The organism is Psychrobacillus sp. NPDC058041, from assembly GCF_042885655.1.
Lineage (GTDB): Bacteria > Bacillota > Bacilli > Bacillales_A > Planococcaceae > Psychrobacillus.
The window spans coordinates 57,672-115,342 of record NZ_JBHVRO010000009.1; the positions used below are offsets into that span (position 1 = coordinate 57,672).

The 57,671-nt window shown below is 35.0% G+C and carries 58 protein-coding genes, 3 pseudogenes, 2 riboswitches and 1 other annotated feature (1 of these 64 only partly in view); of the genes and pseudogenes, 12 read left to right on the plus strand and 49 right to left on the minus strand.

Annotated features, from left to right (window positions below; all coding sequences use genetic code 11):
• From ACFVR1_RS14415 to ACFVR1_RS14445, 7 genes and pseudogenes are all read right to left on the minus strand, one after another.
• Positions 1 to 601: pseudogene (locus tag ACFVR1_RS14415) on the minus strand (low temperature requirement protein A); its annotated part reaches 91 nt to the left of the window's first position; the annotation flags it as partial.
• A 300-nt stretch (positions 602 to 901) separates the two neighbouring features.
• Complete coding sequence (locus ACFVR1_RS14420; protein ID WP_387584997.1) at positions 902 to 1,462, minus strand: NADPH-dependent FMN reductase; 561 nt, start codon at positions 1,460 to 1,462, stop codon at positions 902 to 904.
• Positions 1,463 to 1,632: 170 nt separating this feature from the next.
• Entirely contained in the window at positions 1,633 to 1,908 is a 276-nt protein-coding gene (locus ACFVR1_RS14425; RefSeq protein ID WP_483880170.1) for a GNAT family N-acetyltransferase, read from the minus strand.
• Positions 1,909 to 1,932: 24 nt separating this feature from the next.
• Positions 1,933 to 2,160 (minus strand): annotated as a pseudogene (locus tag ACFVR1_RS14430) ((4Fe-4S)-binding protein); the annotation flags it as partial.
• Between the two features lie 359 nt (positions 2,161 to 2,519).
• A pseudogene (locus ACFVR1_RS14435) lies at positions 2,520 to 2,690 on the minus strand (SDR family oxidoreductase); the annotation flags it as partial.
• A gap of 230 nt (positions 2,691 to 2,920) precedes the next feature.
• Complete coding sequence (locus tag ACFVR1_RS14440; RefSeq protein ID WP_387584998.1) at positions 2,921 to 3,076, minus strand: Fur-regulated basic protein FbpA; 156 nt, start codon at positions 3,074 to 3,076, stop codon at positions 2,921 to 2,923.
• A 54-nt stretch (positions 3,077 to 3,130) separates the two neighbouring features.
• On the minus strand, positions 3,131 to 3,712 hold the full coding sequence (locus ACFVR1_RS14445; protein WP_387584999.1) for a VanZ family protein: 582 nt from the start codon (positions 3,710 to 3,712) through the stop codon (positions 3,131 to 3,133).
• 269 nt (positions 3,713 to 3,981) lie between these two features.
• Between ACFVR1_RS14445 and ACFVR1_RS14450 the strand changes: the two genes are divergently transcribed.
• Both ACFVR1_RS14450 and ACFVR1_RS14455 read left to right on the plus strand, forming a co-directional pair.
• A complete protein-coding gene (locus ACFVR1_RS14450) occupies positions 3,982 to 4,776 on the plus strand; it encodes a DUF2935 domain-containing protein (protein WP_387585001.1) in 795 nt (264 codons plus the stop codon).
• Between the two features lie 80 nt (positions 4,777 to 4,856).
• Positions 4,857 to 5,639, plus strand: a complete 783-nt coding sequence (locus ACFVR1_RS14455) for an HAD family hydrolase (protein WP_387585002.1) — start codon at positions 4,857 to 4,859, stop codon at positions 5,637 to 5,639.
• A gap of 72 nt (positions 5,640 to 5,711) precedes the next feature.
• Here ACFVR1_RS14455 and serA read toward each other — a convergent pair whose 3' ends face one another.
• Positions 5,712 to 7,298 (minus strand): phosphoglycerate dehydrogenase, encoded by a 1,587-nt coding sequence (gene serA / locus ACFVR1_RS14460; protein ID WP_387585003.1) that lies wholly within the window; start codon positions 7,296 to 7,298, stop codon positions 5,712 to 5,714.
• A gap of 78 nt (positions 7,299 to 7,376) precedes the next feature.
• Positions 7,377 to 7,603: a binding site (T-box leader), on the minus strand.
• A 494-nt stretch (positions 7,604 to 8,097) separates the two neighbouring features.
• Between serA and ACFVR1_RS14465 the strand changes: the two genes are divergently transcribed.
• Complete coding sequence (locus ACFVR1_RS14465; RefSeq protein ID WP_387585005.1) at positions 8,098 to 9,462, plus strand: aspartate kinase; 1,365 nt, start codon at positions 8,098 to 8,100, stop codon at positions 9,460 to 9,462.
• Between the two features lie 233 nt (positions 9,463 to 9,695).
• Here ACFVR1_RS14465 and ACFVR1_RS14470 read toward each other — a convergent pair whose 3' ends face one another.
• A complete protein-coding gene (locus ACFVR1_RS14470) occupies positions 9,696 to 10,673 on the minus strand; it encodes a GNAT family N-acetyltransferase (RefSeq protein ID WP_387585006.1) in 978 nt (325 codons plus the stop codon).
• 431 nt (positions 10,674 to 11,104) lie between these two features.
• Positions 11,105 to 12,379 carry an MDR family MFS transporter gene (locus tag ACFVR1_RS14475; RefSeq protein WP_387585008.1) on the minus strand — a complete coding sequence of 425 codons (1,275 nt, stop codon included), beginning with the start codon at positions 12,377 to 12,379 and terminating at the stop codon, positions 11,105 to 11,107.
• A gap of 722 nt (positions 12,380 to 13,101) precedes the next feature.
• Here ACFVR1_RS14475 and ACFVR1_RS14480 point away from each other — a divergent pair.
• Positions 13,102 to 13,863, plus strand: coding sequence for a glycosyltransferase (locus ACFVR1_RS14480; RefSeq protein WP_387585010.1), 762 nt, complete (start codon positions 13,102 to 13,104; stop codon positions 13,861 to 13,863).
• A gap of 137 nt (positions 13,864 to 14,000) precedes the next feature.
• A complete protein-coding gene (locus ACFVR1_RS14485; RefSeq protein ID WP_387585011.1) occupies positions 14,001 to 14,258 on the plus strand; it encodes a hypothetical protein in 258 nt (85 codons plus the stop codon).
• An 88-nt stretch (positions 14,259 to 14,346) separates the two neighbouring features.
• Here ACFVR1_RS14485 and ACFVR1_RS14490 read toward each other — a convergent pair whose 3' ends face one another.
• Entirely contained in the window at positions 14,347 to 14,478 is a 132-nt protein-coding gene (locus tag ACFVR1_RS14490) for a hypothetical protein (RefSeq protein WP_387585013.1), read from the minus strand.
• Positions 14,479 to 14,538: 60 nt separating this feature from the next.
• Positions 14,539 to 15,429: a LysR family transcriptional regulator gene (locus ACFVR1_RS14495; protein ID WP_387585014.1), complete on the minus strand. Its 891-nt coding sequence runs from the start codon at positions 15,427 to 15,429 to the stop codon at positions 14,539 to 14,541.
• Positions 15,430 to 15,633: 204 nt separating this feature from the next.
• Between ACFVR1_RS14495 and ACFVR1_RS14500 the strand changes: the two genes are divergently transcribed.
• Positions 15,634 to 16,398 (plus strand): dimethylarginine dimethylaminohydrolase family protein, encoded by a 765-nt coding sequence (locus tag ACFVR1_RS14500; protein WP_387585015.1) that lies wholly within the window; start codon positions 15,634 to 15,636, stop codon positions 16,396 to 16,398.
• A gap of 261 nt (positions 16,399 to 16,659) precedes the next feature.
• Here the strand turns inward: ACFVR1_RS14500 and ACFVR1_RS14505 are convergent, their stop codons facing one another.
• The 6 genes from ACFVR1_RS14505 to ACFVR1_RS14530 form a co-directional block, all read right to left on the minus strand.
• Positions 16,660 to 17,949: a nucleobase:cation symporter-2 family protein gene (locus ACFVR1_RS14505; RefSeq protein ID WP_387585017.1), complete on the minus strand. Its 1,290-nt coding sequence runs from the start codon at positions 17,947 to 17,949 to the stop codon at positions 16,660 to 16,662.
• Positions 17,946 to 18,533, minus strand: coding sequence for a xanthine phosphoribosyltransferase (locus tag ACFVR1_RS14510; protein ID WP_387585019.1), 588 nt, complete (start codon positions 18,531 to 18,533; stop codon positions 17,946 to 17,948). The genes ACFVR1_RS14505 and ACFVR1_RS14510 overlap by 4 nt, the downstream gene beginning before the upstream one ends.
• 146 nt (positions 18,534 to 18,679) lie before the next feature.
• Positions 18,680 to 18,781, minus strand: a riboswitch (purine riboswitch).
• 91 nt (positions 18,782 to 18,872) lie between these two features.
• Positions 18,873 to 19,163, minus strand: coding sequence for a hypothetical protein (locus ACFVR1_RS14515; RefSeq protein ID WP_387585021.1), 291 nt, complete (start codon positions 19,161 to 19,163; stop codon positions 18,873 to 18,875).
• A gap of 122 nt (positions 19,164 to 19,285) precedes the next feature.
• Positions 19,286 to 20,191 carry a methyl-accepting chemotaxis protein gene (locus tag ACFVR1_RS14520; protein ID WP_387585023.1) on the minus strand — a complete coding sequence of 302 codons (906 nt, stop codon included), beginning with the start codon at positions 20,189 to 20,191 and terminating at the stop codon, positions 19,286 to 19,288.
• A gap of 26 nt (positions 20,192 to 20,217) precedes the next feature.
• Positions 20,218 to 21,306, minus strand: coding sequence for an NAD(P)/FAD-dependent oxidoreductase (locus ACFVR1_RS14525; protein ID WP_387585024.1), 1,089 nt, complete (start codon positions 21,304 to 21,306; stop codon positions 20,218 to 20,220).
• Positions 21,307 to 21,309: 3 nt separating this feature from the next.
• A complete protein-coding gene (locus ACFVR1_RS14530; RefSeq protein ID WP_387585025.1) occupies positions 21,310 to 22,341 on the minus strand; it encodes a S66 family peptidase in 1,032 nt (343 codons plus the stop codon).
• A gap of 299 nt (positions 22,342 to 22,640) precedes the next feature.
• On the opposite strand from ACFVR1_RS14530, the gene ACFVR1_RS14535 reads away from it, so the two are divergent.
• Positions 22,641 to 23,204 carry a 3D domain-containing protein gene (locus tag ACFVR1_RS14535; protein ID WP_387585026.1) on the plus strand — a complete coding sequence of 188 codons (564 nt, stop codon included), beginning with the start codon at positions 22,641 to 22,643 and terminating at the stop codon, positions 23,202 to 23,204.
• 139 nt (positions 23,205 to 23,343) lie between these two features.
• Here ACFVR1_RS14535 and ACFVR1_RS14540 read toward each other — a convergent pair whose 3' ends face one another.
• The 4 genes from ACFVR1_RS14540 to ACFVR1_RS14555 form a co-directional block, all read right to left on the minus strand.
• Positions 23,344 to 25,047 carry a methyl-accepting chemotaxis protein gene (locus ACFVR1_RS14540; RefSeq protein ID WP_387585028.1) on the minus strand — a complete coding sequence of 568 codons (1,704 nt, stop codon included), beginning with the start codon at positions 25,045 to 25,047 and terminating at the stop codon, positions 23,344 to 23,346.
• A 227-nt stretch (positions 25,048 to 25,274) separates the two neighbouring features.
• Entirely contained in the window at positions 25,275 to 25,898 is a 624-nt protein-coding gene (locus tag ACFVR1_RS14545) for an NUDIX hydrolase (RefSeq protein ID WP_387585029.1), read from the minus strand.
• 91 nt (positions 25,899 to 25,989) lie between these two features.
• Positions 25,990 to 26,631, minus strand: coding sequence for a FusB/FusC family EF-G-binding protein (locus ACFVR1_RS14550; RefSeq protein WP_387585136.1), 642 nt, complete (start codon positions 26,629 to 26,631; stop codon positions 25,990 to 25,992).
• Positions 26,632 to 27,289: 658 nt separating this feature from the next.
• Positions 27,290 to 27,553 (minus strand): CD3324 family protein, encoded by a 264-nt coding sequence (locus ACFVR1_RS14555; protein WP_387585030.1) that lies wholly within the window; start codon positions 27,551 to 27,553, stop codon positions 27,290 to 27,292.
• A 295-nt stretch (positions 27,554 to 27,848) separates the two neighbouring features.
• Between ACFVR1_RS14555 and ACFVR1_RS14560 the strand changes: the two genes are divergently transcribed.
• Positions 27,849 to 29,003, plus strand: a complete 1,155-nt coding sequence (locus ACFVR1_RS14560) for a polysaccharide deacetylase family protein (RefSeq protein ID WP_387585031.1) — start codon at positions 27,849 to 27,851, stop codon at positions 29,001 to 29,003.
• 159 nt (positions 29,004 to 29,162) lie between these two features.
• Here the strand turns inward: ACFVR1_RS14560 and ACFVR1_RS14565 are convergent, their stop codons facing one another.
• Together ACFVR1_RS14565 and ACFVR1_RS14570 are read right to left on the minus strand one after the other, a co-directional pair.
• A complete protein-coding gene (locus tag ACFVR1_RS14565; RefSeq protein WP_387585032.1) occupies positions 29,163 to 29,411 on the minus strand; it encodes a DUF3006 domain-containing protein in 249 nt (82 codons plus the stop codon).
• Entirely contained in the window at positions 29,398 to 30,612 is a 1,215-nt protein-coding gene (locus ACFVR1_RS14570) for an MBL fold metallo-hydrolase (RefSeq protein WP_387585033.1), read from the minus strand. Before ACFVR1_RS14570 ends, ACFVR1_RS14565 begins: the two co-directional genes overlap by 14 nt.
• Positions 30,613 to 30,725: 113 nt before the next feature.
• A riboswitch (PreQ1 riboswitch) is annotated at positions 30,726 to 30,770 on the plus strand.
• Positions 30,771 to 30,777: 7 nt separating this feature from the next.
• Between ACFVR1_RS14570 and ACFVR1_RS14575 the strand changes: the two genes are divergently transcribed.
• Positions 30,778 to 31,260, plus strand: coding sequence for a QueT transporter family protein (locus ACFVR1_RS14575; RefSeq protein ID WP_387585035.1), 483 nt, complete (start codon positions 30,778 to 30,780; stop codon positions 31,258 to 31,260).
• Between the two features lie 45 nt (positions 31,261 to 31,305).
• On the opposite strand, the gene ACFVR1_RS14580 is transcribed toward ACFVR1_RS14575, so the two are convergent.
• From ACFVR1_RS14580 to ACFVR1_RS14595, 4 genes are all read right to left on the minus strand, one after another.
• Positions 31,306 to 32,199, minus strand: a complete 894-nt coding sequence (locus ACFVR1_RS14580) for a glycine betaine ABC transporter substrate-binding protein (RefSeq protein WP_387585036.1) — start codon at positions 32,197 to 32,199, stop codon at positions 31,306 to 31,308.
• 7 nt (positions 32,200 to 32,206) lie between these two features.
• A complete protein-coding gene (locus ACFVR1_RS14585) occupies positions 32,207 to 32,851 on the minus strand; it encodes an ABC transporter permease (RefSeq protein WP_387585037.1) in 645 nt (214 codons plus the stop codon).
• A complete protein-coding gene (locus tag ACFVR1_RS14590; protein ID WP_387585038.1) occupies positions 32,852 to 33,814 on the minus strand; it encodes an ABC transporter ATP-binding protein in 963 nt (320 codons plus the stop codon).
• 291 nt (positions 33,815 to 34,105) lie between these two features.
• Entirely contained in the window at positions 34,106 to 35,083 is a 978-nt protein-coding gene (locus ACFVR1_RS14595; RefSeq protein ID WP_387585039.1) for a ring-cleaving dioxygenase, read from the minus strand.
• Between the two features lie 316 nt (positions 35,084 to 35,399).
• Between ACFVR1_RS14595 and ACFVR1_RS14600 the strand changes: the two genes are divergently transcribed.
• A complete protein-coding gene (locus tag ACFVR1_RS14600; RefSeq protein ID WP_387585041.1) occupies positions 35,400 to 36,842 on the plus strand; it encodes a phospholipase D family protein in 1,443 nt (480 codons plus the stop codon).
• A gap of 84 nt (positions 36,843 to 36,926) precedes the next feature.
• On the opposite strand, the gene ACFVR1_RS14605 is transcribed toward ACFVR1_RS14600, so the two are convergent.
• The 8 genes from ACFVR1_RS14605 to ACFVR1_RS14640 all read right to left on the minus strand — a co-directional run bounded on the left by ACFVR1_RS14605 (position 36,927) and on the right by ACFVR1_RS14640 (position 42,645).
• Positions 36,927 to 37,082, minus strand: a complete 156-nt coding sequence (locus ACFVR1_RS14605; RefSeq protein ID WP_387585042.1) for a DUF1540 domain-containing protein — start codon at positions 37,080 to 37,082, stop codon at positions 36,927 to 36,929.
• A 143-nt stretch (positions 37,083 to 37,225) separates the two neighbouring features.
• Positions 37,226 to 37,693, minus strand: coding sequence for an NUDIX hydrolase (locus ACFVR1_RS14610; protein ID WP_387585043.1), 468 nt, complete (start codon positions 37,691 to 37,693; stop codon positions 37,226 to 37,228).
• A 33-nt stretch (positions 37,694 to 37,726) separates the two neighbouring features.
• The gene (locus ACFVR1_RS14615) at positions 37,727 to 38,182 is read right to left on the minus strand and encodes a hypothetical protein (protein WP_387585044.1); all 456 of its coding nucleotides are present in this window, start codon (positions 38,180 to 38,182) and stop codon (positions 37,727 to 37,729) included.
• A gap of 25 nt (positions 38,183 to 38,207) precedes the next feature.
• A complete protein-coding gene (locus ACFVR1_RS14620) occupies positions 38,208 to 38,678 on the minus strand; it encodes a YbaK/EbsC family protein (RefSeq protein ID WP_387585045.1) in 471 nt (156 codons plus the stop codon).
• 334 nt (positions 38,679 to 39,012) lie between these two features.
• The gene (locus ACFVR1_RS14625) at positions 39,013 to 40,233 is read right to left on the minus strand and encodes an amidohydrolase (RefSeq protein ID WP_387585046.1); all 1,221 of its coding nucleotides are present in this window, start codon (positions 40,231 to 40,233) and stop codon (positions 39,013 to 39,015) included.
• A gap of 67 nt (positions 40,234 to 40,300) precedes the next feature.
• Entirely contained in the window at positions 40,301 to 41,866 is a 1,566-nt protein-coding gene (locus ACFVR1_RS14630) for a glutathione ABC transporter substrate-binding protein (protein WP_387585047.1), read from the minus strand.
• A gap of 271 nt (positions 41,867 to 42,137) precedes the next feature.
• Entirely contained in the window at positions 42,138 to 42,464 is a 327-nt protein-coding gene (locus tag ACFVR1_RS14635; RefSeq protein ID WP_387585049.1) for a YnfA family protein, read from the minus strand.
• 76 nt (positions 42,465 to 42,540) lie between these two features.
• The gene (locus ACFVR1_RS14640; RefSeq protein WP_387585051.1) at positions 42,541 to 42,645 is read right to left on the minus strand and encodes a hypothetical protein; all 105 of its coding nucleotides are present in this window, start codon (positions 42,643 to 42,645) and stop codon (positions 42,541 to 42,543) included.
• A 290-nt stretch (positions 42,646 to 42,935) separates the two neighbouring features.
• Between ACFVR1_RS14640 and ACFVR1_RS14645 the strand changes: the two genes are divergently transcribed.
• Complete coding sequence (locus ACFVR1_RS14645) at positions 42,936 to 43,238, plus strand: phospholipase (protein ID WP_387585052.1); 303 nt, start codon at positions 42,936 to 42,938, stop codon at positions 43,236 to 43,238.
• 81 nt (positions 43,239 to 43,319) lie between these two features.
• On the opposite strand, the gene ACFVR1_RS14650 is transcribed toward ACFVR1_RS14645, so the two are convergent.
• Both ACFVR1_RS14650 and ACFVR1_RS14655 read right to left on the minus strand, forming a co-directional pair.
• Entirely contained in the window at positions 43,320 to 43,754 is a 435-nt protein-coding gene (locus ACFVR1_RS14650; RefSeq protein WP_387585053.1) for an SRPBCC family protein, read from the minus strand.
• A complete protein-coding gene (locus ACFVR1_RS14655; protein WP_387585054.1) occupies positions 43,751 to 44,452 on the minus strand; it encodes a YwaF family protein in 702 nt (233 codons plus the stop codon). The genes ACFVR1_RS14650 and ACFVR1_RS14655 overlap by 4 nt, the downstream gene beginning before the upstream one ends.
• Before the next feature lie 191 nt (positions 44,453 to 44,643).
• Here ACFVR1_RS14655 and ACFVR1_RS14660 point away from each other — a divergent pair, with 191 nt between their 5' ends.
• Positions 44,644 to 44,829 carry a hypothetical protein gene (locus ACFVR1_RS14660; protein WP_387585055.1) on the plus strand — a complete coding sequence of 62 codons (186 nt, stop codon included), beginning with the start codon at positions 44,644 to 44,646 and terminating at the stop codon, positions 44,827 to 44,829.
• Between the two features lie 300 nt (positions 44,830 to 45,129).
• Here the strand turns inward: ACFVR1_RS14660 and ACFVR1_RS14665 are convergent, their stop codons facing one another.
• The 11 genes from ACFVR1_RS14665 to ACFVR1_RS14715 all read right to left on the minus strand — a co-directional run bounded on the left by ACFVR1_RS14665 (position 45,130) and on the right by ACFVR1_RS14715 (position 57,457).
• Positions 45,130 to 46,245 carry a M20 metallopeptidase family protein gene (locus ACFVR1_RS14665; RefSeq protein WP_387585056.1) on the minus strand — a complete coding sequence of 372 codons (1,116 nt, stop codon included), beginning with the start codon at positions 46,243 to 46,245 and terminating at the stop codon, positions 45,130 to 45,132.
• A 37-nt stretch (positions 46,246 to 46,282) separates the two neighbouring features.
• Entirely contained in the window at positions 46,283 to 47,398 is a 1,116-nt protein-coding gene (locus tag ACFVR1_RS14670; protein WP_387585057.1) for a M20 metallopeptidase family protein, read from the minus strand.
• Positions 47,399 to 47,637: 239 nt separating this feature from the next.
• Positions 47,638 to 48,924 carry a glycosyltransferase family 2 protein gene (locus tag ACFVR1_RS14675; RefSeq protein WP_387585058.1) on the minus strand — a complete coding sequence of 429 codons (1,287 nt, stop codon included), beginning with the start codon at positions 48,922 to 48,924 and terminating at the stop codon, positions 47,638 to 47,640.
• A gap of 682 nt (positions 48,925 to 49,606) precedes the next feature.
• Entirely contained in the window at positions 49,607 to 49,870 is a 264-nt protein-coding gene (locus ACFVR1_RS14680; protein WP_387585060.1) for a zinc ribbon domain-containing protein, read from the minus strand.
• Positions 49,871 to 50,098: 228 nt separating this feature from the next.
• Positions 50,099 to 51,013 (minus strand): hypothetical protein, encoded by a 915-nt coding sequence (locus ACFVR1_RS14685; protein WP_387585062.1) that lies wholly within the window; start codon positions 51,011 to 51,013, stop codon positions 50,099 to 50,101.
• Positions 51,014 to 51,135: 122 nt separating this feature from the next.
• Positions 51,136 to 52,197 carry an LLM class flavin-dependent oxidoreductase gene (locus ACFVR1_RS14690; protein ID WP_387585064.1) on the minus strand — a complete coding sequence of 354 codons (1,062 nt, stop codon included), beginning with the start codon at positions 52,195 to 52,197 and terminating at the stop codon, positions 51,136 to 51,138.
• 730 nt (positions 52,198 to 52,927) lie between these two features.
• On the minus strand, positions 52,928 to 53,434 hold the full coding sequence (locus ACFVR1_RS14695) for a YehS family protein (RefSeq protein WP_387585065.1): 507 nt from the start codon (positions 53,432 to 53,434) through the stop codon (positions 52,928 to 52,930).
• 623 nt (positions 53,435 to 54,057) lie between these two features.
• Positions 54,058 to 54,258: a hypothetical protein gene (locus ACFVR1_RS14700; protein WP_387585067.1), complete on the minus strand. Its 201-nt coding sequence runs from the start codon at positions 54,256 to 54,258 to the stop codon at positions 54,058 to 54,060.
• Positions 54,259 to 54,344: 86 nt separating this feature from the next.
• The gene (locus ACFVR1_RS14705) at positions 54,345 to 54,998 is read right to left on the minus strand and encodes a M48 family metallopeptidase (RefSeq protein ID WP_387585069.1); all 654 of its coding nucleotides are present in this window, start codon (positions 54,996 to 54,998) and stop codon (positions 54,345 to 54,347) included.
• 528 nt (positions 54,999 to 55,526) lie between these two features.
• Positions 55,527 to 55,709: a hypothetical protein gene (locus ACFVR1_RS14710; protein WP_387585070.1), complete on the minus strand. Its 183-nt coding sequence runs from the start codon at positions 55,707 to 55,709 to the stop codon at positions 55,527 to 55,529.
• Positions 55,710 to 56,488: 779 nt separating this feature from the next.
• Positions 56,489 to 57,457: a tRNA dihydrouridine synthase gene (locus ACFVR1_RS14715; RefSeq protein WP_387585071.1), complete on the minus strand. Its 969-nt coding sequence runs from the start codon at positions 57,455 to 57,457 to the stop codon at positions 56,489 to 56,491.
• Between the last annotated feature and the right edge of the window lie 214 nt (positions 57,458 to 57,671).

Here is a 57,671-nt window from a genome sequence, read left to right on the forward strand (position 1 = left end):
CAAAAAGAATGAGTGTCAGTGACGCAAAGCGCTCTAACAAATGAGCCATGTTGGTCGGCATCTTGATTAAATACTTACGCCCAAATATAGGTACTAAGATATCCACGAAAATACCGATGTATAACAAAATATAACGAAGCCAAGAATCGAAAAAGATGGAACTTGCAGAAATAAGTATTCCAATCAAGAATCGGGTTCCCAAATAGTGAGCTACTAATCTTCTATCTCCCGTTTCCTTCTTTCGGACTACTAGATATTGTATGGCTGTTAAAGTTCTCAAGCCGATATATCCGATTAGAAATGCATAATAATATAGATCAAAATTAGCTGATAAGCTAGAAGTCATGATTAGGACGAACACCATTTGAACAATCATATGAATACGTTGATTTAATATGTCTTGTCCGAAACGATTAATAAACAACGTTTGTCCTACCCAAGACCACCAAACTGGAATGAACATTAACACATATTTAAATAAATTCCCGAATGGAATGTGTTTAGCCTCTACCTGAAGCAGAACATGTGTGGTTGTCGCAACAGCTGCAACAAATATTAAATCGTAAAATAACTCTAACCATGTCACTTTCTTCTCTGCAATATTCAACAAAGCTTCACTCCCTACACTCACTTAGCTACAAAATTGGTATATAACATTCTCAGTTAAATAGTATTTTGTAGATGAATAAATTAATTGATTTAGTTATTTTTACGGAAGAGTCTCTATGTTGCAGTAGCAATTCAAGGATTGATCTTATAAATCTTTGAGTGGTCTTATTAATAAGTGCTGTAATGATTTTTTAGGAATTTAATAACATAAATGTATATAAAGAAACTACTTTAAAAGAGGGTGATAAGGTCGTTATTCAACGACCTTATCACCCTCTTTGGTCAACTTTTATTAATCTAAAATAGGTAGGTGATCAATCCAATCAATAAATTGTTGTAAATAACGCTGAAGATATCGTTTTGTTTTTTCGTCAGTAAGTACTTTCTGATTGGAATCAATCTTTTCATGTACTTGAGAAATTAGTACTTTTTGAAAAGGAAGTACATGTGCTTGCATGGCTTCTAAAATTTGTCTTATTTGCATTTGAGAAAAAGCAGTACCTAATCCTCCGGGAGTTGCTCCGATAAGACCAACTGGTTTTCTAGTTAACACAGAGGACTTCGCAGGTCTTGATGCCCAATCCAATGCATTCTTCAACACGCCCGGAATCCCAGAATTATACTCCGGACTGACGATAATAATACCGTCTACCTCTTGAATAGACGACTTAAATGTTGTTACTGTTTCTGGATTTCCTTCCATTTCTAAATCTTCATTAAATAAAGGCAGATCTTTTATCTCAATCCAACGGAATTCTACTGAATTATCCATTTCTATCAATGATTGAGCAATGATTCGATTATAAGAATTTCTTCTTAAACTACCACAAATAAGACCAATGATTTTAGTCATATCAATTTCCCCCTTGTTTGCTCTGTTTCTAGGAACCTTTTTAGATTGGAATCATCATGACGTGTAAGTTCATCATCTGAAACTGTACGATCAGTATTGTCTAATTATGTTGTCATTGGTGCCATTACACATCGAATTTTTAAAGTTGACCCATTTTTAAATTCGTATGTTTAGCGTCTCCATAAGTCTGCGTACTCTTCTTTTTTCTCGAATTCTAATTTTGCAAATGGACATAATGGAATAATTTTCATATTCTCAGCACGTGCTTTATCAACAACTGCTTTTACTAACGCTTGTGCAACACCTTGTCCGCGTAATGAATCATTTACTCCAGTATGATCGATAATAAAAAAATCATTATTCGGACGTGTAAATGTGATTTCTGCTGTTAGCTCGCCATTTGCATCTTCTAAATAAAATCGATTTGAGTCTATTAAAAATTCCATATCCATTTCTTCTTTTCGAATATATTTTAGTGCACCTGATGGACATGAATCCACCACTAGTGCAACTTCTTCTGTTGATGCGTTATCTGCAATAATCCAGGGTTTACGTTTTACTTTAAATACATCGCCATTCCCACGTACACATTCTCCTGCATGGACGCACTTTTTAATGTCATAAAATACATCAATAGTTTCTCCAGAGTATTTACGATATCCACTTCCTAGTAATTCTTTTTCTGCCACAAAAATCACTCCTATTCTAAAGGTTTTAGCATTGCTTCAATTTCAATACGGCGAAATTCTAGTTTTGGTGGTAAGTGAAGTGACTAACCAAGCCCTTTAATATCACTATTTTACACAAAGCCTGTGTCCTTTGTTGCTAGATCAAATAAAATCACGGAAGTACAAACTTTTAAAGTAGTGTCGATTGACTTCTTATGCTTTTCTTCAATTTTAATTACTCCAAGTGTATGCTAATACTTGTCCACGAATTTCTACTAAGTATTTATAACCAAATTATCTTTTTGTATGCTGTTATTTTTTTGTTTTTTTACTATTTTACTGATTTTAGTGTTTCTGAGCAAGACAATATTGTTGTATAAAAAGTTGACTTAGATTGTTGTATCAGTAATATATTGAGAATCCTCAGAAGCTAAGAATACGACAACGCGGCCGATATCATTTTCAACATCACCAAATCGGTCCATTGGAATTTTGCTTCTAACGCTTTGGTAATATTCTGGCTGTGCTTTAGCCTATACTTGTACACCCGGAGAGTTGGCCTCTCGCGTAGCGAAATTAATTTTTGTGACGAGCTTGCGCAGGAGCAAAATGTTTTCTGTGACGAGCCTGCGCAGGAGCAAGGGAAGCGGCTTGATGCTTGCCCCCTGGAAAGCGTCCGCCTTCAGCGGAGATCAACCAGTTCACTTTCTAATTATACTTTCTGCAAAAAAGACTGTAGGCAAACTTCAAGTTTGCCTACAGTCTAAAAGTGTAAAATTTTTAAGTAACTTTATCTTTCTTCTTCTATTATATATTCTTTTGTTAATTCATAGAGATTCAGTTCATATAACTGCTTTCCGTCGATTTTAAATATGCCTTTATTTACAAGGTCTTCTATCATATTATCTCGTTTTTCTTCAATTTTCGATTCTTTAGGTATTATCATATTCGATACTCTCCTTGCATTTTAATCCACCTATTATTTACCCGACCACCTGAATTATAAACTTCTATCCTTTAATCGTTTAAAAGCTTCTGTAAGTTTTGGAAATCTTTTTTTTATTATTAGATAAACCAAATAACCGATTAAAGCACCAAGTGTATTAAGCCATAAATCATCTACATCACTACTTCTATTTTGAGGTAGTTGCATTATTTCGATAAAGAGTGAAATACATAATCCGACAATCACAGGAAAAGGAAAATGTTCCATTCTTTTAGAAAGAAGTGGGAAAAGAAAACCGATGGGAATAAACAGAATAATGTTACCGAGAAAGTTAATATAAAATGGCTGCCAAAATCCAAGATATTTTATGGCATTAAAAGTTTCCCTAAAAACTCGAAATAACTCGAAATTTACGTTTGATATTGTAGGATGTACTAATCCATTTCTAGGAATAATGGTTTGCGAAAATAACCCTATGAGTACTGAAACAAGTAGAAGTATTCCTAATTCATGCAAACTTTCCTTTAAATAAAATCCTCTTTTTCGCCACCTAAGGAAACGCCAAATAAAAACAAACGGAAGTGCTATACAAACGAAAAAAAACATATCGTCTAAATAGTGGTCTATTACGTTCATTTTCTTCACTCCCATTACAATATATAACGCATTTTAGTGTCACAAAGTTTCCCACCACTCATCTTCTAATTAAGTCTATTAAAAAAGCCTTCATTTATTAACCTCTTCTATATTTATTCTTTCCTAATCAATCATATAGAAACAATATGAAAGGAAAGCCAGGATCTGTCTTCTTTAAAAATACTATATTTCTAGTTAGTTCGACTTTATTTTATTTTATTCATGCATTAAGAAATAATTATTGAAATAGAATGGTTGAAGGAGGGATTGTGATCAGTTTATTTGTGACGAGATCATTGGATGAAATTCGTTTTTGGGCAAGAATTATGAAAGAGCATGCATTATTTTTAAGCCTCGGCTTCAGTTTTGATGACAAAAAACTCATTCAAGAAGCACAAGAATTCATTACATTATTTGAAAAAATTGAAGAAAAACTAAGTACTTATTCTCCACAGTCAGATCCAGAGGAAATTAAAAGATTTAATATTCAAGTGTATCAAGCTGCTACTTCCATATGGGCTTATAAAAGAAAAGTGCTTGGGCTCATTTTACGCTGTGAAATAGTATCAAATAACTATGCATTATTAGTAGATCATACAAGTAGAGAAGCTGCTTATTTTGTAAACCGCTTAAAAGAGTTAAATGCAGGGAAATTAGAACCTATGGCCGATGACATTATTAAAGAAAATATTTTTTTCTTAAAAATCATGGCAGATCATTCAAAATTCATAGGACACCTCTTGGATCCTACAGAAAGAAAGTTAGTGGATCAAGCACGTAATTTTAGTCATGATTTTGATCAGCTAGTTTTTCAAGCTCTAGATTTAGATTCCATGAGTCCACAATCAGAAACTATTCCTATTTTAAATCAATTTTTAGATCAAAACCGTGTATCTGTTGTATCACTTCGAGATTTTAAAAAAGCAGCAAGAGATCTTATAGATGCATGTCGAATAAAAAGTAATATTCACCCTCTTCTTGCAGACCACGTATTCAGAGAAGCAGAAAGATTCCTTCATATTATTGATATGTATGAAAATACACTCCTTTCAAACAAAGGTTAAATTTGTCTTAGATATATTAACTCTAGTGACAGGCTTCCTTCACTGCGGTAAAGTATTATGTAAGTTAGTGAAGGGAGCATATGAAAATGAAGGCTATTTTTTTTGATTTAGATGATACATTATTATGGGATAAAAAAAGTGTGGAAACTGCATTTCAAAAAACTTGTGCATATGCAGCAACGAAAGTGGATATCGATCCGCAAGCTTTAGAGTTATCCGTTCGTTTTGAAGCAAGTAAATTATACGATACATATGAAACACGCCCATTTACTCAAATGATCGGAATAAATCCTTTTGAAGGACTATGGGGAACATTCGATGATCCGAGTGAAGAATTTCAAAAGATGAAAGCAATTGTACCTATATATCAACGAAATTCATGGGTAAAAGGATTACATCACCTCGGTATAGACGATACAGCTCTAGGAGAAGAACTATCTACATACTTTCCGAAAATGCGAAAAGAAAGTCCTTTTGTTTATGAAGAAACCTTTGAAGTATTAGATTTACTAAAAGGTAAATATATACTTTTCTTAATCACGAACGGCTCGCCTAGTCTTCAAAATACGAAGTTAAAAATTACACCAGAGATAGCTCCTTACTTCGATCATATTATTATTTCTGGAGCCTTTGGAAAAGGAAAACCAGATCCTTCTATTTTTGAGCATGCATTAGAAATTGCTGGAGTTAATAAAGATGAAGCTTTAATGGTAGGGGATAATTTAATGACCGATATTCTCGGTTCTTCCAAAGTTGGAATGAAATCTGTATGGATAAACCGCGAAAATAAAGAAGTAAGTGAAGAAGTAAAACCTACTTATACAATAAAGAACTTGCATGAGCTAATTACCATTCTTGAATAGTAGAAAAGCAAGTTCCCAGTCAAATATTTGACTGGGAACTCGCTTGTTAAGAAAATGTATTTATTTTGACTTTTATAAGTCTATCGGTGTTGCATCTGATATATCTGCTAATTCCTTTAATTGTTCGATTCCCGTTTTTTCAACATGTTTGTCAATAGAAATCATCATAATTGCGTCTCCACCAACTTCAGATCGACCTACTTGCATCGCTGCGATATTTACACCTTTTGTTGCTAAAAGTGTACCTACACGACCAATTGCACCTGGTTGGTCTTTATGACGAATGAATAGTAAATGTCCTTCTGGTACAACATCGACGATTAAATCATCAACTCGTAATATTCGAGCTCCTAGTCCATTTAATAATGTACCGGCAACTTTTCGTGTTTCTGTTGCTGTTTTCACTTCAACCGTTATTAAACTTGTAAATCCTTTTGATTTAGTTGTTTTCAATTCATTCACAACGATGCCGATGCGGTCTGCAAGAAATTTTGCATTTACATCATTTACTGACTCTCCTAGTTTACTTTTCAGGAGTCCTTTTACTGCATTTCTTGTCAATGGTCGCACATCTATATTTGAAAGTTCTCCAGAATACGTGATGTTTACTTCTTCCGCAACTCCGGCTGTTAAGTCACTTAAAAATGTACCTAACTTTTCAACTAAATTGAAATAAGGCTCAATTTTAACTAATACATCTTTTGGTACTGAAGGAAGGTTTACTGGATTTTTAACAACACCGCCTTGTAAAAAACTAACTACATCGTGAGAAACATCCACAGCAACGATTTCTTGTGCTTCCACAGTACTTGCCCCTAAATGTGGTGTTGCAATCACTTGTGGTAATGTAAGTAGCTTATGATCTAAAAACGGTTCTTCTTCAAAAACATCTAATGCTGCCCCAGCAACTTTACCAGAAACAATAGCATCATATAAGGCATCTTCATCAATAATGCCACCCCGTGCACAGTTCACTATTTGAACGCCGTCTTTCATTTTTTCAAAAGCTTCTTTATTTATTAAATGACGTGTCTCTTTTAATAATGGAGTATGCACAGTAATAAAATCTGCTGCTTTAATAACATCTTCAATCGTCCCAAATTGCACACCCATTTTTTCTGCTTTCTCAAGTGTTAAGAATGGATCGTAAGCAATTACATTCATTCGTTGTCCTTTTGCACGAGCAGCAACCTCTGCTCCAATTCTTCCTAGTCCAACAACGCCAAGTGTTTTATTTTTAACTTCTACTCCAATAAATGATTTGCGATCCCATTTTTGATTTTTCAATGCATGGAATGCTTGAGGAATATTACGTGCAAGTGACATTAACATGGCAATCGTATGTTCCGCTGCAGAGTTTGTATTTCCATCTGGAGCATTGACTACTATAATTCCTCGTTCCGTTGCCGCAGGAAGATCGATATTATCTACACCAACACCAGCTCGTCCAATAATTTTTAAGTTTGTTCCTTTTTCAATAATCTCACGAGTTACTTGTGTTTGACTACGAACTAACAATGCATCAAATTCACCAATTTTATCTCCTAATTGTTCTGGAGTTAGGCTTGTATCTACTACGATATTAAATCCTTCTGCTTGTCTTAAAGGGTAAATACCATCCTCACTTAGTGGGTCACTGATTAATATATTGTATGTCATATTTTTTTCTCCTTCTGTTCAAATGTTTTTTGGTTTTATCTTTCTAAAAGCAAAAAAGCCCTTCGCTCCCTTACAAATGTAAGGGGCGAAGAGCTTATAATAAACTCACGCGGTACCACCCAAATTCACTGCAAAAAAATTGCAGCCTCTTAACATGCTTAACGCGCATCACACGAATGAACCTACTTCAATGTTCAGTTCACCAATTCAAGAGTGCTACCCTACACTTGAAATCACTGATTTTCACCAACCATCAGCTCTCTTTAGAATCAAAATGTAAAGCTTGTCTCCATCAATATTGTTTTAGTTGTATTAAGAATAATTATTCCTCGTCATTTATCGAATAACGGAGGTATTTACTTTATTCAGACCGGATTTTGTTCCTGCTGAATTGTCGACATTTCAGACCACTTTTTAAAGTGGAGGACATTTGCTGAGTAAAGTTAAACTCATCATACTCACACTTATTTTAATTGTCAATATAGTTAAAAAACTTGGAAACGCTATCATTTTTAATCATTTTAAAAAAAGCTTGATAATACGCTATTTAAAACATGCAAAAAAAAATATAATTTTATTATTCGTTATTCAAGTGAAAATATCCAGCTAACAAAACTTCCCTTTATTCATTTCACTTATTTTACGAACTTTAATTAATCTTATAACTAAAATGTTCATATTTTTTTAATATAGATATTTTTTTCATCAAATGTATTGACGTTAAGTCTTATACTTTGTACACTGTATAAAATCATTTGTTTTCCCTGGATGCACAAAAAATAAATAAGGATATGATGAAATGAAAGTGAGTAAGTTTGGAGGAACCTCAGTAGCAAGTGCTGAGCAAATAAAAAAAGTGGCTACAATAATCCAGTCAGATCCAACAAGAAAATTCGTCGTTGTGTCTGCACCTGGTAAACGTTTTAATTCGGACAAAAAAGTAACGGACTTATTAATAGAATTAGCGAATGCAGCTTTAAATCTTGAAGAGACAGAAACAAAGCTTCAGCAAGTACTAAATCGATACAGAGAAATTGCTATAGATCTAAGATTAGACCAAACGATATGTGACGTGATTGAGAACGATTTACGCGTACGCATTTCTACAGATATGTCAGATGTAGAATACTTTGTTGATAATATTAAAGCGAGTGGCGAAGATAATAACGCTAAACTCATCTCTACATATTTTACAAGCATTGGGCTACCTGCTCAGTATGTTAGTCCAAAAACTGCTGGGCTCATTGTAAATGATCTTCCCGAGCGTGCACTTGCTTTGCCGGAAGCTTATGAAAATTTAAGTCATCTAATAGGGATGAATGAAATTGTCGTATTCCCTGGATTTTTTGGTTTTACACGTGCTGGATTATTACGAACTTTTGACCGTGGTGGTTCGGATATTACTGGATCAATATTAGCTGCATCCGTTCATGCAGATCTTTATGAAAACTTTACGGATGTAGACTCGGTGTTTTGTGCAAATCCAAAAGTTGTCAATGACCCAATGGAAATTGAGGAAATCACTTATCGAGAGATGCGTGAGCTTTCCTATGCAGGATTTTCTGTTTTCCATGACGAAGCCTTAATGCCTGTTTATAAAGCAGGCATACCAGTATGTATTAAAAACACAAATAATCCTTCAGCTCCTGGCACAAAAATTGTGGCAGAAAGAAAAGGGAAACATCGTCCGATTACTGGAATATCAGCAGATAGTGGCTTCTCTATTTTATATGTGAGTAAATATTTGATGAACCGTGAAATTGGATTCGGTCGAAAATTACTGCAAATTTTAGAAGAAGAACTTATCTCGTATGAGCATACACCTTCTGGATTAGATGATATTTCAGTGATTTTAAGAAGTCATCAACTAACAGCTGAAAAAGAAATAAGAATTATTAAACGAGTGAGAGAAGAACTTCATGCGGAAGAGGTACACTTTCGTCATGAGTTTTCGATGATTGTAGTAGTTGGCGAAGGAATGAATAACAATACTGGTCTAGCTGCACGAGCAGCTACTGCAATTTCAAGGACTGGCTCCAATATTGAAATGATTAACCAAGGATCTTCAGAAGTAAGCTTAGCTTTTGGCGTTCATATGAGCAATGAAAATAAAATATTACAAGAGCTTTATAACGAGTTCTTTGCACCTGTTTCAGTTAGATAATCATAAAGTAAATTTTAAAATCATTATGACAAGCGCACTTTAATTCTTCACATTTCTCGAGTGCTTTGGACTATACATCAACTACCATTAGATTTAGAGGTGTTGGAAGTGACTTAGTGACTGAGTCACTTCCAGCTATCGGTAGTCTTGTGTTCTATATTTGTCCTACCTGCTCTTACAGTAAATCGGCAGCTTTACCATGAAATCCTGTAAACTTTAGATCTGAGCAAGACTCATAAAGGCTTCATATGATTCAAATTAGCAGCTTTTACATAGTGCACAAGTGTCATTTTATCGTTTATTTTCCATTTATCTTCTGTTTGAACGTAACCCATTTTCTCATATAGATAACAGTTTTTTTCTTCTTCAAGAATGGTGTCCAATTCCCATTTAGTTACCTCTGGATACATACTTTCTAATCTAGATATGACTTGCTGAGCTATTCCCTTCCCTTGGTACTCATCTAATATATTTATCATATGCAATCGCATAACTCCAGGGGATTTTGAATATACATGGACACTACCTACTAAAGCATTTGTATAAATTATTTTATAAAAATCCCCTGTATTTAAACGCTCCTTAAACCTATCAAAAGTTTGATGCACTGGACTTGTTTCATGATCTTCATATTTTTCATAAAGCGGTGTAAATACTTTTTTTTGTAATTCAAACAATGTTTCGGTATCATGGAATGTTGCTTTCTTTAAAGAGATTCTTGAATTAATTAACTCGAACAAAAAATCCAGAATATCATACTGAATAAATTCCCCGCTTTCGACTAAAGCCTTAATTTCTTCCATTGTTGCCCATTTTGCATCTGCTACTTCTTCATATTGTAGACTCAAATCATTAATATGGACGTTTTGCTTTACAAGCCAATGGTCATCGAATCCTCTAGAAAATTTTATAGTAAATAATATTTCAGCTTGCTCCATTTGCAAATCTAGACCGATTTCTTCTTTTGTCTCTCGTATTGCAGCCATTTCACTTGTTTCACTTGAAAGTACAGCACCCGCAGCTGCACAGTCCCACATATTCGCCCATCCTTTTTTCCATGATTGTCGTTGTTGGATTAAAAATTCCCCATTTTCATTCACTATCCAAATATGGACTACTTGATGAAAATCACCTTCTTGCATATCTTCTCCTCTTATATGAGTCCTTCCTGTTTTCTCTCGTTTTTCATTGTAAATGTCCCAAGTTTCCATTCATTACACCTACACTTCTAATAGTTTGATTGAACTAGTATATCATGCGTCTAATATGGTCGTATATGTGATAAGAGGTCGCTTCAATAAAAATTCTTGACATCTATATAAAAAAATGAGATAATGCAGTTTGTTAACAATTTTGGTATGACATAAATTTTAGAAATTTGGCATTCTGCTTTATGTGTTTTTGATAATACTTATTCACACTGGAGCGACTAAAGGGTCGCAAGGACGTAAAAGAAGGTAGGGTTTACGTTGCTTAGGTTAGAAGGCAACCAGTGGAACAATTTACCGCGGCATTGAAAGATGAGTCTTTCATGGAAATTATTCCCCGATTTCAATCGGGATGAAATTTAAAATTCAAAAGTTATGTTTTACCTATACAAAAATCAAGGGGTGTTCTCATTAGAGAGCACCCCTTGTCCAATTTATACACGTATTTCGTTTTGTCTTTTATTGTATTCCTTAAATGTAATCAAATAAATAACCCCACTAAGTAATGCTAATATAGCCAAAATGACAAACGTCCAGCTAAAGCCTATCAATGTTACAAGTGGAAACACAAGTGGTGCAATCGTGCGTCCGATGGTGTAACGTAGACTCGCTGCAGCAAAGTATTGTCCTCGCATATCAGCCGGCGCTAATTTAGAAACAAAGCTTTCTTGTAATCCAACTGTAGCTAACTCCCCTAGTGTAAATATTGCCATCGCAAGAAGGAACACCCAGAAGTTCGCGGTCATCGGGAAAACGAACATCGCTACCATATATAAAAATGAGGAAAAGAAAAACACCCACTTTTCAGGATACTTCGACATCCATCTTGTTACAATAACAGTGAATAGAACAACTAATAATCCATTCTCTGATAATAACATACCAAAGGAACCTTCCCCTGTAACAGCCCATTCTCGACCAAATAAATTTCCAAGAACCTGCTTATCAATTGCATCTTTCATATAAACTGGTATTAACATATCTAGTTGCATATATGTTTGACCGAGTAAAATACCTGCAACAACGAACAAGAAAAACACTTTATCTTTTACGATTAATCCATAAGTTCGCACTTGCTTGATTACTACTTGCATCCAATTACTGCCGTCATTTGCCATCTGTTCTTTCATTTCTTTCGGCAATGTTTCTTCCGTCAAAAATCGAAGGGCAAGCCCAACTATACAAGAAATAATTCCACCAATTAAGAGTAGTGGAAAACGATATTGAAAGAATAGAACTGCTCCAATAATTGGACCAACTACGACAGTAATATTCACAGATGTATAAAACACAGAAAAAACTGTACTTCTTTGATTCTCTGGTATTACATCCGCTACAATAGCCTGGCTTGCTGGATGATAAAATGAACCTGCTACTCCCGCAAGTGCAAACGCTACGAAACTAATCGTTGGTGAGTTCAACCACGGTGAATTAGCAAATGCAAATATGACAAACATAATCCCCTGAGAAATAGCAGAAAAGAATAACATCGTTCTTCTACCAAAACGATCCGCACAGTACCCTCCTACCAAATTTGCCGCAACTCCAAATACTTGTGATATTACAAGCAATATTCCCGTCAAACTCGTCCCAAATTCTGACGCAAAATAAATAGCAAGAAACGGAAATACCATCCAAAAACTTAAATTAGTAAAAAATTCTCCAAATAACCTTACTTTTAAACTTCGATCCCAATCTTTAATCCTCATTATTTGTTCCTCACATCTTATAGATTATACAATCCTACCATAATGATTCGGATTTCGAAATAGAAAAATTAAAAAAATTCTTCATATTAGGACAAAATATTAACAAAAAATGTCTGTTCGAGACCAATTTCAAGTTAAGCGAGACTAAATTTCTTTCAAGCGAGACCAATTTCTTTGAAGTCGCAACCAATTCACTAGAAGCCGAGACCATCCCCCATAAAAAGTTAATCTCGTTCAAAATTTTACCTTTCAACAGCAGTGACTTTTCTCACATCACAAAAATCCCCGGAGACTTTACACAAAAAAACACGAAGGGGTATTACCCTTCGTGTTCGCTTATTTTTGGATTTACTTTCTTGAAATCTTACAAAAAAGCACAAGGAAAAACTTAATGGACTTCGAATAGAATGTCAAAATGAAACAATTTGATTTCGGAAGGAAGAAAACGATCAATCTAGAATATACATAGAAGTGAATGCATTGTATTAGCTGGAACGCCGTATGCGGTGAAAGTCGCACGTACTGTGTGAACAGGGGGAAAAGCCAAAGTTCATTGAATGGGTATCACTTGAGCGTATTTTGGTTGGGTTTCAATTGAAAACTTATTAATATAAAAAAAGAATGTGAAAAATTGCACTTAAATAAACAGGTCAACAGTCGCTTTTGTTGTTTCAAGGGAAATAATACAAATTAATTATTTCGATATAAGGGAGAGATATTGTATGACAGAAAGAAAGAATTTTTCAGAAGATAAACATAAAGAGGATATAAAATTCTCAATTATCATACCTGCCCATAATGAAGAAAAGTATATTGGAAAATGCTTGGAATCTATTTCAAAAGCCTCAATGTTATTTGAAAATCAGGTTGAAGTCATCGTTGTTTTAAATCGATGTACAGACAGAACAGAAGAAATTGCGAAATCATACAAATGTATAACGATAAAGAATAACGATAAAAACCTTTCTAAGATTAGGAACGCAGGTGTTGATATAGCGAAAGGTGAAATCATCGTTACAATTGATGCAGATACCCAGGTGAACGATCATGTGTTGTCTAATGTAGAGAAATACTTAACAACCGGAAAGTACATCGGGGGTGGAGTTACAGGGAAATTTGAAAGAATGTCTTTAGGAATATTTGTTTCAACCTTGTTATTAATTGGCCCACTACTCCTTAAATATGGAGCAATATCTGTCGGAATCTTTTGGTGCTACAAAAAGGATTTTAAGTCGATTAATGGTTTTAATGAAGATATGCTTATGGCAGAAGATGCTGATTTTGCTAGACGATTAAAGGATTGGGGAAAGAAGAATGGAAAAAAATACGGAACAATTCAAAATGGGATGATAACTTCTTGCAGAAAGTTTGATAAACACGGAGACTGGGCTTTACTTAAACGTCCGAAGATAATTTTAGCTTATCTCAAAGGAACTGATCAGAAATATGCGAATGAAGCATACTATGAAAATCAAGATAGATAACAATAACATTACAATGTTCAGGAGTTAAACTCAAGTTAAGTCTCAAGAAGAAAGGGCGTAGGTTAGTTGAAGAGTGTTGTTTACTTGTGTTCAACAATTGTTCCAGTTTGTTAAATAACTTTAAAGGAGGGGATTACTTGGAAACCAACGCAACTTTTCCACGAAAATATAGCGTAATCAGTTATATTGCTTTGGCAGTCGGGATTACTTGCTTTTTTATTACTTTTGTTCAACCTACAAGAATTGTGATGATAGGTTCTCTTGCCGGGGACTATATCACTTATGGATTTACAACTATTGGTCTTGTATGCTCCATAATAGGGATATCCAAGAAAACGGAAAAGAATATGCTACCGATCATTTCTTTAATTTTATCACTATCTTTTCCAATCTAATTTGCAGTAATTTTTATTTTATTGATAACAGGTGTTATTCCCTTTGCACCTTAGATATTACCTGGTTATCTAGACAATACTACCTTATTCAAGAAAAGGTCCAGTTAATTGGATAGATTAAATAAGGGGGTGATAAAATGAATGCATTTATGCTAGAAGGATGGATGTAGACATCACTAGGGCTTAATGTGACCCTGTTGTCTCCTATTCCACCTGTCATATCGTTACCTCCCGCTTATAACGGTGTAATTTTACTGTAAAAGAATATCGTTGGAATTTGTTATTCCATAGTAGGAATGCTATCCCAAATTTTTTGGATTACATCAATAAAAGATTGAATTGTTACTAAGTTTTCTTTTTCCTTCAACGTAATGATAGAAGTGTTTACTTTTACCTTGTTCTCAGTAACTAGGATCGGGATTAAATCACCATTGCTAATTTCTTTTTTTATAAAGTCACTGATTAACAACGCTACCCCCATATTATTTAATACAGCCTTTTTGATCGCATCTAAACTACCAAATTCTATTACGTTTTGTAATGAGAGTTTCGATTGTCTCAAATATTTACTCATCATCGATTCAAAATATCCGTCAGCTTGGTATTTAATTAAAGGAAATTTCGTCAGTAATTGGTCTTCCGGATACCTATCATATAAGTCTTTAGAAACTACTAGAACCATGTCTTCCTCTGCAATCACGATGTTTGTAATTCCATTATTACTTAGGTCGCCTGAAATAATCCCTATATCATATTTGTTTGATTCTACCCCTTTTATAACTTCATCACTGTTACAGGAAATCAACTTAATCTGTACTTTGGGATATAGCTTCAGGTATTCAGAAATGACATAAGGAAAATAATAGGTACAATAGCTTTCACCAGCGGCAATCGTTACATTGCCATTCGAATTTGAAAGTTCGGCGAATGATGACTCTATCTCCTCTACTATGGAAAAAAGCTGATCTGTATATGTTTTAAGAACTTCACCTGCAGGTGTCAAAAAGATCTTCTTTCCTATCCGTATAAATAGCTGCTGTTTCAATTCTTGTTCAAGCGACTGAATTTGTACAGTTACTGCAGGCTGAGTAAAGTTTAACTGTTGCGCAGCCTTAGTAAAATTTAAGTACTCTGCTGCGAATTGGAAAGTTTTCAGATGTCTTAATTCCATTAAATCTCTACTCCATATTATCAGATTTTTTGAACTGGTTCATAAGTACAGTGCTAAGTATCGATAAAAAACTGTTATGGTTTCCATAATATCTTTTGATTTTACTGTAATCTCGTAAAAACGTAAAGTATTCATATAAGCTGTAGCAGTCAGGAACATGAACTGAAGCCGCTTATATTATTTATTTTAGGGAGGCAAATCCAGATGAATTTTTCACACACTATAGTACGCAAAATTAGCAAAAGCTTTGTAAACGGTTTAACAACCGTAGATTTAGGTAAACCCGATTATGAAAAAGCGTTTGAACAGCACAGCAACTATATTGATGCATTGAAACAATGCGGTGTAAAAGTAACCGTTCTTGAGGCGGATGAACGATTTCCTGACTCTACTTTTGTAGAAGACACAGCGATTCTTACTGAAAAATGTGCCATTATTACAAATCCTGGCGCAGAAAGTCGCAATGGGGAAATTGTAGAAATGCGAGAAGTGCTATCGAATTTCTACAGCGAGATAGAGTCAATTCTTGAGCCGGGTACACTTGATGGCGGTGACGTAATGCAGGTAGATAACCATTTTTACATTGGTCTTTCCAACCGAACAAATGAAGAAGGGGCAAGCCAGCTCAAAGAAATTTTAGAGAAATACGATTATAGTGCAACGATAGTACCTGTAGAAAAGTTTTTCCACTTTAAGACAGGGATTTCCTACATAGGGGACAACACTTTAGTGCTAGCAGGAGAATTCATCGACAATGAGTTGTTCCGAGATTTTAACAAAATCATCGTCAATGAAGAAGAGGAATATGCGGCTAACTGCATTCGTATCAACGACTATGTAATTATCCCAAAAAGATACGAGGAGACAAAGAAAAAGATTACTGCTGCTGGTTACTCCGTTATTGAAGTGGAAATGTCTGAGTTCATCAAGCAAGATGGTGGATTAACTTGCCTGTCTTTACGATTCTAAGCGGGCAACTAGAATAATTTAAGAGAAAATGCACCATAACTCAAAATCTCTAAAAATAGAGCTCACTTCGTGCTTTAGTTGAAGAAGACCATCTAATTGTGATGGTCTTTTTTTGTCTCAAAACTAACATTACTGTTTAACAGAACCTAATCTGCCTTCTCACAATAAAAAATGTCGCCTCCTTTTCCTAAATAAATAGAAAAAGGAGGCGACATTATAACATATTTCACCTTAGAATATGTGGGGTATTCAAGGCAACATTTATTCAGTTTTAAGCTGATTTGCTTTCTTAGAAGGAAGCATATTAAATAATATATTCAATATTATCGCTGTCATACTTCCTGCAACAATCCCGTTACTTGTTAAAATTTGAATGCCAGATGGAAGAGAGTCAAATAAGTTAGGGACTACAGATACTCCAAGTCCCATACCAACAGAACAAGCTATAATCATTGCATTGTCTTGGGTTTCCGTTACAACTTTGCTAAGCATCTTAATGCCTTGAGATACGACCATTCCAAACATCGCCAACATTGCTCCGCCAAGAACAGACACGGGGATAATTGTTGTTATTGCAGCAATTTTAGGAATGAACCCAAGCGCTATAAGCATTCCACCTGTAATGTAAATAACGTTTTTGGATTTAACTCCTGACATTTGAAGAAGTCCAACGTTTTGAGAAAAAGTTGTATATGGGAATGAATTAAAAATACCACCAAGTAATACAGCAATACCTTCCGCACGATACCCTTTTGATAATTCTTTTTTTGAAATCTTTTTATCTACTATATCTCCAAGAGCAAAATAAACGCCTGTCGATTCTACTAAAGAAACCATTGCCACTAAAATCATCGTAATAATTGGTGACCAATCGAATGTTGGTGTGCCGAAGTAAAAAGGATGCACCATATGGAAAAGATTAGCCTCTTTAAACGGAGTGAAATCTACTTTCCCCATAAATATTGATGCAATCGTTCCAGCAACTAATCCAAGTAAGATAGAAACAGCTTTAATAAATCCCGATGAAAAACGATAAAGTAACACAATAAAAAGTAATGTACCAAATGCCAATATAATATTTGAAGTCGACCCAAAGTCTTCTGCTCCTTGGCCTCCACCCATATTCGTAATAGCCACAGGAATAAGCGTCACTCCAATAATTGTTACAACAGAACCAGTAACAACTGGAGGAAAGAATTTTACAAGTTGACCAAAAACTCCACTAATAACAATAACAAAAATACCAGAAACGATGATAGCCCCGTAAATAGAAGAAATTCCATATTCTTTTCCGATACCAATCATCGGACCAACCGCAGTAAATGTACATCCTAATACAACTGGAAGACCAATTCCAAAAAATCGATTACTCATTACTTGCAAGATGGTAGCAATACCACACATTAATATATCAATAGCAACTAAATAAGTTAATTGATCAGAAGGGAGTCCTAGCGATCCACCAACTATTAAGGGAATCATTACCGCTCCTGCATACATAGCAAGGAGATGCTGGATACCAAGCGTGGTATTTTTCAATGTATTTTTCATCTAGTGAAATCCTCCTCAAAAAATTCCACTGTTCCATTTTCTAACGATTTAATATTCGCAAGTGAATCTACACGAACTCCAAGCTCACGAACAAGAGATCCACCTGTTTGGAATCCTTTTTCAATTACAATCCCAACGCCAGCAGTTGTTGCATTAGCTTGCTCTACAATATCAAGCAAACCAAGCACCGCTTGTCCATTCGCCAGGAAGTCGTCAATGATTAATACTACATCATCGCTTGTTATGAAGTCTTTCGAAATAGAAATATCATTTGTTTCATTTTTTGTAAAAGAATGTACCTTTGATGTATATAAATTATCAGATAACGTTAAAGATTTGCGTTTTCTAGCAAAAACAACTGAGACTCCAAGAGTTAATGCTGCAAACATAGAAGGAGCAATACCAGAAGATTCGATTGTTACAATTTTAGTAATACCAGCATCCTTATAACGAGTAGCAAATTCTTCTCCAATCGCTTGCATTAAAACTGGATCAATTTGATGATTTAAGAACGTGTCTACTTTTAATACATTCTCCGATAGAACTTTACCATGTTGTACGATTTTTTCTTTTAATAATTTCATCTTTACAGGCTTCCCCTCAAGTTTAAATTTTTAAACACAAAAAAGCTCGATGACTTTGTACCCACTCGCTAAAGGAGTGGAACAATGCCATTCGAGCTGAAAATTCGAACAGAAATAAAAGAATATATGACAAAATGCCAAAACTCTATTATCGTATTGCCACTCATAGTCAGCTCATTTACGGTAAGCCGGTAGAAACTTGCAGGCCATATTCCTGCGATTATACGAGTAAGTGCTATTTGAATATTTCTCATTATAGCACGATAAAGGCCAATTACAATCACCCATTAATAAGTTAGATGATTCATAAAATTCCGTTCAATCAATATAATAAAACTATTATTTTTGTGCTTTTAAAGACTTGAAGACATGTATAAAGTAAGAAGGATCTTCTTGAATATTGTATGGGAAAACACCTTGATTTGTATGTAAATACAAAATGCCACCACCAAAGGAAAAAGGCTTATGCGATACATCGTGAACATGCTCAAGCTTAAATTGATGTCGCTCCGAAGCAATTCCTTCTATATTTAAATGAAGCTCAAATCTCATTTCAATATGCTGCATTTGATAATAAAAATCGATTTCCCGCTTTATTTCAACATAAACAATCGAATGACTACTCAACATCTTCCCCTCCAATACCACTATACAGTGTAACATGTTTCGGTGAAAATATTCAGAATCATCCTCCAATTGTTACAAAGGTGTTACTGGTGCCAGGCACTAGTAACATAGTTGTCATACAAGGGTTAGATTAGTTTGACGAAATGAGCTGTTTGCGCTTCTAGTTTTTCAGATGCTTTGGCAATCTCTTTAAACTCTTCTAAAGCAATTCGAATTTCATCTTGGCTTTTTTCAATGCTTTGTTGAGACTTTCCATTGCTATGCGTTACTTTATTTACTTCTTTTGCAATGCCTTCAATATTTTCGCGTACTTCCACAATGGATGCTTCTACTCTTGCCGCTAGTTTGCGTACCTCTTGTGCAACGACATTAAATCCACGACCATGTTCCCCTGCACGCGCCGCTTCTATTGCTGCATTTAATGCCAATAAATTTGTTTGAGCAGCAATTTCTCGTATAGTTTGTACAATACCTCGAATAGAGTCAGCCTGAACTTGCAAACTCACTAAGGTTTCTGTACTTTCTTTAGCACCCTTTGCAATTTCATCTATTGTCTCTAAAAGATTTTGACTTCTTTTCATACCAGTCTCTGCACGGTTGTTTAGTCCTTCTGACATTTCATTTAACTCATTTGTAACAACCATGATTGTTTGATGTTGCTCCGTTACGTTTGTAGCAACTTTGGTAACGCCTAGAACTTGACCACTCTCACCAAATATCGGCATATAAGTCGCTTCAAGCATTACACTATTTCCATTAATATCTTTGCGTTCTACCTTATTATGAACTGTCTTCCCTGCAAATAAGTCTCTCCATAATGCTTCATATTCAGGGCTATTCAAGTACTTTGGAAAACAAAAATCACGATGGTTCATCCCCATCACTTTTTCTTTTGTATAACCAAGTTCTTTGGCAAAATTATCATTTACATATGCTACTCGACGATTTAAGTCAAAACGAATAATAGCTAAACTCTTTTCTAATGCATTTACAACTATCATATCATTTACTTCTTCAACTTGTGAATTCATACTGTTTCCCCCATCCCCTTAATCACTCAAACCGGTGCGTATGCTGATAAATCCAGCACAGTTTTCTCCCCCAATGCTAAACGAGCTAGCTCTGCTCCTACAAAAGGTCCAGCAGTTAATCCAGAAGCTCCTAAGCCATTTGCAAAATAAATTGAATCAAAACCTGGAACTTTTCCTATAATAGGAAGAAATTCTGGTGTATATGGTCTGAACCCTACTCTTACTTCCTCTATTAATGAAGTTTCCAATAATTTTGCAATACTAGTAGATTTCTCTATTAATTCTAATTTTCCTGCTTCCGTTACACTTATATCGAATTTTGTATTTTCTTCATATGTGGAACCAGCTACAACTCTCCCATCATCAAATGCGAGCAAGTACTGATTTGTCGGAGGTAGTACTACTGGCCAATCTCCAGTAGCTTCGTTTTCAATCCTAAAATGCATAATTTGAGCTTTTTGAGAACTTACTTTCATATCAGCTCCTAATTTTAAAGGAAGTTCATTTCCCCAAGCTCCTGCTGTTAAAACGATTCGATCTGTGCTTAATAGTTTTCCATTGACTAATACGCTACCGTTTGAAATTTCTGCATTCCCATAAATTATTTCTGCTCCTAGTTTTTGAGCCCCCCCAATTAATGCATCTCTCATAGCACGGCCATCTACTCGCGCCGCCCCTTCTACATATAGTGAGGAAAAATCTTCTGAAATAAGAGGGAAAAGTGCTTTTGTTTCTTCCGCCGTGAGTATTTTCAGTTCACCTATTTCTGGAGCATCTTCACGCTTTTCAATAGCTCTTTCTAGCATTTTCTGTAACTTTTTCTCATCTTTATGAAGCGCAATAGCCCCTACTTGTTTATAACCAGTCGAAGTTTCACCCAAAGTTTTGAGTTCTTCTACAAGTTGGTTGTAATACTTTGCCCCATTTTTTACTAGCTCGTACCATTTTTTATTTCTTCTTTGTGAAATCCACGGACAAATTATTCCTGCTGCTGCATCCGTTGCCTGTCCTAAATCCTTTCGGTCCACAAGCGTTACTTGCACGTTTTCTTTTGCAAGATGATAGGCGGTGGAAGCACCCAAAATACCACCGCCTATTACTATATAAGAAGGCATCTATTACTCAACTCCACTTTCTAAAATAGAAAATGTACAATTTTCGCAATCAATTTCAGCCAACGCTCCGTATGGAAGAACAAATTTTGGTTCGGTATGTCCGAAGTTCAAATTATAAAGCACTGGTAACTCGTTCAAATCAAGTTCTTTCATAATTCTTAAAATGGATTCCTTGTATTCCTCATAGTATTTTTCATTTTGAGGCTTTCCAAAAACTATTCCTTTTGCATTTTGTAAAATTCCTTGCGAGCCATAATTTCGTAGCCAATATTCGATAAGAGTTGGTTCTGGCATATCTTCCGAAGTTTCGAAGAATAAAATACTATTTTCCCAATAGGATGCTTCTGGCCATAGCGCAGTTCCTTTAGCAAATTCCAGCACCTCGATACATCCTCCGATTAATCTGCCTTGTACAACCCCAGTGCCTTGAAGCAATTCATACCCTCTATTTGTATTCATTCGTCGTTTTGAATTTTTATTCTCAATAATCCATTCTAAACGTACACTAGTCCATTCAGTTGCTGGTTTTACTTCACCAATTACATCATTCGAGAATAAAGTCTTTTTCAATGCTTCTACTGTATACTCATGCATTTCTACATTTTCCGCAAAATCCACTAACACAGATGGACCATAAAATGAAGAAATTCCTGCTTTGTGACAAAATAAATGCGTAACCGTCGAATCCGAATAACCTATAAATACTTTTGGATTATCTCGAATAACATCAAAATCAATATATGGTAATAGGCGAATACTTTCGCTACCACCAATATTCGAAACTATCCCTTTTATCGTTGGATCTTTAAATGCGTTCATTAAGTCTTCTGCGCGTGCCTTAGGGTTCTCGTATAAATAATCTCCACCCATTAGACTATTTGGCATTGGCACAACTTCTAATTGAAACACTTTTTCTAACCTTTCTACCCCTTGCTCATATCTCCACTTCAAATCAGGTTCTCCTGCTCCACCCCATGACAAACTAATGGTTGCTACTTTATCTCCAGCTTGAAGCATTTTAGGTTTCTTTAGCATGATATACACTCCTTTAAATATCATTATAATTCAAACAATTCATCATTGTTGTCTATTTTTTAAAATGTTAAGATAATTTCATTTTATAACATCCAATTAGAATTCTTAACTGCATAAATGAAACTGTAGAATCTTAATTAAGACTTTTTAGCATATTACTTAATAACAGAGCATACATTTTCCTTACCCATTGTAATAGGCACTTTCTATTCTGTAACGCTATTAATAAACTACCGTAATATTCCTGTAATAAAATTCTGCTAATATGAACTTAGACTAAATAGCAAGGAGTAGAGTATTTGAAGAAAACTCTTGGAACACTCATCATCATAATTGCACTATTGGTTAGCGGAGCAAATACAAGCTTAGCCGCATCTTCAACTTACACGGTACAAAAAGGAGACACATTATATAAAATTGCAAAATCACAAAAAGTGTCTATTGCCGACTTAAAATCTTGGAACAAATTGAAATCAGATAATATTCAACCAAAACAAAAACTAGTTCTTTCTCCTAATGGAAATGTAGCAAAAACCAAAAACCCTTCTCGCTCGGATTCTGAGGATAAGGTAGTGAAGGAATTCATCGTATCTGCAAGTGCATTTACAGGGAACTGCAATGGTTGTTCGGGCATCACTTCTACTGGTATTAACTTAAAAAGAAATCCAGATATTAAAGTAATTGCTGTAGATCCAGATGTCATTAAACTTGGAACGAAAGTATATGTAGAAGGTTATGGTTACGCCATCGCTGGTGACACCGGTGCAGGAATTAAAGGAAACAAAATTGATGTATTTTTCTCTTCCACAAGCGAAGCCTACAAATGGGGACGTAAAAACGTAAAAATCAAAATACTGGAATAACGAATATTTACCAACTTTCTATTTCGAAAGTTGGTTTTTTTTTAGTTAGAGATAATATCTCAATGGTAGAAATAGCAAGAATACCACAAAAAACACCCATTCTCTCGCTATTATTTAGCGAAAGATATGGGTGTGTTTCTTACACTTTAAATTTAGAGATTAGTGTTTGCATCTCTTCTGCCATCTTCGATAAAGCATTGGACGACGCTGTTATTTCTTCCATTGATGCAAGTTGTTCTTCAGTAGCCGAAGATACTTCTTCAGTACCTGCCACAGTAGCGGACGCTACTTCATAAACTATACTCACGGAGCCTAATACTTGTTCTGTACTTGCTGCCATTTGTTGAATAGCAGAAGAAACCTCGTGCATATCATTCGTAAGTTCCTGAACAGATTTTTCAATTTGTCCAAATGAAATACCTGCATTATTAACAGTCAGAATCCCTTGCTCAACTTCCTCAGTTGCCTTGTCCATTGAGTTGACTGCAAGTTGCGTTTCTTCCTGAATTGCTGTTATAAGATCCGAAATTTTATTAGCTGAATTTGATGATAACTCCGCTAGCTTTCTTACTTCATCTGCTACAACTGCAAATCCTCGTCCTTCTTCTCCCGCTCTTGCAGCTTCAATCGCTGCATTTAAAGCAAGTAAATTCGTTTGAGCAGAAATATCTGTAATCACTCCAATGATTGAACCAATCTCGTTGGATCGGCTTCCAAGATTTACGATTAATTCACCCAATCCTTTAACAGTATTACTGATTGAATTAATTTGTTTAATTGCATTCTCTATTGTTACATTTCCTTCACGTGCACTTTCAGAAGTTTCATCTGCTATTTCCGTAACATGTTGGACGGTTTTCGCAATTTGATTAACACCAGAAGACATTTCAGTCATAGAAGTGTTTGTTTCTGTAACACTAGTCATTTGTTTATCTGAACCGATAACTAATTCCTGTGCAATGTTTGCAATATGTTCTGTCGCTTTGTTCGTCATTTCTGCACCAGCTGTCAATTCTTCAGAAGAAGCTGCCACTTGTTGAGACGTTTGAGATACATGGCTTATTAAATCTTGTAATCCAGTAAGCATTGAGTTGAAAGAGGTAGATAGAACCCCAATCTCATCTCTCGATTTGTATTCGCCACGAATCGTAAAATCACCATTTTCAGCTTTATGCATAAGCTTTTGCATGGATGTAATTGGTTTTGTGATTAATCGAGAAATATATATTCCTATACCTAATGCGATGATAATAGCTAAGATTGCTAATGAAATCATTATCATCTTTGCTTGTTGCTGGGCTTCTTTATTTGTATCATTTAATTTATCCGCAATATCAATATTGTAATCACTGAGTTCTTTCGTTTTATCCGAAATTACTTTTCTCACTTCTACTACTTTCGCCACATAATAATCATACGCTTCTTTTTTCTTTCCTGTATTTGTTAAATTAATGACATTAGCTAGTTCTTTTTCATATACGCTATAGTTATATATTAATGGTTCGTATTTCTCTTCTTCGAAACTATCGAGACCTTTCTCAGCGTATTCAGCAAAAGTTTGTTTGTTAAGGTTTAAGACATCTTCCATTTTCTTTTTTAAATCGGTTTTTGTATCCGCATCGTCCGTGATCATCAATTCCAGTGCATAAGAATCCAATGTACGATTATAGTTACGTATTAATATAAGATCCTTAATAGGTATTAGCCGTTTTTGGTACATGTCCTCACTATTATTAGCCATTGTGTTCATATAACTAAATCCTGCAGCACTAACCGCTGCTAGAAAGACTATATTAGCGATAATGAGTATTAAGAGCTTCAAGCCAATCTTCATATTTCTCATTTCATTTTCCCCCTATTTTTTAGTACTTAATTGATTTAAATACTCTTTCTTGATCTAATCTCATACAATAATGTGACATTATATATGCATAATTTTATTTATTAATACATTATTACTATCATGTCATTCCATAATAACTATTCCTTTTGAACTAATCAACATAAATTTATCGAATAAAGTAATTATTTGTAGGATTATGCAGAATAGAAAGTTAAATAGAAAAACTATTACCCAAGGAATCCAGAGATTCCATGGATAATAGCTTCATAATACGATTTTTCATGTGGTACAAAATTATTCCTTGTGACCATTTTTGTTACAGAAGTTCTATTTTCTAATGGTGTTAAAGCGAATCCTTCTATTTGTATTTCTTCTAATTCTCCTAGCCAAAGCGACTTAAATTGCTTAAACTCCACTCGAACTATTCCAGATACCTCTTCTTCCTGTAGGGCAAAATCATCAAAACTTAAAGAGTATTCATACACGAAAACATTTGCTAGCTCTTTATCAATAAGATTTCCAGTTTTGACAGAGTAATCTATTATTCCAAGAGAAATCAATTCCTCAAAAGAAACGCTTATGCCAAGCTCCTCTTCCACTTCTCTAATCCCGTCACGTACTGTCTCATTAGCAAGTAAATGCCCAGCAGCCGTGATATCCAGCAAACCTGGATAATCTTTTTTCGAGTCACTTCTAATTTGCAAATAGATGTAATCTTTTTGCTTATCTTTACCAATAAACCAACAATGAAAAGTTTCATGCCAATATCCTAACCTATGTACTTCCTCTCGTGTAGCTATACCTATCTCCTTTCTATCCTCATCAAATATTTTAAGCATTTCATTCTCCATGGAAATTCCTCCCTCGAATATTACAGGTGCCTCGCACCAAAACAAACGTGAATGTTTAAACATTCACGTTTGTTTTGGTTTTGAGTACAATTTAACTTCCAACTATTAGGCTAACAAATTCATCAAGTTTATCTAATGAAATTAGATTTTGATTGCATTTTTGACTATCTTGACAAATGTAATTACCCCTACTTATAAAAGCATCCTGCGTTGCACCTTTTGTGGTAGAAGTAAACATCCCAATCTCCTCATGACGATTACATAGTGCACAAATACCTTTCTTGCTGGAATTATGGAAGCCTCCAGAAATTCCAACTAACTTACTGTTATGTTCCAAGATAAGAAATTTTTTGTTAGAACCTTTGTCGAGCCATCCTAAATAACTCATCTCTTTAAAGTCCATTTCTTCTAATGAAGGTATTTTTAACTTCTTTGCTTTCGGGAATATTTTTTTAATCGTTTGTGCTTTTATTTCTTTAAAAGGTACTACAAATTGTTTTATTTGCTCTAAAAACACTTCTGCTTCTACTTTTTCTTTTACTTCCACAATAGTTTGGAGTAAGTCCTTTTGTTCTTCATTCAGGTCTTCAAAAATGGCCATAACTTTTTCTAAGGCAAGCGATTTTAGTGCATTTATTACACCTGGATCATTAACTGTCAGATGTCCATTAATCAATATTTGCGTTTGATTTTTAATAAAGTTATATTGATCACTTCTAATGAAAGGATTCATAATCATCTCTCCTATTCACATTTTTTAACAAAATCTTTTCTCATCCATTGTAGCGGATAAGAGTTTTTTTATAAACGGAAAAGATGATTATGAATTGTTTTCGACATAAGAAAAACCTACCAAAAAGACGCATGGTTCTTTTAAGAAGAGGAACTTTGAAATGGTTGATTTCCGCTACGGCGATCATTTTTCGCGGATGGCTTCATTCTCTTGGTCCTGCGCTCCACTCAACTAGAATTTATGAGACGATTTATAATTGCTTAGTAATATAGATGACGTTTAAATTGTATGAACATTAGTTAGGGAACTACATTTTATCCTCTTAGCAATAGCTGTTCATCTTGTTAGGTACTACTCATTTAATGGATTGTAGTGAAAGGTGGCGACTCCAGTCGGAGGCCAACAGGATGTTGGTCACGAAGGCGTTGCCACACGATGTGGCGCTCTTAGCCTTTGTTCCTCTGGGAGACAGATGATCCATCACAACGAACTCGAAGCGGCGCCCCCGCGGAACGCGTCCACCTGAAACGGAAATCCGCGGTATTATTTAATTCTTTAAAGTACTATGTACACTGGTTTCACAAGACGATAATCCATATACGTTCTTATTCTGTAAAAAAAAACTGATAACCATATTAAATGGATATCAGTTCAAATTCTACTTTGTATAGATAATCTTTTTAACAGTTTCTACTGATAGAAAATGTTCCTTAGCAAGCTGATTCATGGAAGTACCATTCTTATAGGCTTTCTTAAGCAATACATTTCTATCGTCAATACGTTTTCTTTCTCCAGAAAGAGCTCCCCACTGTTTATAACTTTCTCCTAGTTTTGGAATATAAATAGTTTCACCTTGAATATACTTCTGAATCTCCAAGATAAGTTCTTTAGGTAAAACAGAATTTGCTTTAACATATGTCATTTTGCTCGCTCCTTATTTTTTCTAAACTTGAAATAAGGTGCAAAGCCAACATTATGAAATGGCGATTATTATTGAATCAAAAAGCTTCCCACACAAAGAATCGCCTTTCTAATAGGCTTTGCATGAGACGTTGCACTCTCTGGCAATTTACATCTATTTGCCATTAAAAACACCTCCTTTTGTAATATTCTTCGAACAACCGAAGTTCATTCTATTCAAATATATATTTTAATATAAGTATACGATGAATACAAAATACATATAATACTAGGGTGAGAATCTAATAAAAATACGGGTGGTTAGTGTCATTAAAAATATTTTAATAATTTTAGTAGCTATTTTTCTTTCTTTTATTCATTGTACAGCCACTGGCCAAGCTTCAACCTCTGCAACTTATCACGTAGGACTCAGCGATAAAATACTAGATTTTAGTGACATTAAATTTATTGATGAAGATACGAAAGTTCCGCTTGAAGAAATTGCTGCATATTTAGACATTCCAATTGAACAAGAAAAAGGCATTACTTATATACGAAAAAACGGGATAGAAATAATTTTTAATGAAAACTCAAAAATAATCTCTAAAAATGGAGCACCACTTGATTGGTACCCGATTGTTAAAATAAATGGGAAGCTGTTCATAAGTGTTAACTTTATTGCAACAGAAATGGGTTATAAAGTACATGACTTTCAAAAACAGAAAACACAACGAATATATAGAGATGACTATGGACATATGTCTCATGAGAATTATGAAGTTTTTTTAAATCAATTTTTAAACAAACAGACATCAACTTTACCAACAAAAACAGAAGTAAAATCGAAAGCTAATATTTACTTAACGTTCGACGATGGTCCAAATAGATATACAGGGATAAACAACTCCATATTAAAAAAATATAACGTCCATGCAACTTTCTTTTTTGTAGGAAATTATATGAAAAAGAACAAACCCATTATCGATGCTGTTGTAAAAGATGGGCACTATATTGGAACACATAGCATGACACATGACAAAGAGAAAGTTTACAAGTCGTCCAAATCCTTCATAGATGAAATGAATGAAGGAGCAAAACTTATCAAACAAATGACTGGTAATGAAGCCAAACTCGTTCGTGTTCCATATGGCAGCAAACCAGATCTTACGGTAACAATGCAATCAGAACTTATAAAAAAAGGCTACAAACTATGGGATTGGGACGTCGATTCAAGAGACTGGAAATACACCGACAAAGAAGCCGATCAAATAGTCAAAAACGTAAAAGCAGGAATAGAAAAATCATACAAATCAGGAGATCGAGACATCATTGTGCTTCTTCACGATCGAAGCCAAACAACAAAAGCCTTACCACAAATAATTGAATGGTTACAAAAAGAGGGTTATACACTCAAAACATACGAACCCGAGCATCACATCGTCAAAAACTTCCTACACGACACATCCCTCTAACAATGTATGACAAAATTATTACAGGTGCCAGGCACTAAAACTAACATGAATAACATAAATAACGCGAATAACACAATAAACGTGACTAACATGAATTTTGTAACATTCATGTTAGTCGCGTTTGTTTTGATAACAGTGAATTTTATAATTGAAAAACTTCTATTTTTTGTTGTTCTTTAATTGTTCTAATAAGGATTGAACTTTATCTCTTTGTTTAGTCGTTTCGTTTTCTAGTAGTTCTATTTTATACGTTTCATTCAAGATCGAGATAGATACAATATCTCCTTCATTAAGGAGTTCATGTATCTCAGTACAAGGTACAAGTAAGCTTTCTGTTTCAGTTGGATACTTTAAGAATACCGCAAAGTCACCTTCGAATCGATCTAGTGTGTATTTATTCGACTTCACTTACGATCTCCCCTTTGTCGTTTATTAATTTCGCTGCATCTCCGTCATTTCTCCAAATTTGTCCCTTCGTCCATTTAACATATCCATTACCTTCTTTAGCATTCGGACCGCTCGTAATAAAAATAGTTTTCCCCGAAGCTAGATTGATATTTGGAAACTTGAATACTTGATTGCCAATTACAGATACTAGTTGCCACTCATTCAAATTCACTGTAGTATTACCTGTGTTCGTAATACCTATAATCTCTTCACGCAAGTCTTTGCTTGAAATAACTACTCCAGATTTAAGTGTAGTTGAAGTTGTTTCAATTTCTTTCGTTCGTTCCACAGATGAAACAAAATAATCCACACCATCTGTCTTAATGACAATATTCCCTACCTCTGCAGTGGCATAAACTTGTGATTTAACATTTTTCAGACGAGTCACCACTTCTGCATTTGGATGTCCGTAGGAGTTATCTTTTCCATAACTCAATATCGTAACTTTTGGTTTAACAGAACGAATAAATGCATCTGAGCTACTCGTGTTTGACCCATGATGGCCTGCTTTCAAAACGGTAGACCTCAAGTCAAACTCTTTTAACATGCTGCTTTCCACGTTAATATCTGCATCTCCTGTTAATAAAAATGAAACCTCTCCATACTGCACCTTCAATACGATAGATGCTTCATTATTATCTTTGGAATCCTCACCTGCATTTAAAACAGTTATTTTAATTTTGGAATCTAAAGGGATTGTGTCCCCTCTACTCGGCACTATATAGGGTATTTTTTTATCTAAAATAAGTTGTAGCATTTTCTCATATGTCTGAGAAGTATGTACTTTCCCTGAATCCACGAAGTTATTAATCGAAATAGAATTTAATACTGGAATAAGTCCACCAATATGATCCGCATCTGGATGAGTCGCCACAACATAGTCCAACTTCTCTACTCCTTGCTCACGTAAATAAGCAACAACTTCTTTACCAGCTTCCTTCTTCCCTGAGTCAATAAGCATACTTCTACCTTCCGGTGATTGTATAAAAATAGAATCCCCTTGACCTACATCGATAAAATGGACACTCATTTCCTTTCCTATATTCACCTTATTTACTGGGCTAGCCTTTGTAGTTTCTAAATTTTGCGTTTGTGTTTCCATCGTACATCCAACCATCATAAAGATCATGCATGCACTAATAAATAATAAAATATATTTCATGTAAAACCTTCCTTTTAAAGACTGACCCCCATTTTAACATAGTAGTTTACAAAGCTAAAAGTTTTTTTGACAAATCGACTACTAGTGTCATATAATTATCAATTGGCATTACAAATAACGTGGTTCGAGAACCTCCCACGGAAAAAAACTAAGGAGAAATGAATAATGAAAACAAAAACTCTTGCAACTAGCGGGATTATCGCTGCACTGTATATTGCAGTCTCGTTACTGGTGGCGCCAATAGCATTTGGTGCGATACAATATAGGATTTCCGAAATGTTCAACCACCTAATCGTGTTCAACAAAAAGTATTTCTTCGGAATTGTACTAGGAGTATTTATCACTAATATTTTTTCTACCATGGCCGCATATGACCTTATTTTTGGAGTAGCACATTCAGTCATTTCGTTAGGAATTTCGATTTTTGCATCTAAATTCATTAAAGGTCATATTCCACACATGATATTTAATACAGTGATATTTACGTTTATGACGTTTATCATCGCATTTGAACTACAACTTGCCTTTCAACTACCATTCTTCTATACATGGCTAACTGTTGCATTCGGTGAATTCGTTGTACTAGTAGTCGGTATCCCAGTGATGACTGCTTTAAATAAACGCTTAAATTTTAAAGCTCTACTTTAATCAATAAGCACCGGATTCTATTTATATTAGAATCCGGTGCTTTTTTTATTTCTTTAATAATCCTTTATCAACTAAAAAGTCATGTGCAACATCTTCTGGTTTATCTCCATCAATATCTACGCGGGCATTCATTTTTAACATATCTTCTTCTGTTATTTTTCCTGCAAGTTCATTCAATACATTTTCAAGCTTTGGGAACTTTTTTAGTGCTTCTAATCGAACGACAGGGGCAGCGTCATACTTTGGAAAAAATCCTAGATCATCCTCAGTTGTTTGTAACTCAAAACGTTCAATTCTACCGTCTGTTGTAAATGCAGGTATAACATCTACATCTCCGTTCTTTAATGCTTCATACATTACATTTGGATCGAGACTTTCCGTTTTTGTGAATGTAAAAGGATACGAGTTAATAAAATCATCAAAACCATCTCCTTGACGTTCATAAAATGCATGCGGGGCGCCGAAGACCATATTTCCTGTTCTAGAGATTTCAACTAAGTCAGAATATGTTTTTGCATCGTAGTTTTTACCTTTCGTATAAGCTAATGTATACGTATTTTCAAAACCTAGTGGACTAAGCCAAGTCGCATCAAACTTATCTTCGTATCCTTTTTTCACTCGCTGTAATACTCTTTCCGAACTTTCTCCAACCTCTGAATTCTCTTTTAGAACGTCCTTTAATCCGGTTCCTGTATACTCGACATACAAGTCTATATCACCTTTTTTGAGAGCGGGGGTCATGATAGCCACTTCCCCTAGCCCCTCTTTATATTTCACCTTATAGTCTGTCTTCGCTTCAATATATTGCCCTAAAACTTGTGGTAGTATATATTGTTCAGTCCAAGGCTTTCCACTTATAACAAGTGCATCATTCGAGCTAGAACATGCCCCTAATAAAACAGTTGTTGCAATCCCAATCGCTAAAAACGTCTTTTTCATTTCTCAATCATCCTCCAGTATTTAATCCTTTTGGTGTGGACTTTTTCTCTATTAATTTCAATGCAAAATCAAATAAAACAGCCAATAAAGCAACAGGTAATGCTCCTGCTAAAACGAGTGAGTTATTATAAGACTGCAAACCACGGTAAATAACATCACCTAAGCCCCCTGCCCCAACAAATGTCGCCAGCGTAGCAATCCCAACAGTTAAAACAGTGGCTGTTCGTATGCCAGCCATTATAAAAGGCAAAGCAAGAGGAAACTCAATTTGCCATAGTAATTGGCTTTTTGTCATTCCCATTCCTTGCCCTGCTTCAATTATCGATCCATCTATACTAATAATCCCAGTGTATGTATTGCGTAAAATTGGTAAAAGTGCGTAAATAATCAATGCAATTAATGCTGTTTTTGTGCCAATCCCGATTAACGGCACTAAAAAACCGAATAACGCTAAACTAGGAATTGTTTGAAAAATAGCCGAAATTCCTATCACTGGCTCGGCGAACTTTCGATACCTTGCAACAAAAATACCTAAGGGAAGTGAAATGGCTATACCTATAGCAAGAGCGATAAATGACAGGAAAATATGTTGAATAAATGCTTCTTGAATCAAATCGGATCTATTTTGAATTGTTTCGATAAATTTCTGCACTTAAACCACCTCTTCTTTTTCAAGCATTGCGCGTAAGAGGACAGATTGGTTCACATATCCTAACTTTTCATTGGTCTTTTTTACAAGTAAACAATTTTCACGACCTTCTTCTAATAAAGCAATTGCTTCTTCTAACAGTAGACTTGCATCCACTTCTATACACGGGCTTTGTTTTTCTTGTTCAAAGAAATAGATAAATTCCTGTATTTCACGTTTCCCAACTGATCGTTTGCGATTAATACGTTCTATTCCTATAAAATTTTTTACGAAATCATTAATTGGATTTTCTATTAATTCAGTTGGGGTTCCTATTTGTTCTATTCTTCCACTTTTCATAACTATGATTGTATCTGCTATTTTTAATGCTTCATCCATATCATGCGTGACAAAAACAATTGTTTTCTTTATCTTTTCCTGTAATTTTTTTGTTTCAACTTGTAATTGTTCCCGACTAATTGGATCAAGTGCACTAAATGGTTCATCCATTAAAACTATATTAGGATTTCCAGCTAAAGCTCTCACCACTCCAATACGTTGCTGTTGTCCTCCACTTAGCTCAAGTGGATATTTACCTAAAAACTGCTTCGGTTCAAGCCCAACCATCCACATAAGTTCACGAATTCGTTCAGAGGTTTTTTCTTTTGACCATCCCTTTAATTTTGGTACAAGGGATGCATTTTTTTCAATCGTCATATGCGGAAATAAACCTATTCGTTGAATGACATAACCTATTGTTTTTCGAAGTTCCACTGGATTTAGGGAAGATACTGCTTTACCATCCACGTACACTTCTCCAGAGGTTGGAATTTCTAAACGATTAATCATCTTCAATAAAGTAGTTTTCCCACAACCACTTGGGCCAATAATTACTATTATTTGTTCGGCTGGAATTGTTAAAGAAACATCTTTCAATGTCTCTGTTCCATCGTTAAATACTTTGGAGATCTTATCAAAACGAATCAACTAAAATTTCCTCCTCACTTTAGTGTATTCACCTATTAATCCTTATACCCTAAATAGTTATATTGAATCTTCTGTGAAGAAAGAAAAAACTAGATTCTAATTAATATAAATATTGATAAACTTTTATGCGTTATTCCCTGTCATTTCTACAACTTTTTCATACTATTAAAGTATAGACATATGAAGTAAAGTGATTTTGAAGAAATACTAATTAGAATAATCCACCCATTTATTCACATTTTATAAAAGAACAAGCCCACTTCCTTTAGCAGAAATGGGCTTGTTTATTATTTATTCTTTCACAAATTCGATTGTGCTTCTTACTGTATCGATCGGGCGAACTAGACTTTCAATTTGTGTACGTTTTGGTTCTAAAAATGGAGGTAATGATAGCTTTTCTCCCAATGTTTCATATGGTTCATCTCCCATAAAACCTGGGCCATCTGTTGCAAATTCAAACAATAGCCCTGGAGCCACTCTTGCATATAATGACTCAAAGAAATGGCGATCCACATAACCAGAAGTTTTGAATCCGAAGCTCTCCATACGTTTCGTCCACTCGTCTAAAACAGCTCGGTCTTCCACGCGAAATGCTGCATGGTGAACAGTTCCGAAACCTTGTCGACCAGGAGGAAGAATGACATTCTTCTCTACGATTACTTGTGCACCATTTCCACCTTCACCTACCTCAAACAAATGGAAAGAACCTTCTTGCGCTATCTCTTTAAATAACAGAACCTTTTCCATTACTTCTTTTAAATAATCAAACTCTGCTATTCGGATATGGATAGGACCTAGACCAGTAATCGCATACTCTAAGGGAATCGGTCCTTTTTGCCATGGTGTTCCCGTTGCAACTCCCTTATTATTTTCATCTGAAATTAATTGATATTGTTGGTCGTCAAAATCGACAAATGAAAGTACCTTTGTTCCAAATTGTTCTTGAATACCATCGTGTTTGACTTCCAGTCGATCAAAACGTTTCAACCAATAATCTAATGCTGCATCACTTGGAACGCGGAAAGCTGTTTTATAAATTTCATTCGTTCCATGTGTACCTTTTGTAATGCCTGGGAAGTCGAAGAACGTCATATCTGTACCTGCTCCACCTATATCATCTGCAAAAAATAAATGATAGGTCTGGATATCATCTTGGTTCACTGTTTTCTTTACTAAACGCATACCTAAAATATATGTGAAAAATTTATAATTCTCTTCTGCACTACTTGTTATCGCTGTTACATGGTGCATACCTTTTAACTGATTCATAAATTATTCCTCCTATTTACCTTTAATTCAAATATCTTTAATTCGAAATAATATTACCATGAATAAAAAATATAGTCAATGGAACAAAAACTGTCCCAATCGCATATTAGCCATTGGGACAGTTTCGCTTAATATTATATTACACATCTATTTCTGTTCGTATACGATGATCTTTCGCTTTTTCGGCAACCTAGCTTATTATCTCTTAGACACAACAAACTTCCCCGTAATTGTTGCTCGGCCATATGTTTTGTTTGCAATTGATAAAGTCAGGGAATAGCAATAATAAACAAGTTTTTTCTAGGGGGAACTACATATGGCTACAAAAAATCCTAAACCATGGAGTAATCTAAAGCGCATTACTATGGGTTCCATTGGGGTATTTGCACTTATCTATATAGCAGTAATATTATGGAACACATATAAGCCTCTTCCAAATGGCGTAGCATTTGCTGGGGAAATACATAAAACAGATAAAGTAGATTTTATTACCGATTTAACATATGCACAGGATAGAAAAGGAACAGGTATGGTTCATGAAAATCATATTTTTGATGAAGTATATAATATGATTGATAAAGCCAATGAATTTGTCGTGGTCGATTTTTTCTTGTTTGATGGTTACTATGACGGAGATAAAAAATTTCCAAACATTGCAGATACGCTTTCTATAGCATTAGCAAAGAAAAAGAAATTGAACCCTTATATGCCGATAATATTTATAACTGATCCAATAAACCGTGGATATGGGTCATATGAAAATAAATGGTTTAAGAAAATGCGGGAAGCTGGAGTAGAAATAGTATATACCGATCTAGATCCATTGCGTGATTCGACGCCTATTTATTCAGGTATATACCGAATGATTTTTCAGTGGTTTGATTTGGGAGGAAAAGGTTGGATTGATAATGCGATGGCAAGTGATGCACCGAAAATGACCATCGCTTCCTACTTAGCTCTACTCAATGTGAAAGCAAACCATCGAAAAGCAGTAGTAACGGAAAAGGAAGCGCTAGTTACATCTTCCAATCCTCATGATTCAAGCGGATACCATGGAAATATTGCTTTGAAAGTAACAGGCTCGATATTGAATGATATTCTAAAATCCGAAGAAGCAGTTTCTTTATTTTCTGGAGGTCCGAAGCTTCCTCGTGTGGAGGCTAATAAAGAGAGAGGACAATACGAGATTCAATACTTAACGGAGAAAAAAATCTTAGATGCATTGCTTGGTGATTTGGCAGTGACAAAAAAAGGAGATAAAATTTGGCTTGGTATGTTCTTTGTAGCGGAGCCAGATGTAGTTAACGCACTAAGTGATGCGGCAAACCGTGGTGTAGAGGTAAATCTCATTCTTGATCCAAATAAAAACTCATTTGGGCAAGAAAAATCAGGCATTCCAAATAGACCCGTTGTTCAGAAGATGGTGGAGGATACGAAAGGAAAGATTCATATTCGATGGTACAATACCGTTATCGGCCAGTATCATACGAAAGCTATATGGATTCAAACCGCGAATCATACAATTATCTCAAATGGCTCGGCAAATTATACAGAACGGACATTAGATAATTATAATTTAGAAAATAATCTACATGTTATTGCACCAAACAATAGTAAACTTGTTGTTGAAATGGAGAAATATTTTGAACGACTTTGGAACAATGGAGACGCGATGTACACTTTGGATTTGGACAAGTTCCAAGATAGCTCTAAATGGTGGCAACGCTGGATTTATGCGCTCAGCAATTTTTTAAAGTAACTACTTATTAATAATGTATTCCTCTAAAAAAGCTCATGAACTAAAGTCCATGAGCTTACACAATGAGGTGTTAGTGTTAGCAACTTAAGATTCCGGTTCAAATGTTTTACAATCTGTTTCTTCACTATTAGAAGCTTGTTTACCTTTGCTACTTACTACATAAATTGCTTCTGCGCTACATTTATTTCCAGAGCCCCAAAACGTACAATTATTGACTTCACAAAGAATGACTTGAGCCATTGTATCACACCTCCTCTTTTGTAGGATGTACAAATCAAAGGTGATTAATACCAGTTCATTTAAATGCTCGCCATTCCGTTTTTTTGAGAGATTGATCGATTGTTACAAGAGATCGATCGATTCTCTAATTAATCTCTCACTATCTATAAAATATGTTCTATAAACAAAGGCAAGTTTGTAATTTTCTCTTTCAAAAAAAGTGGATATACATTGATATCCCGTAATTCTTCTAAACGTTTCCAGTAATACGTATGTACTTTCCCATTTCCATTTATAACGAATTCATCGCCATTTGCCAGGATTTCATTGTCTTTCAGCTCTAATAAATAAAAAAAGCATATTTCATGGAAACGTTCATTCAAATTAGCTTCTTCGAAAAAGTTTTCATTTATCCATAGCATGCGCTTTATATTCACGTCTATATTAAGTTCTTCATTTAGTTCTCGTTTTATCGCATCTTCACTTTTTTCATGCAACATGACCCGACCACCTGGTACATAATAGTAGGGCTGATTTTCATCTTGCATAATGAGCAACTTTCCTTCATGAATTAGCAATCCTGCTACGCGATAATTAAATCTTCCTGTAGGTGTTTTAAAAGTTATGTCCATATAAATCTCCTTTGTCCGTGTAAAATCCTTAGATTACGGAGTATATTTTTCTGAAATTTTTATAATCACATTGTTTTTTATAGTTAAATAAAATGGAGTTTTATATACTTGTATACGTTTAGCAAGCCCTTGGATATCTACTTTCAAGGGTTCTTGAAGATTGGCTCCATTCACAACATCGATTTGTACGTCATCCGCTACCTTTAAACTTGCTGTTTGTTCCGACTCATTGTAAACCTGAAATCCGCTTGGAAAATCTGATTCCGGGTCTAATCCTACTTCTTTTATTCTCTCTGTATCCAAATGACTAATCCATTCTACTTCATCAAACGTTAAGCTCTTTGTTTCTTCATCAAAACTATTTATATATACTAATATTTCTTTCGATGGAGTTTCTTCCACATTTGTTTCGTTACTACAGGCACTAATTAAAGCTATTAAACATAAAAAGGACTTCAATAAGAAAGAATTAGAAACATTATTATTCATACATCTTATCAACCTTTCTTTATGCTCATTCCCACCCTTTGCAAACGTCTACCCATTCTTCACCATTAGCATATGTATATAACTCCCCGCAGGTAAGTTCAATTGCACTATTACTGCTGCCACACGCAGGAAAAACTGTTTCAAATCGTTTCAGTGACTCATCTACGTAAACCAATACATTTTCGGGAATGCCAAATGGACAAACCCCTCCAACAGCATGTCCTACTTGTTCTATTACTTCCTCAGGAGATAGCATCTTAGCTTTCACTCCAAATGTCGCCTTGAATTTTGCATTATCAATTTTTGTATCCCCTGCAGCAACTACTAAAATACAACTTTCATCTTTTTTAAAGGAAAGTGTTTTCGCAATGCGCTCAGGCTCTACATTTAAAGCTTGGGCAGCAAGTTCTACTGTTGCACTTGATTCATCAAACTCCTTTATCTTATATGCTATTCCAAATTCCTCAAAATAATCTCGAACTTTTTCAATTGCCATTTTTTTCACCTCATAATCATTAGAATGAATTTTTAGACTAATGCATCTATTATACACCTTTATACAAAGAAAAGCGCAAGCGCCTATGTCTGCCCCGACAGGCAAATGGGGAAGGTGTAGGTCTGCAAAGTTCGCTACATCCTGTGGCAATGCAGACATGACCCGCGTCGTGCGTGCCTAGGAGGCAGCGCTCCAGCCACCACAGCTTTTTCACATTTGACCCAGAGGGGCAAGGCGCTGAAGTCTGGACAGTTCCTATGTAAAAGAGCATATACTTTCTTATTCCGAAAAAAAAAGAACCAGAGCAACTTCTCTGATTCCTAAATGTTGATTATCAGCGTATTTCACCTGATACTAATTTCCCTTTATAAAAGACAGCTTGACGCTTTGAGCATCTTGCAATGACTTCAGCTGAACAGCTCGCATCAATTAGTAGCATGTTTGCTTCGTCCCCTACTTTTGGCCAAAGTTGGTTTCCTTCTTTATCTAATGAAGTTGTCCCGCCAGTAATAAACTTTAAAGCTTGGGATAACGCAACTTCATCTGTCCATCTGAAATGATCCAATAAACTTCCTGCTCTTTCAAGTAGATCTCCACTTCCAGTTGGCCACCAAGAATCGTAAATATTATCACTTCCTACCTCTACTTGAACACCACATTCATCTAGTAACTTAATTGGCATTATTCTTTTGTTTGGAATACTAGTCACGATAGAAATACCAGCATCTTTTAATATACCTGCCATTTCATAGGCTTCTTCTGTAGACACATCAGCAAGTCCAAAAGCATGGCTAACCGCTACTCTTCCTTCCCAACCTGCTTGTTTAGTTAAAAAAGCTAGTCGTTTCATTGTAAAAGTTCCTAGGTGACCTGGATCATGTAAATGTAAATCAATATCTGCATTTCCCTCAACTGCTATATCCATTAATTCTACCAAAGATGCTTCAATATTATTATCTACAGTAGCTGGATCTACTGCTCCAACAATTCCAGCTCCATTTCTAACGGCTTCTCTTAGTAGTTGAGGAGTACCTGCACGCAACAACCCATGCTGGGCAAAGGCAACTATTTCAGAACTCACTTTATCTGAGTATGTTTCTAGTGCATTTTGCACACCTTCTAAATTCTGCAATTTCACCTCTGGATAAATATCTACATGTGTCCTAACATGCGTAGATCCGTAAGATAATAATACTTTAAGTAAAGCTTCCGCACGTTCCTGTGTACTAGAAGGCATTGAAGCTAAAATATTTTTTTCAATAGTACTACGCTCAATTACACTGGAAGCCGGGGTACATGCTCTCCATTTCTCTCCCATGTATGTCTTATCTAAATGAACATGCTTTTCGACAAAGGATGGTAAAAGCAATAATCCTTTAGCATCTGTCACAGGTAAATCATCTGAAATAACTTCTTTTACATGGACGATCTTTGCGATTTTCCCATCAGTTAACAAAAGATTGTACAAGTCTGTTTGAGTACCAACAACTATATCATTTTCTATTTTGTAGCCTGTTTCTAAGCGCACATTCTTTAACCAATAACTATTTTGCATTTCTAATCACCTTTTCTTTACAAGATTAAAGGGGATATCCACATGAATAGCCCATTAATCAAGAATTTTATTTAATTGAAACGTCGTTAACTTCTAAATACCCTGAAGGGCTAATTGAAAAACCTTCTACATTTTTTGTAGTAGCTGCTAAATTTTCAATTACACGTATAGGAATATATAAAGCATCACCCATTTCTATTTGTTGTGCTTTTACGTATAATTCAATTCGCTTTTCTTGATCTTTTTCAGTACGTGCCGCATCTAGAAGAGCATCCACCTCTTTGTTACTATAGAAGCTAGAGTTACCCGCCGATCCCATAGAATTCGTATGGAAAAGATTATATTGATTATAATCAGCATCACCAGTTGCATTTCTCCAGCTAATGATAAACATCTCGGCATTCCCAGAGTATACTTTCTCAACAAAAGTTCCATACTCTAAAACCTCAATATTAAGTTTAATACCAATCCCTTTTAACTGAGATTGAAGTACTTCTGCTACATTAATTCTTTCTCTATTATCCATTGTTGTCAGTGTTAATTCAAAACCATTTGGATAACCTGCCTCAGCAAGTAGTTTCTTAGCTTCATTAAGATTATAATCATACGTTTTCAGATCAGGATCATACCCAAAAACTTTCGATCCTAACAATGAATTTGCTTCTGAACCAACGTTATTATATACCCCTTTAAGAATTGAATCCATTTCAACAGCATGCGCAATCGCTTTTCGAACTCGAACGTCACTTAATTTTTCGTTTTTAACATTAAAACCAATATATTCTGTCCCATATCCTTCACTACGGTAAACTTTCGTATTTTGCGAAGCTTCAACTGTATCCATCATTGGTACAGAAAGAGGCTCAGCAATTTGAGCTTCACCAGTTTCAATCATCGATATTCTTGTTGTTTCTTCTGGAACTACTTTGAATACTACCTTAGCAACTTTTGCTTTAGTTCCCCAATAGTTTTCATTTTTCTTAAGAACAATTTCTTGACCTGGAGTCCAAGATTCAAACACAAAAGGACCTGTTCCATTAGGTTCCTTGATTTGTTCTTTACCATATTTTTCGATTGATTTAGGACTAATTATGCCTCCCTCATGACTTGCAAGAATTGAAAGTAAAGGTGAATATGGTTCCGATAAAATAAATTGGACAGTATACTCATCGATTACTTTCACTTCTTTTACCATTTTAAAAAGTGCCGCTTTAGGTGAACCAACATTCGGATCTAACATACGATCAAATGTCTTTTTTACAGCATCTGCATTGAATGGAGTACCATCATGGAATTTTACACCTTGTCTAAGTTTGAACTCCCATGTTGTATCGTCTGGTTGCTTCCATTCAGTTGCTAATAATGGTTGAATATCAGCATTTTTATCACGTCCTACTAACCCTTCATAAACTTTCCCGTGTGTGACGCTTGCTGCATTAATTGTGGACATAAACTGCTGATCTAGACTTTCAGCATCTGACAATCGGGCAATAACCAAAGTGTCATTATTCTTGGATGCCGTACTTTTATCACTTTCATTTGAACTTTTTTTCTCACCTGTAGAACAACCTGTAACAATTAATATAGTTAGCAAAACAAAAAACCATTTTGCAACTTCTTTTTTAAATTTCATTCTCTCTACCTCCAACTTTAGTAAACCTAAAATGGTATGTCTAATTATAAAAAATATTCAGATTATAAATTTTAAAATTATTTACCTCATTTTTCATTATTTTTTCTTCTTTTCAATTATACTGTCTACATTTCTAAAAGTTGGCGGCAATAATTCATTTATATATCCTTTTCTCAGCCTACACAAATAAAAAATGGAAGTCCGAATACCTAAAAAGGTACCTGGACTCCCGAATTTATCTTTTATTTACTTATGAAATGCCCTTATCTTACTAATTTCTAGGAGCAAACAACATTACGGAAACCCCAACGATACATATCAGAGCTCCTATCCAATCATAAATATCGGGCACTTTTTTATCAACTCCCCATCCCCAAAGGACAGACAATACGATAAATACACCACCATAGGCAGCATATACTCTACCAAATGAAGGAAACATTTGAAAAGTAGCGATAATACCGTAAAGAGCTAATGCTATTCCTCCTAATAATCCTAAATAAGAAGACCTACCTTCTCTTAACCAAAGCCATATGAGGTATCCTCCTCCTATTTCAGCTAATCCAGCTAGCATAAATAGTGCAATTACTTTAATCAAAATATAATCACTCCTCTAAATTGCTTTTCACATACAACCTAGCAAAGTGTGAGATATTTCCTTTACCCAGTTATGTTTATGTTCCCAACAGTTCCACACGTCGTACATGTTTACCATTATAGCCTTGTACTATAGAATAATATAATCCAATTAATGAATAAGCAATAGTGATGTTTTTCATAGTAGGTCCTACATGCTGTAAACTGTATGCATCAATTGCATGCTGATGCAAAAAATCGAATCCTTTTTACTAAATTCACTAATCAAGAACTCTATCGTTTTTCAACTTTTCAATTCTCATTAATATTCCCTTTTCTAAAATCCCATTGTATGTATTAAAATTAACACAGTAATTTTTTGTAGATTCTAATGGTTTCAAATAAAATGTGAAACTCCTAGGTACTTGTTGATGCAATAACATAGACTAAAGAATAGATTATATTAGAAGTTTATAGAATTAAGTTAAGGGAGGTGGTTGATTTGTCACGGAGAAGAAAGAGGGGCTTAAGTTTTTGTGTATTTCCAGGATACAAATGGTGTGGACCAGGTTGCAGTGGACCAGGTGCCCCAATAAATGATGTAGATGCAGCTTGTAAAGCACATGATGAATGTTACAGTAGGGGCAGAAATCGGTGTGAATGTGATCGTGAATTCCTCCGCCAACTGCATCCCAAAATAAATGTCTATACTCAAAAAGGTAGACACGCTCGTACACTCTATAATTATATAAGATTTCAAACAACATTTACCTGTAACTCTTATAAAAGAAAGTAAGTAAATACCGATTATTCATTTTTTGGCTCCAGGTTCACATAGAATTTAATATCGCTATAGAACCTGGTATCCAAGAGATTGTCACTTCACTATTCCACTTCTCAAATCACTTATACCAAATTCCAAGAAACCTTTTAAGCAGGTCAACATATAAACCCAGCCTTCTTTATTATCTATCAATTTACTTATTAACTCTTCATCGTTTTCTTTAAATCCTTCTTCATTAACTTCTATAATCGTATGGTTGTTATTTAACTCTTTCAACGAAATGGTAACAATATGTTCATCCTCGGGAGTTCCCCATTTAAACACGATTTTCTCATTCTCTAATATTTCCATCACTTTTATATCCACCGTTGCATTGTATTCGTCATATATCAATGTAATAGCTTTTCCTTGTTCCCATCTTTCCGAACTCGATGTAAACCAAAAGTTCCCAATTTTTAAAGGATCTACGAAAGATTCAAATACTTCATTTGCCGGCTTTAATATGCTCATTTTTGTAAGATTATTCACGCTAACTCACTCCTTTTTATTGGTTTTCTAAATATTATCCATAAACAAATGAAAATTGAAAATGCAACGATTTCTAACGATAAGATATACCACGGATACGGACCTAAAAAGTCAAGTATACTCCCACTTGCAGGTTTCTTTCTCAAAAACATATAATTTCCTTTCAGACAAATGTTTAACACAAATATACAAGGAAGTAATATATTTAAGGCAACCATCGTCTTAATGATTCCTTTGAATGTAGGACGATAACCTTTCACCCAAGTAAAATAAAGTGCTGTTAAAATTATTCCGAAATGCGTATAAAAAAAGTGAAAAAACCTGAAATGAGGAAAGCTTAGATCTAAAACTGGTGTTGCTACCGCTTGAAGCGCTCCTCCAATGCCAGCATAAAAAACAAAATCATATACATGCCTATTTCCTGTCCACAAAAGAATTATCGTCAGGATTAAACTAATACTGCATAATTCAAGTGGTAATGAATTACCCCAATTCCACCTTCCAGTTTGATAGAGCCAAACATGATATACAATTTCCATTATCAATAATGAAAGTGCAAAAAGACGTTCGATTAACCGAATTTTATTCGCTGGAACTGACCATCTCTTTTTTGTTATAAATACTAGAATGATTAGAAAGCATAGCCCCACAATTGCACTGAAATGTGCAATCGAAAACATCTGAAACGAGGGTTCCAAGTTCTCACCATCCCTTTTTCGAATTCTATTTTTCTTTTCTTTTAGTACTATTCGTGTTCCATACGCAAAATCCCTTTGCTATATTTAACAAATAGCTCAGTAAAAAATAGTATGGATATGGAGGTTTAAGCATATAATCTTAATACTAGTAAATTTCGTGATTAATAGAAGATATGAAGGAGGGTCAAGAATTGAAAAATAATAGCAATCAAAAAACAGTTAATGTGATTAAAAAAGGAATAAGTTTCGGAACTTGCCTTTCTATGGTTATTTCGTACACGGCATACAAATCTATAGGTTGGGCTATTATACACGGTTGTTTAAGTTGGATTTACGTTATTTATTACTTAGTAAAACATGCACATAGCATATTTTAGTAAAGTCACAAAGTCCTCGTAATTCAACTTTACGAGATGGAGAAGCAAGAAAATCGTTGAAACGGCTCCCTTTCCGCGGGCGATGCCTCAGCCTCTTCGCTTCGCTGCGGGGTCTTCTGCTAACGCTATTCCCGCAGGAGTGTCGCCTTTTTCAACGATTTTCTAAATACACTCTTTCAGCGCCTTCAAATTCATAGGGTGGGCTATTGTGCAAGCATATTTAAATTGACTTTACGATTGTATAAAAGAGCTGCCTCAAATGAGACAGCTCTTTGTTGCTTTCTGTTTGTTGAGTTCATATTACAATTCAGCTAGACCTTTGAAAAGTTCAACAGCAGTTTCGATTATTTCATCACGAAAGTCATATTCATATGTATGAACATGTGGATAGTTTTCGCCATTTCCAATATAGCACATTGCTCCTTTTGTCTGCTTCAAGTAGTGGCCATAGTCTTCTGAGGCACGAAATGCTTGTGTCATCTCAACTAATTGGAACCCTTTATTTTCGCAAACCGTTCGTATCTTATCCGCGCTTCCCTTGTGGTTCACTGTTTCTGGAAAAGTATCATTATATGTAAAACTTACTTTTAGACCATACTTTTCAGCTTGAAAGCAAGCAAAGTCTTCGAGATTCTTTTGCAGTTTGTCTAATTCAGCTTCGTATAATGCACGGATCGTTAATAGCAAGTTACCCTTGCTCGCTGCTAAGCCAAATGCTCTTTCTCCTATATCTACTTGAACTACCGTACATAAAACGATACCATCGTTACTTTCAGGGGATATAAAATCTGGAATAGCATCAATAACTCTAGCTATAGCAAATGCGGGATTTACTCCATCCTCAGGTTGACTAGCATGGGCAGGAGCCCCTTCCATATGGATTGTCATCCCTTTTGATGCACATTGTGTTGTTCCATCAATTATGTTCACTGATTTATAAGCCATACCACTCATGTTATGATAAGCAAAAATCTCTTCAATGTTATTTTCCTTTATAAAAGATACACACTGTAGAGCGCCATCACCAGTTTCCTCAGCATGTTGGAAGAGGAAAAAGATGTTTTTGTCTGCGCCATTTTGGTCAATCTCTAATGCAAATCCTGCTAAGCTTGCAGAATGACCATCATGTCCACATTTGTGAGAAACGCCGGGAAACTTAGAAGCGTGTGGAATATCAATCAATTCCGGCATAGGAAGTGCATCAAAATCAGCACGGAATGCAATATTCTTTTTATCCTTCCCTGCATGATAAATTGCATAAAACCATTGTTCATTATCCACGATTTCCAGTTTTGTATGGGTTTTTAAGAAATCGATTAAATACTGTTTCGTCCAAGTTTCATGATTTGAAATTTCAGGATGTTGATGTAATTCATGACGCAACTGTTTCACTAACTCTAGGTTTTTAATTTCCACTTTGTATAGCTCCTTTATTGGGTCATTTACTACAGGTTTATAGTTCAGCAAGCCCTTTAAAAAGTTCAACAGCTGTTTCAATGATATCATCACGGAAGTCATACTCATACGTATGAAGAGGAGGATAATCTTCGCCGTTACCGATATAGCACATTGCACCTTTTGTTAGTTTTGTATAATGACCGTAGTCTTCCGATCCACGGAATGCTTCTTTCATTTCTACTAAATTGAACCCTTTTTCCTTTGCTGCTTTACGAATTTTGTCAGAGCTTTCCTTGTCATTTACAGTTTCCGGAAAGGTGTCATTATAAGTGAAGCTTACCTTCAAGCCGTATTCTTCTGCTTGAGCCTTTGAAAGCTCCACTAGATTTTTTTGAAGTGTATGCAGTTCATATTCATGAAGCGCACGGATTGTTAGAAGCAACTCGCCTTTGCTCGCAGACATTCCAAATGCTCTTTCACCTATATTTACCTGAACAACTGTACAAAGTACGATACCTTCATTGTTCTCAGGAGAAATTAACTCAGGGATTGCATCAATAACCTTTGCAATAGCAAAAGCTGGATTTACCCCATCCTCTGGTTGGCTTGCATGAGCAGGAGCACCTGCCATTTGAATAGTCATACCCTTAGAAGCACAATGAGCTGTACCATCTATTACATTTATGGAGTTGTAAGCCATACCGCTCATATTATGATAAGCAAAAATTTCTTCAATATTATTTTCTTCAATAAAAGATGCACACTGAGCTGCACCATCTCCTGTTTCTTCCGCATGCTGGAATAGGAAATAGATGTTTTTGTCAGCACCCTTTTGATCAATTTCAAGTGCAAAACCAGCAAGACTCGCTGAGTGTCCATCATGACCACATTTATGAGAAACACCTGGAATCTTTGATGCGTGTGGTATATCAATTACTTCTGGCATTGGGAGTGCGTCAAAATCCGCTCTATATGCAATATTTTTTTTATCTTCACCAGCATGATAAATAGCATAAAACCATTGACCCTTATCTACTATTTCTAATTTTGTATACGTTTTCAAAAAATCAATTAAATGTTTTTTCGTCCAAGCCTCGTGATTTGAGAGCTCAGGGTGTTGGTGTAATTCATGACGTAATTGAATTGCTAATTCAAGATTCTTCTTTTCCATTTTAAATCTCTCCTTTTATATCAAATTTATAGAATGATTTATTTATCTAAATAAATTATATTCCTAGAAAATAAGAAACAATAGATTCTAATATTTTTACTTTAAATAAATTTTTTTACTTTTTATAATAGTTCCTAAAAACATCTACAGAAGAAGTAAAAACCCCGAAAAGGTCACTGTTTTTCAAAAGTGTCCATTATTCGGGGTTCAATGTTTTTTTGGAAGATTCTATATTACTCTTATCGTACATCATCAAGGGATTTCACCACGGTATGAGCAATTGGTTTCCATTCGACATGCTTAAACAAGGCTACGACAGAAATTGGTATATACGTAAACATAAAAAAAGGAAAAGTTATTGTATAAGCTATTTTTTTCCATCTTGAACAATGAATTTTTTCCCATTCCGTTAACGTTGTTATTAAACCAAGAAGAAAAAGTATTCCATAATACCATCCAAAAGAAAGTAATATTCCAAGAGAAGCTTGAGGCATAATCTCTTCACTACCAAATATTCCTAAAAAAATTGCCAAGTAAAATAATCCATTAACAATAATAGAAACACTGGAAACGAGAACGGCTGGCATGACCATCATAGTCATATCAAAGCATGAAAACCGGTTACCCTTTCCTCGAAAAATATTTCTAATTAAGCTCTTTCTATATTTAGAAAAGACCTGATAAAAACCTTTCGCCCAACGTAACCGCTGATTCCATGACTGTGAGAAGGTGACTGGTTGCTCGTCATAGAATATTGCATTTCTGCAATAGCCAATCTTTTCTCCCTTAATAATTTCAGAAACGGAAAATTCGATGTCTTCCGTAAGTAAATGGTGAATCCAACCTCCATTGTCTTTGATTAAATCTGCTTGTACTAGAAATCCTGTTCCAGAAATCGCACAACTAGTGTTTAAAGCCATTCTTGGAAGGTTAAGATATTCTGCCTCATGTAGAAACCAGAGTGCGTATCCTGCAGATATCCAATTCTGGTCATAATTTTTAGAGTTTCTATAACTGGTGATTATTTTGTATCCTTGATTAAATGTTTTGTTCAACTCCGCTATATAATTTTCATCAAGGAGATTATCTGCGTCAAACACAATATATCCATCATGATTTCTGGAGGAGTATTCACTTCCAATTATTTTAAGGATAAAGTCAAGGGCATATCCCTTTCCAATCTGAATCTTATTGAAACGCTCTCTGACGATAGCTCCAGCGTCCTCTGCAACTTGGGCTGTATTGTCGGTACAGTTATCCGCTACAACAAAGATATCTATCAATTCCTTGGGATACTTTTGATTTTTTATGCTTTTAATAAGTTGTTCAATGACTAGCTCTTCATTTCGTGCTGGGATAATTACTGCATATTTATGATAATGAACCTTTTGAATTTCAGAGTTCTTATTCTGTTTCGCCTTAAATGCCACAAACATATAAAATATCTGATAAGAATACATAAACGTAAAAAATAAGAACATAAAAAAATTAAAATATCTAATATAAATTAAAAAAATCGAGTCCAAACTGATACCCCCACGATGGTAAAATATTTTTCAACATTGTAGTAATTATGTCGAATAAAATATCTTAACACCCAAATTATGTAGCTGACTCTTACGGATTCTAAGTACATTACGTTGATTTGACACGTTATTTTTGTCATGATTTTTATTATGCCCTGAAAGATTAAGGATATTACAAATATTAAAGTCCTTATTTAAAGCAATATTTAGTGCAAACAAAGTATTAAGCACTTAAAAATAGTTCTACTGTACAGACATTCTTATTAATATCTCGTTTTTTGTCAGATAATAAATTAAAATTTTTTTTTAAAACTTATTTATTTGACGCTTCTTTTTACAATACAAAAAGAAATAACCGTCCCCTCAGAATTAGGTTTGACGGTTATTTCTGCTCTTAGGTAAATCATTCTTTCTGCAGTTACAAGATGAAAGCGAGATAAAGGTATACAATTGCATTTAATTCATTACATACTTTTGGAGAGGAAAATAGATGAAGTGGTTTATCTAGTAGAAACTAAGAATATTTTCTTGAGTGCATTGGACGAAAAGAGGAAATAAAAAAAACAGCTACAATGATTCGGAAATCGTTGTAGCTACACTTGGTTATGTCCAATAGGATAAAAAATCGTATATTTCTTTTTAATACAGAATTAAAGATTTTTTTGCATCTTATAAAATAGCTTTAGTTTTTCCATCTCTCTAATTTATGAATATTTCTCGTAAAAATTTTTGCTACAAACTTAGGAAATTTCATCTCTACCATTTTATCCATTACTGTTTCTTTCATCCCATCTACTGTAATGTTTGGTAACGTGAAGGCTCCATTTTCATAACAGTGACTGCAGTACATATTACTTCTTTGTCCATTCGCTTCAGTTCCTCCACCATTTTCATCACTTTTTAATGGCATTCCGCAACTTTGACAGTTTTTATAGTTATTTTGCATTGTACATCCCCCTTATTATTTTGCTTTTCTCTTTTTATCATTTGATTGGATATTATTTAATTCGCTTTAATGTACATTTTTCCCTCTTTATTATTCCTAACTCCTGTCAGACATAAGTGGGCATTATTTGACGAAGTAAAAAGCGGCCGAAAGTGTGGCTTCAGCCGCTAGTTGCATTTTTAATAACTAGAATTTTTTAGAGTAGTTTCCATTTCCGCGTTCTTTCTTTTATACACCGCCTACCTCTAACGGTTTTCCTTCTATAATCTTTTCAACTTCTTCATAACCTGTTGGAAATGCGAAGTTGTAGCGGGCAGGTAATGCAAAAACGTATTTTTCATTGCGGTTTAACTCGGATGGTCCAATAGGTGCCGCTCCTATATGGAATTTCTCCTGCTGCAGTAAATTCCATTGCTCTATTGTGAAAATCATAATCGGAATATCTTGACGTGGGTTTTCCAAAGTCCACTCAGGATGTCGGAGTGAAATTATTGGCCCTGTCTCTACAACTTTTTCACCTTCGGATGTAGAAATAGCTAGTCCTTCCCATTTATCCGTGACAATCGAATAATTTTCCCAGGTCTTCGGTAATTTAAATATAAAACCATATTCATTGTTTTTATAAGTTATGGAATCACTTTGTTCTTCCTTACCGAGAGTAACCTCATTAATAAGCCATTGGTCTCTTACTTTTTCGACTACGAGTTTAATAGGAATTTTACTAACGACTTCATCTATATTTGCTATTTCAATTATTTCACCGCTGAGTGTATATGCATGCTCAGATTTTTTTTCCTTAGTTATTATGTCAATTCGATCTGGCCACGGACTGGAAGATAATCTTCCTGGGGCTTTGATTGGATCAGTCAACCACTGTTTTATAAGCTCGGGAGAAACGATATCGCCATAATAGTCCTGCATATTCTCTTCTAGTTGTTCTTTCGGACCTAATAAGGACACATGTTGAAGGCTTTTTCCGAACTTTTCAACTACACCCAATACCGTCTGTTCCTCGTTCTCACTTGTATTTGTTGTTTCTGACGCAACTTTCTCTTGAGATTGTACTTGAAGTGCATTATCTTCATTTGTACATCCAAACAATAAAACGCTCAATAAAAGTATTACACCAAATATTTCTTTCATCTTCTTCCCCTCCCGAAAATAACTGTACATAAATAGACGTCTTCTATTAACATTTCGTTACAATCGGAATCTAACATCTTATTCATTCAGGCTAATTAAAACATGTACTAAATCACGCTAAACTATAACGTATTTTCCGTTTCCGCTTCCCATCGTTCAATTTCAGCTCTTACGATTGGTGCCACTTCTGTTCCTAACAGCTCAATAGCTTTTAGCACATCCTCATGTGGCATAGAACCAACAGGTACATGGAGCATGAATCGTGTAATGCCAACGTTTTTACGAAGGAAAATAATTTTTTCCGCGACAGTTGCTACGTCTCCTACATATAAAGCACCTTCTAAACTACTTGCTTCATCAAACGTTTTACGTGTGTACGGTCCCCAACCACGTTCTTTCCCAAGAACATTCATTACTTGTGCAGTAGATGGATAAAATTTATCTTTTGCACTTTCTGTTGTCTCAGCTACAAAACCATGAGAATGAGAAGCTACCTTTAGCTTCGAAATGTCATGACCAGCCTGTTTTGCCGCTCGTTTATATAATTCGACGATTGGTGCAAACTGCAATGGACTTCCACCAATAATCGCTAGAACAAGTGGCAAACCAAGAATCCCCGCGCGCACAGCAGATTGTGGTGTACCACCACTAGCAATCCAGACAGGTATCTGAGTTTGAACAGGTCGAGGATAAACACCTAAGTTATTAATAGATGCACGATGTTTACCACTCCATGTCACTTTCTCAGATTCTCTAATTTTCAATAATAAATCTAGTTTTTCATCATAAAGCTCATCATAATCTTGTAAATCATAACCAAATAGAGGAAATGATTCAATAAATGAACCTCTTCCTGCCATGATTTCTGCACGTCCATTGGATATTGCGTCAACAGTTGAAAACTCTTGATATAACCGTACTGGATCGTCTGAAGATAATACGGAAACAGCACTTGTCAGTTTAATTTGTTTTGTCTGTGATGCAGCTGCAGCTAGCAAAACAGCTGGAGCAGAACACGCAAAATCTTCACGATGATGCTCTCCTACACCAAAAACATCCAATCCTACTTTATCTGCTAAGACGATTTCCTCCACTACTTCACGTATACGTTCAGCGTGGCTAATTACTTTACCTGTATGTACATCTGGTGTTGTTTCTACAAATGTTGTTAGTCCAATTTCCATCGTAATTGCCTCCTCTTTTAAAAATGAACTGAATTTATCTAGACGTAGTTCATCATACAATTATAAAAAAGGATTCTCAATATTCGTGCTTGTATTGCTTCAAGGATAATCGATACAATACAAAAAAAGCGCAAAAGTCCTTTAAGTGCATCTTGTCTTCACTAATTCTAGAGTGCTCGGGACGAAACATTGGCTACACTATTATCGTTGGAATTGTGTAGCTGGAAGTGACTGCGTCACTTCCAGCTACAATTTTTTCGGTAATCTTGTTGCAGATGTTTGTCCGTCGCCCTCTTGAAATATGGATAGACGAGGTACATAAGGTTTGGATAATGAAAGAATAAATCCTTTCCTATTCTATTAAAAGCGGACGAAGATACAATTTCGTCCGCTACTTTGCTACTTTATTAATCGATACTATCTATTTTCTATATGTCCACTTTTCCTATTAATAAGCATTGGAAAGTCCCAGTTCATTATTTAGGCGAAGCATCTTGACTATCTTATTAGCAATGGTGGTTGAAGCGGAAGGCGGCGACTCTTAGGGGATTAACAAGCAAATCAAGACCTTGAACGGAGCGCAGCGAAACCTACAAAGTGTCCGCCTACAGCGGAAATCAACCTGTTCCTGGTATAATTCATATACTTATCTTTTCAAAAAAGCCCTTTCCGAAGAAAGGGACTTTTAAATCATAATCAGACACTATAAACACATTACTTTATTATATGGTTATTCTCGATGTTTCACAGCTAAGCCTCTTAAGAATTTACGTGCGAAATTATCACCACATACTTTATAATTTCGATGTCCTTCTTTTCGTAAAATAGCGCCTAACTCGCCTTTTGATACAGCGATACCACCCTCATCAAGAATATCCAGCATCTCTTCCGTTGTTAATTGTAAGGCTACTTTCAATTTCTTAAGAAGCATATTATTAGCACTCTTTTCAGGCGGTTCAGGACTTTCTAGTTGTCCTGGTTTTGGATCTTGTTTACCTCTTTTAAAAGTAATGAAGCCATTTAAAAAGGACTCTAACATCTTATGATTACATTTTATCTGTTCTTCATTTTCCTCTACATCCACTACATCATCGTACTCATCTTTTGATTTTGTAAGTATTTTTGGCACATCTTCTTTCGCTACTTCTATCCCGCCAAGTTTAAATATTTCTACCATATCTTTATTTTTTATATCTAAAGCATACCTTAGTCTAATTAATATATCGTTGTTATCCATTTATAAACCTCCTAATTATGCTATTTGTATATAGTTCTACGCAGATTATATATTATATCACGTAATGAACTAATAATGCGGCGTTTAGGAAGAAAAGTGCCAGGTTCCAAAACAATTCAGAATTGTTTTAGATCCTGGCACCATTATATTAATAATTACGAACTGTATATTCCTTTATTTCTTTTGGGAGTGGGGAAACATACTGTTCACCGTTCCGACGTTCAACTAGCTCTGCTATGAAAGCCTCATGCATCCTTTAAGTGCATTTGGTCTTCACTATTTACAATGTGCTTTGGACGAAACATTAGCTACACTATTACCGTTAGATTAATGGATCGTGAAGTGACTGAGTCACTTCACGATCCATTTTTTTCGATAATTTTGTGGCGGGTGTTTGTCCGTCGCCCTCTTGGAATATATAAAGACATGATGCACTTGGTTTGGAATGAGAGATAAGATGCTTTCCTATTCTTTTTTTAAAAAAAGAAGACGAAGATGAATTTCGTCCGCTCAGCGCTTCTTTATCAATAGATGCTTTTTATTTTTTTTAGATTCCACCTACTCTGACCATCTTTTATATACTTTTTCCAAAAAAGTATTCCCACTTTGCAAACCATAGTTCATCAATGTAAGAAATATTCATAGTAAGCACCTTGAAAGAACAAAAAGATTTCACCTAATACCCCTACACAAAAAAATAGAAAATAGTAGGTTGCCTTTGTTATTTCTTTACTAAATAGTTCCTTAAAAGCTTGAATAATCAATTGTTCGAATTTAAACCAATTTAGAATCCAGCCAACAATAAGAAAAGTAATGATTGCCATATTGAATAATCCTTTCTTAATTAAATTTTGTCGATCATACTGGCACCTGTTTCAAGCAACACATCACAAAAAACAGTTCCATTTTCTTAAAGTGACATTGAATGCCCGTGTCTTGCTAAATATTCTTCCTTATCTTTATAATCTGGCATAATACTCCCAACACGTCTCCAAAATGATCGATCATGATTCATATGAATTAAATGACATAGTTCATGGATTATCACATAATCGATAACTTCAATTGGAGCCATCGCTAGTCGAAAATTAAAGGTTATCTTTTTATCCGAACTACAACTACCCCACTTGGTTTTAGACTCAACTATTTCAATGATTTTTGGCTTTACTTTCAGTTGTTTTTGATATATTTTTATCCGTTCTTCTACAATTTTCTTACAGCTAGTGACATAGAACTTTTTAAGATTTCTTTTAAGTGTATCTTCATTTAACTCACTACTGTCTATTAATTCATGAAGAAAACACTCTTTCCCAAGGTATAAGAACCTCCCTTGAGTGTGATACTCTCTTGCCTTAGGGGTTTCTCGAGCTACTCCGATTTCCTGAATTTTCTCTAGTATCCATTTCCCTTTACTTTCTATTGCACTGATAATAATTTCTTTACTTGTGTCTTTGGGAACTTTAACAGTTATGAAACCAAACGAATCTATATGAATGGATAGCTTCTTTCTCTTTCCATACTGAACATTAAAATCGATCATTTTATTTCCAATTTCAACTTTCATAACTAACATCATCTTTATACATTTATTTTTAACCCCTGTTTTTTAATAAAATCATTCTACTTTTTCAACTTACCTCTGTTTTCTTTTTATTCTTAGACTCTAAATAGAGTGCCTATCAAAAGATTAACACTTTTTATGTAATTCATTTTTGTTCAAAAAAAACAAAAAATTGCACCCCACCGTATAGTCTATACTAACATTTAGGGTGCAGTTCAATCACTCTTTATTTTATTTTGTTGATATCTATTGTTTTTCCTTCTTTCTGCCACTCTGTAACTTATCATCTTCAAACGCCACGTAGTCTTTCGTGATATTTATATCGTGAAAAATCCTTATTGGATAGGTGTTTCCTAAATAAAGAAAACTCTCACCATAAGAAGTTGCCATTTGTCCTCTAATAATTCAATCACACTTTCGTTGTGTGTCCCTTCGATTTCAACACTTCAATATTTCCATAGTGATTTTTTATACTTTAAAATAAAAAGACGTAGCCACACCTCCTCGGTGCAGCAACGTCTTTTATTCTAATCATTTATATCCATTCAATAATTGATTTCGACGATTTTCTGCATTCCGTGCTTCAATCTCCTTGGCTATCTGATCCTTCCGTAATTGCCCATTTAAGCGTGGGTCTTGTAATCGCATTGTACTTAAGCCCGACGTTCCTACTTTTTTACTTACTTTCTTTATTTCACCTTCAAAAAATAACATGTCCATCCCTCCCTCCTATAAATTAATCAAAGAAGATAATTAATACAATCCTTCCCCTCTCTCTAAAATACGCAAACATCTAGGACATACGAAGGGTTTGCGCACAGGAAATAGGAATTTTGTTAGACATGCAATGCAAATAAAAATTGAGTAAGTGAATAGAAAGTATTATTTGTAGTTAGTAGATTGTTTCATGAAAAGTTAATATTCCCCTTACAAATTGAGATTAATTTTCCGAAATCTCTCTTTCACCAGAACCTACATCACCTGTAAATGATGGAGATCTATTCATTATAATCGCTTAGTCGAGAGCCTTTTGAATTTTCAGCTGTTACGGGGTTCATTTTTGAAATTAAGAGCAGTAAAAATCACTTGTGCGAGGGGTTCTAGGTCAGCACCACAAACCGGCAGTAGTAGGAAATAAATTTAAAGGAGAAAATGAATCTTGTTGAAGTGAGGGAATGTTATCTTTTCAAACAAAAAACAGAAAATAGCTTAATTATTTTCCTTCTTAAAAAGCTAGTAACCCTATACGTGTTTGCAGGCATTTTTTATTGGTGGTTTAGCACTCAGATGAATATAAATAAATAATCGGAGCTAAGCTTGAACAACAAGAAAAAGAACAAATTCCATCATCGGGAATTCGTTCTTTTTTATTATACTAATTCTTACCACGCGACAGCTTCTCCAGGGCAATCATTAGATATAGTAGAGTCCCTATTCTTTTGCTCATAAAACTTAAGATATTTATTGCAGTTATTTCAGTCTACTGTCCGGCATCAATCCACATGGCTTGCTTCAAAATTATCAAGCAATATACGTACTTCATCCGTTGATTTCGTGTTCATCAATTGATTTCTTAATTCACCAGCTCCTCGGAATCCTTTAACATATATTTTGAAGAAGCGATGAAGCGCCGAGACTGAACGTGGCAATTCTTCAGAATATTTATCTTGAAGATCAAGTTGCAGTCTTAAAAGATCAAGGTACTCTTTACTGCTATGCTCTTTTGGATCTTTTTCAAAAGCAAAAGGATTTTTAAAAATGCCTCGCCCGATCATAACGCCATCGATACCATATTGTTCAGCAAGCTCTAGGCCCTTTTGACGGTCAGGGATGTCTCCGTTGATTGTTAGTAGCGTATTTGGTGCGATAAGGTCACGAAGTTTTTTGATTTCCGGAATTAGCTCCCAATGCGCATCTGCTTGGCTCATTTCACTTCTTGTACGTAAATGAATAGAAAGGTTCGCAATATCCTGTTTTAATATATGCGTTAGCCACTCCTGCCACTCGTTTACTTCGGTGTAGCCAAGTCTTGTTTTCACGCTGACAGGTAGTCCACCCGCTTTTGCTGCTTGTATAATTTCTGCAGCAACTTCTGGGCGAAGAATAAGGCCGCTTCCCTTCCCTCTAGATGCCACATTCGGCACAGGGCAGCCCATATTAATATCGATGCCTTTAAATCCTAGCTCTGCCATCCCAATACTCATTTGACGGAAATATTCGGGTTTATCTCCCCATATATGTGCAACCATTGGCTGTTCATCTTCTGTAAAAATCAAACGTCCACGCACACTTTTCATGCCCTCTGGATGACAATAGCTCTCCGTGTTTGTAAACTCTGTAAAAAATACATCCGGTCTACCGGCTGCACTTACTACATGACGAAAAACAACATCCGTCACATCTTCCATTGGTGCAAGTACAAAAAATGGTCGTGGTAAATCACGCCAAAAATTTTCTGTCATATTCTAATTCATATCCTCTCATTATGGGAAACACTGTCAAACTCTCATCCCCAAAAATGCTCCTACTTCTTGAACAGTAGGTTTAAGTAATTAAGTCATTATTATAGTATAACCTAGCTTTTTTAATTTATCTTCACACAGTTTCCTCTTTTACTAGATTTTCATTTTGGAAGAAGCTATAGTTGGCACTTTCGCTCATTGGATATTAGCTTGA

Excerpts from the sequence above, each read along its gene's own strand:
- ACFVR1_RS14670 (WP_387585057.1), bottom strand. The coding sequence starts at position 47,398 with ATGGAAAAGAAGAATCTTGAATTAGCAATTCAATTACGTCATGAATTA.
- ACFVR1_RS14470 (WP_387585006.1), bottom strand. The coding sequence starts at position 10,673 with ATGGAAACTTGGGACATTTACAATGAAAAACGAGAGAAAACAGGAAGG.
- ACFVR1_RS14620 (WP_387585045.1), bottom strand. The coding sequence starts at position 38,678 with ATGGCAATTGAAAAAGTTCGAGATTATTTTGAGGAATTTGGAATAGCA.
- ACFVR1_RS14625 (WP_387585046.1), bottom strand. The coding sequence starts at position 40,233 with ATGCAAAATAGTTATTGGTTAAAGAATGTGCGCTTAGAAACAGGCTAC.
- ACFVR1_RS14570 (WP_387585033.1), bottom strand. The coding sequence starts at position 30,612 with ATGAAATATATTTTATTATTTATTAGTGCATGCATGATCTTTATGATG.
- ACFVR1_RS14555 (WP_387585030.1), bottom strand. The coding sequence starts at position 27,553 with ATGACATATGTTAAAGCAAATTCTGTTTTACCTAAAGAACTTATCTTG.
- ACFVR1_RS14680 (WP_387585060.1), bottom strand. The coding sequence starts at position 49,870 with ATGCAAAATAACTATAAAAACTGTCAAAGTTGCGGAATGCCATTAAAA.
- ACFVR1_RS14495 (WP_387585014.1), bottom strand. The coding sequence starts at position 15,429 with ATGGAATTAAGACATCTGAAAACTTTCCAATTCGCAGCAGAGTACTTA.
- ACFVR1_RS14505 (WP_387585017.1), bottom strand. The coding sequence starts at position 17,949 with ATGAAAAATACATTGAAAAATACCACGCTTGGTATCCAGCATCTCCTT.
- ACFVR1_RS14525 (WP_387585024.1), bottom strand. The coding sequence starts at position 21,306 with ATGCCTTCTTATATAGTAATAGGCGGTGGTATTTTGGGTGCTTCCACC.
- ACFVR1_RS14500 (WP_387585015.1), top strand. The coding sequence starts at position 15,634 with ATGAATTTTTCACACACTATAGTACGCAAAATTAGCAAAAGCTTTGTA.
- ACFVR1_RS14545 (WP_387585029.1), bottom strand. The coding sequence starts at position 25,898 with ATGGAGAATGAAATGCTTAAAATATTTGATGAGGATAGAAAGGAGATA.
- ACFVR1_RS14550 (WP_387585136.1), bottom strand. The coding sequence starts at position 26,631 with ATGAATCCTTTCATTAGAAGTGATCAATATAACTTTATTAAAAATCAA.
- ACFVR1_RS14515 (WP_387585021.1), bottom strand. The coding sequence starts at position 19,163 with ATGTTGAGTAGTCATTCGATTGTTTATGTTGAAATAAAGCGGGAAATC.
- ACFVR1_RS14600 (WP_387585041.1), top strand. The coding sequence starts at position 35,400 with ATGGCTACAAAAAATCCTAAACCATGGAGTAATCTAAAGCGCATTACT.
- ACFVR1_RS14520 (WP_387585023.1), bottom strand. The coding sequence starts at position 20,191 with ATGAATTCACAAGTTGAAGAAGTAAATGATATGATAGTTGTAAATGCA.
- ACFVR1_RS14510 (WP_387585019.1), bottom strand. The coding sequence starts at position 18,533 with ATGAAATTATTAAAAGAAAAAATCGTACAACATGGTAAAGTTCTATCG.
- ACFVR1_RS14595 (WP_387585039.1), bottom strand. The coding sequence starts at position 35,083 with ATGAATCAGTTAAAAGGTATGCACCATGTAACAGCGATAACAAGTAGT.
- ACFVR1_RS14580 (WP_387585036.1), bottom strand. The coding sequence starts at position 32,199 with ATGAAAAAGACGTTTTTAGCGATTGGGATTGCAACAACTGTTTTATTA.
- ACFVR1_RS14630 (WP_387585047.1), bottom strand. The coding sequence starts at position 41,866 with ATGAAATTTAAAAAAGAAGTTGCAAAATGGTTTTTTGTTTTGCTAACT.
- ACFVR1_RS14540 (WP_387585028.1), bottom strand. The coding sequence starts at position 25,047 with ATGAGAAATATGAAGATTGGCTTGAAGCTCTTAATACTCATTATCGCT.
- ACFVR1_RS14445 (WP_387584999.1), bottom strand. The coding sequence starts at position 3,712 with ATGAACGTAATAGACCACTATTTAGACGATATGTTTTTTTTCGTTTGT.
- ACFVR1_RS14615 (WP_387585044.1), bottom strand. The coding sequence starts at position 38,182 with ATGAATAATAATGTTTCTAATTCTTTCTTATTGAAGTCCTTTTTATGT.
- ACFVR1_RS14605 (WP_387585042.1), bottom strand. The coding sequence starts at position 37,082 with ATGGCTCAAGTCATTCTTTGTGAAGTCAATAATTGTACGTTTTGGGGC.
- ACFVR1_RS14420 (WP_387584997.1), bottom strand. The coding sequence starts at position 1,462 with ATGACTAAAATCATTGGTCTTATTTGTGGTAGTTTAAGAAGAAATTCT.
- ACFVR1_RS14475 (WP_387585008.1), bottom strand. The coding sequence starts at position 12,379 with ATGAGGATTAAAGATTGGGATCGAAGTTTAAAAGTAAGGTTATTTGGA.
- ACFVR1_RS14425 (WP_483880170.1), bottom strand. The coding sequence starts at position 1,908 with ATGGAATTTTTAATAGACTCAAATCGATTTTATTTAGAAGATGCAAAT.
- ACFVR1_RS14715 (WP_387585071.1), bottom strand. The coding sequence starts at position 57,457 with ATGACAGAAAATTTTTGGCGTGATTTACCACGACCATTTTTTGTACTT.
- ACFVR1_RS14700 (WP_387585067.1), bottom strand. The coding sequence starts at position 54,258 with ATGGCAATCATTACTTTTCTTATTGTTGGCTGGATTCTAAATTGGTTT.
- serA (WP_387585003.1), bottom strand. The coding sequence starts at position 7,298 with ATGACATACAATATATTAATCAGTGACCCACTAAGTGAGGATGGTATT.
- ACFVR1_RS14640 (WP_387585051.1), bottom strand. The coding sequence starts at position 42,645 with ATGAAAAACATCACTATTGCTTATTCATTAATTGGATTATATTATTCT.
- ACFVR1_RS14480 (WP_387585010.1), top strand. The coding sequence starts at position 13,102 with ATGACAGAAAGAAAGAATTTTTCAGAAGATAAACATAAAGAGGATATA.
- ACFVR1_RS14610 (WP_387585043.1), bottom strand. The coding sequence starts at position 37,693 with ATGGACATAACTTTTAAAACACCTACAGGAAGATTTAATTATCGCGTA.
- ACFVR1_RS14710 (WP_387585070.1), bottom strand. The coding sequence starts at position 55,709 with ATGTTATTTTTTGAAGGTGAAATAAAGAAAGTAAGTAAAAAAGTAGGA.
- ACFVR1_RS14530 (WP_387585025.1), bottom strand. The coding sequence starts at position 22,341 with ATGCTAAAGAAACCTAAAATGCTTCAAGCTGGAGATAAAGTAGCAACC.
- ACFVR1_RS14690 (WP_387585064.1), bottom strand. The coding sequence starts at position 52,197 with ATGGAAATTGGACTAACAACATTTGTAGAAACAACACCAGATGTACAT.
- ACFVR1_RS14705 (WP_387585069.1), bottom strand. The coding sequence starts at position 54,998 with ATGAAAGTTGAAATTGGAAATAAAATGATCGATTTTAATGTTCAGTAT.
- ACFVR1_RS14490 (WP_387585013.1), bottom strand. The coding sequence starts at position 14,478 with ATGACAGGTGGAATAGGAGACAACAGGGTCACATTAAGCCCTAGTGAT.
- ACFVR1_RS14695 (WP_387585065.1), bottom strand. The coding sequence starts at position 53,434 with ATGGATAACAACGATATATTAATTAGACTAAGGTATGCTTTAGATATA.
- ACFVR1_RS14440 (WP_387584998.1), bottom strand. The coding sequence starts at position 3,076 with ATGATAATACCTAAAGAATCGAAAATTGAAGAAAAACGAGATAATATG.
- ACFVR1_RS14455 (WP_387585002.1), top strand. The coding sequence starts at position 4,857 with ATGAAAATGAAGGCTATTTTTTTTGATTTAGATGATACATTATTATGG.
- ACFVR1_RS14685 (WP_387585062.1), bottom strand. The coding sequence starts at position 51,013 with ATGAAAGAAATATTTGGTGTAATACTTTTATTGAGCGTTTTATTGTTT.
- ACFVR1_RS14575 (WP_387585035.1), top strand. The coding sequence starts at position 30,778 with ATGAAAACAAAAACTCTTGCAACTAGCGGGATTATCGCTGCACTGTAT.
- ACFVR1_RS14465 (WP_387585005.1), top strand. The coding sequence starts at position 8,098 with ATGAAAGTGAGTAAGTTTGGAGGAACCTCAGTAGCAAGTGCTGAGCAA.